At 62.7% G+C, this 57,671-nt stretch carries 38 protein-coding genes (1 of these 38 running past the window's edge); 12 read left to right on the top strand and 26 right to left on the bottom strand.

The genetic code is table 11. From position 1 onward, the window contains the following. The 9 genes from N8H74_RS25700 to N8H74_RS25660 all read right to left on the bottom strand — a co-directional run. A protein-coding gene (locus N8H74_RS25700) for an FAD-binding oxidoreductase (protein ID WP_262151289.1) crosses the window boundary here: on the bottom strand, nucleotides 1-1,139 show its 5' portion. The gene continues 16 nt to the left of window position 1, outside the view; 1,139 of the gene's 1,155 nt are visible here — the first part of the coding sequence; the start codon lies at nucleotides 1,137-1,139; the stop codon falls past the left edge of the window. Further along, nucleotides 1,136-2,512, bottom strand: coding sequence for an FAD-dependent oxidoreductase (locus tag N8H74_RS25695; RefSeq protein ID WP_262151287.1), 1,377 nt, complete (start codon nucleotides 2,510-2,512; stop codon nucleotides 1,136-1,138). The genes N8H74_RS25700 and N8H74_RS25695 overlap by 4 nt, the downstream gene beginning before the upstream one ends. Continuing rightward, nucleotides 2,494-2,802 carry a (2Fe-2S)-binding protein gene (locus N8H74_RS25690; RefSeq protein WP_217834177.1) on the bottom strand — a complete coding sequence of 103 codons (309 nt, stop codon included), beginning with the start codon at nucleotides 2,800-2,802 and terminating at the stop codon, nucleotides 2,494-2,496. Before N8H74_RS25690 ends, N8H74_RS25695 begins: the two co-directional genes overlap by 19 nt. Continuing rightward, nucleotides 2,799-4,640, bottom strand: a complete 1,842-nt coding sequence (locus tag N8H74_RS25685) for an ABC transporter ATP-binding protein (protein ID WP_262151285.1) — start codon at nucleotides 4,638-4,640, stop codon at nucleotides 2,799-2,801. Before N8H74_RS25685 ends, N8H74_RS25690 begins: the two co-directional genes overlap by 4 nt. Nucleotide 4,641: 1 nt before the next feature. After that, nucleotides 4,642-5,517, bottom strand: a complete 876-nt coding sequence (locus N8H74_RS25680) for an ABC transporter permease (protein ID WP_217834175.1) — start codon at nucleotides 5,515-5,517, stop codon at nucleotides 4,642-4,644. Continuing rightward, nucleotides 5,514-6,470 (bottom strand): ABC transporter permease, encoded by a 957-nt coding sequence (locus N8H74_RS25675; RefSeq protein WP_217834174.1) that lies wholly within the window; start codon nucleotides 6,468-6,470, stop codon nucleotides 5,514-5,516. The genes N8H74_RS25680 and N8H74_RS25675 overlap by 4 nt, the downstream gene beginning before the upstream one ends. Before the next feature lie 47 nt (nucleotides 6,471-6,517). Next, nucleotides 6,518-8,155, bottom strand: a complete 1,638-nt coding sequence (locus tag N8H74_RS25670; RefSeq protein WP_262151283.1) for an ABC transporter substrate-binding protein — start codon at nucleotides 8,153-8,155, stop codon at nucleotides 6,518-6,520. Between the two features lie 115 nt (nucleotides 8,156-8,270). Beyond that, complete coding sequence (locus N8H74_RS25665; protein ID WP_262151281.1) at nucleotides 8,271-9,545, bottom strand: FAD-binding oxidoreductase; 1,275 nt, start codon at nucleotides 9,543-9,545, stop codon at nucleotides 8,271-8,273. A 45-nt stretch (nucleotides 9,546-9,590) separates the two neighbouring features. Further along, on the bottom strand, nucleotides 9,591-10,259 hold the full coding sequence (locus N8H74_RS25660) for a haloacid dehalogenase type II (RefSeq protein ID WP_217834171.1): 669 nt from the start codon (nucleotides 10,257-10,259) through the stop codon (nucleotides 9,591-9,593). Nucleotides 10,260-10,931: 672 nt separating this feature from the next. Between N8H74_RS25660 and N8H74_RS25655 the strand changes: the two genes are divergently transcribed. Together N8H74_RS25655 and N8H74_RS25650 are read left to right on the top strand one after the other, a co-directional pair. Then, nucleotides 10,932-11,786, top strand: coding sequence for a GNAT family N-acetyltransferase (locus tag N8H74_RS25655; RefSeq protein WP_262151278.1), 855 nt, complete (start codon nucleotides 10,932-10,934; stop codon nucleotides 11,784-11,786). Between the two features lie 49 nt (nucleotides 11,787-11,835). Next, on the top strand, nucleotides 11,836-12,543 hold the full coding sequence (locus N8H74_RS25650; RefSeq protein ID WP_262151276.1) for a cupin domain-containing protein: 708 nt from the start codon (nucleotides 11,836-11,838) through the stop codon (nucleotides 12,541-12,543). Nucleotides 12,544-12,643: 100 nt separating this feature from the next. On the opposite strand, the gene N8H74_RS25645 is transcribed toward N8H74_RS25650, so the two are convergent. Next, nucleotides 12,644-13,153: an SgcJ/EcaC family oxidoreductase gene (locus N8H74_RS25645; protein WP_217834168.1), complete on the bottom strand. Its 510-nt coding sequence runs from the start codon at nucleotides 13,151-13,153 to the stop codon at nucleotides 12,644-12,646. A gap of 172 nt (nucleotides 13,154-13,325) precedes the next feature. On the opposite strand from N8H74_RS25645, the gene N8H74_RS25640 reads away from it, so the two are divergent. The 4 genes from N8H74_RS25640 to N8H74_RS25625 are packed head-to-tail and all read left to right on the top strand — an operon-like array spanning nucleotide 13,326 to nucleotide 17,948. Next, a complete protein-coding gene (locus N8H74_RS25640; protein WP_262151274.1) occupies nucleotides 13,326-14,510 on the top strand; it encodes a sensor histidine kinase in 1,185 nt (394 codons plus the stop codon). Next, nucleotides 14,507-15,175: a response regulator transcription factor gene (locus N8H74_RS25635; protein WP_262151272.1), complete on the top strand. Its 669-nt coding sequence runs from the start codon at nucleotides 14,507-14,509 to the stop codon at nucleotides 15,173-15,175. Before N8H74_RS25640 ends, N8H74_RS25635 begins: the two co-directional genes overlap by 4 nt. Continuing rightward, nucleotides 15,172-17,499: an ATP-binding protein gene (locus tag N8H74_RS25630; RefSeq protein WP_262151270.1), complete on the top strand. Its 2,328-nt coding sequence runs from the start codon at nucleotides 15,172-15,174 to the stop codon at nucleotides 17,497-17,499. Before N8H74_RS25635 ends, N8H74_RS25630 begins: the two co-directional genes overlap by 4 nt. Then, complete coding sequence (locus N8H74_RS25625) at nucleotides 17,496-17,948, top strand: response regulator (RefSeq protein WP_092296368.1); 453 nt, start codon at nucleotides 17,496-17,498, stop codon at nucleotides 17,946-17,948. Before N8H74_RS25630 ends, N8H74_RS25625 begins: the two co-directional genes overlap by 4 nt. 70 nt (nucleotides 17,949-18,018) lie before the next feature. On the opposite strand, the gene N8H74_RS25620 is transcribed toward N8H74_RS25625, so the two are convergent. The 7 genes from N8H74_RS25620 to sfnG all read right to left on the bottom strand — a co-directional run bounded on the left by N8H74_RS25620 (nucleotide 18,019) and on the right by sfnG (nucleotide 25,296). Then, entirely contained in the window at nucleotides 18,019-18,810 is a 792-nt protein-coding gene (locus tag N8H74_RS25620) for an ABC transporter ATP-binding protein (RefSeq protein WP_262151267.1), read from the bottom strand. 6 nt (nucleotides 18,811-18,816) lie between these two features. After that, on the bottom strand, nucleotides 18,817-20,148 hold the full coding sequence (locus N8H74_RS25615) for an ABC transporter substrate-binding protein (RefSeq protein ID WP_262151265.1): 1,332 nt from the start codon (nucleotides 20,146-20,148) through the stop codon (nucleotides 18,817-18,819). A 42-nt stretch (nucleotides 20,149-20,190) separates the two neighbouring features. Further along, entirely contained in the window at nucleotides 20,191-21,258 is a 1,068-nt protein-coding gene (locus N8H74_RS25610) for a branched-chain amino acid ABC transporter permease (RefSeq protein WP_262151264.1), read from the bottom strand. A 21-nt stretch (nucleotides 21,259-21,279) separates the two neighbouring features. Further along, nucleotides 21,280-22,161, bottom strand: coding sequence for a branched-chain amino acid ABC transporter permease (locus N8H74_RS25605; protein ID WP_262151263.1), 882 nt, complete (start codon nucleotides 22,159-22,161; stop codon nucleotides 21,280-21,282). A gap of 3 nt (nucleotides 22,162-22,164) precedes the next feature. Further along, a complete protein-coding gene (locus N8H74_RS25600) occupies nucleotides 22,165-22,968 on the bottom strand; it encodes an ABC transporter ATP-binding protein (RefSeq protein WP_262151262.1) in 804 nt (267 codons plus the stop codon). 13 nt (nucleotides 22,969-22,981) lie between these two features. After that, the gene (locus tag N8H74_RS25595; protein ID WP_262151260.1) at nucleotides 22,982-24,067 is read right to left on the bottom strand and encodes an AMP-binding protein; all 1,086 of its coding nucleotides are present in this window, start codon (nucleotides 24,065-24,067) and stop codon (nucleotides 22,982-22,984) included. Nucleotides 24,068-24,195: 128 nt separating this feature from the next. After that, complete coding sequence (gene sfnG, locus N8H74_RS25590) at nucleotides 24,196-25,296, bottom strand: dimethylsulfone monooxygenase SfnG (protein WP_262151257.1); 1,101 nt, start codon at nucleotides 25,294-25,296, stop codon at nucleotides 24,196-24,198. A gap of 72 nt (nucleotides 25,297-25,368) precedes the next feature. On the opposite strand from sfnG, the gene N8H74_RS25585 reads away from it, so the two are divergent. Together N8H74_RS25585 and N8H74_RS25580 are read left to right on the top strand one after the other, a co-directional pair. Next, nucleotides 25,369-25,587 (top strand): hypothetical protein, encoded by a 219-nt coding sequence (locus tag N8H74_RS25585; RefSeq protein WP_262151255.1) that lies wholly within the window; start codon nucleotides 25,369-25,371, stop codon nucleotides 25,585-25,587. Between the two features lie 31 nt (nucleotides 25,588-25,618). Beyond that, nucleotides 25,619-26,857, top strand: coding sequence for an acyl-CoA dehydrogenase family protein (locus N8H74_RS25580; protein ID WP_262151253.1), 1,239 nt, complete (start codon nucleotides 25,619-25,621; stop codon nucleotides 26,855-26,857). Nucleotides 26,858-27,063: 206 nt separating this feature from the next. Here the strand turns inward: N8H74_RS25580 and catA are convergent, their stop codons facing one another. The 3 genes from catA to N8H74_RS25565 are packed head-to-tail and all read right to left on the bottom strand — an operon-like array spanning nucleotide 27,064 to nucleotide 29,458. Further along, the gene (catA, locus tag N8H74_RS25575) at nucleotides 27,064-27,999 is read right to left on the bottom strand and encodes a catechol 1,2-dioxygenase (RefSeq protein WP_262151252.1); all 936 of its coding nucleotides are present in this window, start codon (nucleotides 27,997-27,999) and stop codon (nucleotides 27,064-27,066) included. 31 nt (nucleotides 28,000-28,030) lie between these two features. Beyond that, a complete protein-coding gene (gene catC, locus N8H74_RS25570) occupies nucleotides 28,031-28,321 on the bottom strand; it encodes a muconolactone Delta-isomerase (RefSeq protein WP_217834150.1) in 291 nt (96 codons plus the stop codon). 15 nt (nucleotides 28,322-28,336) lie between these two features. Further along, complete coding sequence (locus tag N8H74_RS25565) at nucleotides 28,337-29,458, bottom strand: muconate cycloisomerase family protein (protein WP_262151251.1); 1,122 nt, start codon at nucleotides 29,456-29,458, stop codon at nucleotides 28,337-28,339. A 141-nt stretch (nucleotides 29,459-29,599) separates the two neighbouring features. Between N8H74_RS25565 and N8H74_RS25560 the strand changes: the two genes are divergently transcribed. The 4 genes from N8H74_RS25560 (at nucleotide 29,600) to N8H74_RS25545 (ending at nucleotide 32,857) form a co-directional block, all read left to right on the top strand. Beyond that, the gene (locus N8H74_RS25560) at nucleotides 29,600-30,490 is read left to right on the top strand and encodes a LysR family transcriptional regulator (protein WP_262151249.1); all 891 of its coding nucleotides are present in this window, start codon (nucleotides 29,600-29,602) and stop codon (nucleotides 30,488-30,490) included. A gap of 114 nt (nucleotides 30,491-30,604) precedes the next feature. After that, on the top strand, nucleotides 30,605-31,120 hold the full coding sequence (locus N8H74_RS25555; protein WP_262151248.1) for a GNAT family N-acetyltransferase: 516 nt from the start codon (nucleotides 30,605-30,607) through the stop codon (nucleotides 31,118-31,120). A gap of 38 nt (nucleotides 31,121-31,158) precedes the next feature. Continuing rightward, nucleotides 31,159-32,199 carry a GSCFA domain-containing protein gene (locus tag N8H74_RS25550; RefSeq protein ID WP_262151246.1) on the top strand — a complete coding sequence of 347 codons (1,041 nt, stop codon included), beginning with the start codon at nucleotides 31,159-31,161 and terminating at the stop codon, nucleotides 32,197-32,199. Next, on the top strand, nucleotides 32,168-32,857 hold the full coding sequence (locus N8H74_RS25545; RefSeq protein ID WP_262151244.1) for a hypothetical protein: 690 nt from the start codon (nucleotides 32,168-32,170) through the stop codon (nucleotides 32,855-32,857). The genes N8H74_RS25550 and N8H74_RS25545 overlap by 32 nt, the downstream gene beginning before the upstream one ends. 49 nt (nucleotides 32,858-32,906) lie before the next feature. On the opposite strand, the gene N8H74_RS25540 is transcribed toward N8H74_RS25545, so the two are convergent. From N8H74_RS25540 to N8H74_RS25515, 6 genes are all read right to left on the bottom strand, one after another. Further along, nucleotides 32,907-33,776, bottom strand: coding sequence for a TauD/TfdA family dioxygenase (locus N8H74_RS25540; protein WP_262151242.1), 870 nt, complete (start codon nucleotides 33,774-33,776; stop codon nucleotides 32,907-32,909). A gap of 74 nt (nucleotides 33,777-33,850) precedes the next feature. Continuing rightward, a complete protein-coding gene (locus N8H74_RS25535; protein ID WP_262151240.1) occupies nucleotides 33,851-34,087 on the bottom strand; it encodes an MbtH family NRPS accessory protein in 237 nt (78 codons plus the stop codon). Continuing rightward, nucleotides 34,080-34,760, bottom strand: a complete 681-nt coding sequence (locus N8H74_RS25530) for a hypothetical protein (RefSeq protein ID WP_262151238.1) — start codon at nucleotides 34,758-34,760, stop codon at nucleotides 34,080-34,082. Before N8H74_RS25530 ends, N8H74_RS25535 begins: the two co-directional genes overlap by 8 nt. Next, on the bottom strand, nucleotides 34,757-43,870 hold the full coding sequence (locus N8H74_RS25525) for a non-ribosomal peptide synthetase (protein ID WP_262151236.1): 9,114 nt from the start codon (nucleotides 43,868-43,870) through the stop codon (nucleotides 34,757-34,759). The genes N8H74_RS25530 and N8H74_RS25525 overlap by 4 nt, the downstream gene beginning before the upstream one ends. After that, nucleotides 43,867-47,985 (bottom strand): amino acid adenylation domain-containing protein, encoded by a 4,119-nt coding sequence (locus N8H74_RS25520; protein ID WP_262151235.1) that lies wholly within the window; start codon nucleotides 47,983-47,985, stop codon nucleotides 43,867-43,869. Before N8H74_RS25520 ends, N8H74_RS25525 begins: the two co-directional genes overlap by 4 nt. Further along, nucleotides 47,982-56,945: a non-ribosomal peptide synthetase gene (locus tag N8H74_RS25515; RefSeq protein WP_262151233.1), complete on the bottom strand. Its 8,964-nt coding sequence runs from the start codon at nucleotides 56,943-56,945 to the stop codon at nucleotides 47,982-47,984. Before N8H74_RS25515 ends, N8H74_RS25520 begins: the two co-directional genes overlap by 4 nt. Between the last annotated feature and the right edge of the window lie 726 nt (nucleotides 56,946-57,671).

The raw sequence follows: 57,671 nt of genomic DNA, 5'->3' as shown, positions 1-57,671 counted from the left end.
CGTTGCTCGGCGAAGGGGGCGAACCGGCGAATCGAAAATGGCTCGATCGAGGTGCTGGTGCTGCCGGTGCTGATCAGCTCAGCCATGACATCGCCGACACCGGGGCCGAGCTGGAAGCCATGACCACAGAAGCCGAAGGCATAAAACAAACCATCGACGGTGCCGCTTGGCCCCATCACCGGCAAGGAGTCCGGCAGATAGCCCTCGATGCCGCTCCAGACCCGAATGATGTTCAGGTTGCCGACACCCGGCAGCAGGCGGCGCATCTGGCTGATCTGGTTGAGGATGCTGCGCGGCTCGACATAGGCCCGACGGTTGAGCATGTCCGGTTTGCTGCGATAACCGCCGCCGATGACGATGTTGCCGCGCGGAATTTGGCGGAAATAAATCACCTCCTCCGGGATCTTGGTGTACACGCCAATCACCGTCGGCAAGGCATAGGGCACCGGCTCGGTCACGGCCATCTGCGGGCCATTGGTGTCCAGCGGCACTGGTTCGCCAAACTGCCCGGACAGTTTCTGCCCCCAGGCTCCGGCGGTAATCAGCAATTGAGCCGCGCTGAACTGGCGACCGTCGGTGGTGCTCACGCTGAACTCGCCGCCGACCTTCTGCACCTCGGCCACTTCGGTCTGTTCTTCGATGCGCGCGCCAAGGCGCCGGGCCGCTCGGGCAAATGCCGGCGCCGCCAGACGCGGGTTGGCGTGACCGTCGTGGGGCGCGTAGGAGCCACCCTTCACGTCCGGCCCGAGGAACGGAAAGCGCTGATGCAATTCGGCACCGCGATAGATTTTCAGGTCCAGTTGCGCCGCTTCGGGCGCGGCGGCGTAGGCCTCGAGTTCGGCAATTTCGTCTTCGCGATAACACACGCGCATGTGGCCGCTGGCGATGAATTCCAGGTCATCGTCGATCAACTCCGGCAGCCGCTTCCACAGCGCAAAGGAGCGATTGGCCAACTCCAGTTGCCCCAGGTAGCGACCCTGGCGGCGAACGTTGCCGAAGTTCACGCCGCTGGCGTACTGACCGATCTGGTCGCGCTCCAGCAGGATCACCGACTTCCCGCGACGGCGCAGGAAAAACGCTGCCGCCGAGCCCATCAGGCCGCCACCGACAATCAGTACATCGGCTTTTTGTGCCGTCATGGCGAGACCTCCTCGGTGAGCATCGATAGCGGTTTAACCGGTGCCTGACCGCGTTGGCGGCCAACCTGTTGCACGCTGACACCGGCGGCTGCCGCGATGACTTCAGCCCCTGCCTGGGAGCAATAACGGCCCTGACAACGGCCCATGCCGACCCGGCTGAACGCCTTGGCCCGATTGACTTCGCAGGCGCCCTTTTCACTGACGGTGCGGCGCAGTTCACCGGCGCTGATCATTTCGCAGCGGCAGACGATCGCAGTATCAGGCAAGGCCCTGGCTTGTTCGGCCGGCCATGGAAAGGCCTGGGCCAGACCAAGGCGAAACTGATCCATCACCGCCAGCGCCTTGCGCTGCTCGTCGCGCAGGCCCGCGTCCAGCGGTTTTTGTTGGTCTTCCAGCAACGCCATCGCCACCAGCCGTCCGGCGTGTTCGGCGGCGTCCGCGCCACGAATCTTCGCACCATCCCCGGCGGCATATACACCACTGACCGAGGTGCGGCCCTCTTCATCCACCGCCAGCCACCACTGGCCGGACGCTTCGTCAAAACGCATGCGGCAACCGGCCAGATCCGCCAACTGGGTTTCCGGACGCAAGTGATAACCGAGCGCCACGGCGTCGCAATCCACGGTCAGCGTTTCGCCCTTGGCCGTGCGCACGCGCACACCGTTGACACCGCTGGCCGCGTCCCCCAGCACTTGCTCGGGCTTGATCCCCAGATGCACCGGGATCTTCGCCTGATACAACTGCGCCAACAGCTTCATCCCGGTCAACAGCACACCGGGGCGCGCGAGCATTTTCGGCAAGGCGACGATGCGTTTGCTCAGCGGTGAAGTGTCGAGTACCGCCGCCACATTGGCACCGGCCTTCAGGTACTGGCTGGCGACCAGATACAGCAACGGGCCGCTGCCCATGAACACCACGCGATGACCGATCGACACGGCCTGAGACTTGAGCGCAATCTGCGCCCCGCCAAGGCTGTAGGTGCCCGCCAACTGCCAGCCCTCGATCGGCATCAAGCGGTCAGTGGCGCCGGTGCAGAGGATCAGCGCGTCGTAATCCACCGTCGAGTGTTTGCCCTGACTGACGCAGCACAGTTGTTTGGGGATCAGGTTCCACACCAGCGTATCCGAGCGGTAGTCGATGCGTTCACGCAAGCGGTCGAAGCTGTCGTGCAGATCCCGCGCCTTGGCGGCCTCGCTGCCATACAGCGTGCTGTAGTCACGAGTAAAGCCTTCAGGCTGGCGTCGGTAGATCTGCCCGCCATCGCGACGGTTTTCATCGATCAGGATGGGTTTGAAACCCGCCTTCACCAGTGTTTCGGCACAGCGAATACCGGCCGGCCCGGCGCCGACGATCACTATCCGTGCAGTGGCCATTTCGCCTCCGGTTGTGTGGTGACGATATCCAGTCCTTCGCGGACTTCGTTGGAGCACGCACGCAGGCGCTCACCGCTACGGGTCCAGACCCAGCAGTCCTGGCAGGCGCCCATCAGGCAGAAACCGGCGCGCCGACCGGAATCGAACTCAGACTGGCGCAAGGCGTTGCCCTGGGTCAGCAATGCCACCATCAGCGTATCGCCCTTGAGCGCCTCGATGGGGACGCCGTCCACCGTCAGACTGACGGTGGCCCGGCCCTGCTCGGCCAATCTCACAAATCGCCCGCTCATGCATAGGCTCCCTGATTCAAAGTGATCAAATCCTGCTGGGTTTTGCGCAACTCGGCGCTGTCGTGGTGGCAGAGGATTTCACTGCCACCGTCGATCACTCGCCGACTCGGCGCGGTGCGGTTGCACAGGCCATCGACCCGCACCGGGCAACGACCGAGAAAGGTGCAAAGTTCTGCCACATTGGCCTTGGGGCCGATCGGCGGCAGTTCACCGCACGTAGTGCCGCAGTTCTCCAGCCAGCCCTGGCGCAGCTCGGGCACCGAATGAATCAACAGATCGGTGTACGGGTGGAACGGTGCCTGGGCAAACGACTGTCGGCTGCCGGCCTGAATCTTGTGGCCGCTGTACATCACCACAATGTCATCGCACAGGGCGCGCACGGTGGAGATGTCATGACTGATGAACAGATAGGAAACCCCCAGTTGCTGACGCAGGTCGCGCAGCAGTTCGAGGATCGCCGCACCGACCACGGTATCCAGCGCCGAGGTCACCTCGTCGCAGAGGATCAGATCGGGTTTGGCCGCCAGCGCCCGGGCGAGGTTGACCCGTTGTTTTTGCCCACCGGACAATTCGCTCGGGCGACGCTCGGCCAGGCTTCGCGGCAAACGCACCAGATCCAGCAGCTCGCCGATCCGCTCGCGCAACGCCGCGCCTTTCAGGCCGAAGTACATCTTCAACGGACGGCTGAGAATGGTGCTGATGCTGTGCATCGGATTGAGCGCGGTGTCGGCGTTCTGAAACACCATCTGGATGCGACGAAACTGCTCGTCGGTCCGCTCGCAGAGACTGCCGCCCAGCGGCTGACCGTCAAAGGTCAGACCACCCAGGGCCGGGGTCAGCAACCCCGCGACCACGCGTGCCAGGGTCGACTTGCCGGAACCCGACTCACCGATCACCCCGATGGCCTGGCCCCGGCGCACGGTCAGGTCGATGTCTTCCAGCACGCGGATCGCCGGCATGCCCTGGGTGTTCTTGTTGCCGTAACCGGCAGTCAGACCTTGAATGGTCAGCAGCGGGGTTTCTTCGGCAATGCCGCAGGGCGGACGGATTGTCGTGTCCGGTCGCGCAGCGGCCAGCAGGCTGCGGGTGTACTCGTGGGTCGGCCCCTTGAGCAGCGGCGCCGTGGCGCTCTGTTCGAAGATCTGACCACCGTTGAGCACGACGATCTGGTCGGCCATCTGCGCAACCACCGCCAGGTCATGGGAGACATACACCGCTGTCGCGCCACGCTCGCGAACCACCCGTTTGAAGGCTCGCAGCACGTCGATCTGAGTGGTCACGTCGAGGGCCGTGGTCGGCTCGTCGAGGACGACCAGCAACGGGTCGCTGATCAGCGCCATCGCCGCCATCACCCGCTGCAACTGCCCGCCGGAAACCTGGTGCGGGTAACGCTGACCGATGTGATCCGGATCCGGCAGCGCCAGATCGCGGAACAGCCCAATGGCCTTGGCCTCAAGCGCGACGCGGGTGCCCAGGCCATGAATCAACGCGCCTTCCACCACTTGGTCGATCAGTTTCTTCGCCGGGTTGAACGCGGCCGCAGCGCTCTGCGCGATGTACGACACCCGGTTGCCGCGCAGGCTCTGCAATTGCTGTTCGCTCAACGCCAGCATGTTGTGTTCGCCGACCTGCACCACACCGCCGGACAACCGGCAGCCCCGCCGGGCATACCCCAACAGCGCGAGGGCGATGGTGGTCTTGCCGGAGCCGGACTCACCGATCAATGCCAGCACTTCGCCTTTTTCCAGGGCGAAGCTCACGCCTTTGACGATTTCCGTTTCGCCGCGCTCGCCGCAGGCGACGACTCGCAGGTCTTCAACTCGAATCAATTCACTCATTTCAATGGCCTCCCGTACGGCGACTACGTCGGGACGACAGTCTGTCGATAAACAGATTCACACCGATGGTCAGGGTGCCGATGGCCAGCGCCGGAATCACGATGGCCGGCGCGCCCTGGTTCAGGCCGCCGATGTTTTCCCGCACCAGCGAACCGAGGTCGGCATCCGGTGGCTGCACACCAAGGCCAAGGAAACTCATGCCGCTGAGCAACAGTACGATGAAGCCAAAGCGCAGCCCCAGGTCAGTCAGCACCGGGTTGAGCATGTTGGGCAGGATTTCCACGCAGGCGATGTACAACCGGCGTTCGCCTCGGGTCCGGGCAACTTGCACGTACTCCAGCGCTTCGATATTCACCGCCATGCTGCGGGCAATGCGGAACGCGCCGGGGCTGAAACTGAGCACGGCGGTGCAGATCAACAAGGTCACCGAAGAGCCGAAGGCCGAAACCATGATCAACGCCAGCATCTTGCTCGGGATCGAGATAAACGCATCCATCAAGCGGCTGATCACCTCGTCCAGCCATTTCGGCGAGACCACCGACAACAGCGCACAACTGGTGCCCAGGCCACTGGCCAACACCGCCGCGATCAACGCCAGGCCGACGGTGAAACGGGCGCCGACGAGAATCCGGCTGAGCATGTCGCGTCCGAGGTAATCGGTGCCGAACGGGTACACGGCACTGATGCTGTCAAAGACATTGTCGGAAACCACTTCACCCACCGGATGGGGGGCCAGCCACGGGCCGAACATCGCCACCAACAGCCAGATAACGCACATCGCAGCCCCGATCAGACCCAGCCATGCCGGGCCATGAGACACCTTGCCAGCCGACAGGTCGGGCGTCGCAGGCGTCGACTTCACAATGAGATTGTTCATTGGTTTCTCAGCCTCGGATTGGACAGAATCGCGCACAGGTCGGCAATCAGCACCAACCCCAGGTACGCCGTACAAAACAGCATGGTGCAGGCCTGGACCAGCGCCATGTCACGGTTGGTCACGGCATCGACCATCAGGCTGGCGATGCCGGGATAGTTGAAAATTGTCTCGACGATCACCACCCCGCCGAGCAAATACGAGAGACTCAGGGCAATCGCGTTGGCAATCGGTCCGATAGCGTTGGGCAAGGCATGACGCAGCACGATACGCATCGGGCTGACACCTTTGAGCCGGGCCATTTCCACATAAGGACTGTCGAGTTGATCGATCACCGCCGCCCGGGTCATGCGCGCCATTTGCGCGACGATCACGCAGCACAGGGTCATCACCGGCAAAGCGTAGGTGCGCATGAATTGCCAGGGTGACGTGATGTCGCTGGCGTAGGACAGCGCCGACAACCAGCCCAGGTTCACCGCAAAGATCAGCACGGCCAGGGTTGCCACCAGAAACTCCGGAACGGCGACCATCGCCAGGGTGACAAAGCTCAGGAAACTGTCGACACGCCCGCCCCGGCCCATCGCCGAGCCGATCCCCAGCAGCAGCGCCACCGGCACCGATACCAGCGCCGTGGCGGCCGCCAGCATCAGGGTGTTGGGCACGCGCCCGGCCATCAATTCGCCGACCGGCATGGCGTTGGACACCGACTGGCCCATGTCGCCACTGAGCAGGTTCATCAACCAATGCAGGTAACGCACCACACCAGGCTGATCGAGCCCCAGTTTCAAACGCAGTGCAGCCACTTGTTCCGGCGTGGCGAACTGCCCGAGGGATTGTTGCGCCGCGTCACCCGGCAGCACCGCCGTGATCGCAAACACGACCATCGACACGATCAACAAAGTCACGATCGCGGCCCCCAGGCGCCGACCGATCAACCACAGTGTGTTGCTATTCATCGCCTACCCTCCTGCACCATGCCTGCCGTTCATCTCGACGGCTTTTTTCAAGCGTCCAGCCAGACCTGCTCGGCGAACATGTAGCCCATGAAGCCACCCAGCGGGTTACTGCCGTAGCCTTTGATTCGCTGGTCGACGCCGTCGATGTTGCTGATGAACACCGGCACGCCGATACCGCTGTGGTCATGCACCAGGGTCTGCATGTCCGCGTACATCTTGCTGCGTTTGGCATCGTCGGTTTCGCCGCGCGCCAGCATCAGCAACTGGTCGAACTGGTCGTTCTGCCAGCCGGATTCGTTCCAGGGCGCCTTCGACTGGAAGAACTGCGAGAACATCACGTCGGCATTCGGTCGGGGGTTGATGTTGCCGAAGCTCAGCGGGTGCTTCATCCAGTGGTTGGACCAGTAGCCGTCACTCGGCAAACGATTGACGTCGAGCTTGAGCCCGGCCTGCTTGGCCGATTGCTGCAACAGCACGGCGATATCCACCGAGCCGGTGGCGGCTGGCGAGGCGACCAGCGGCATGCTGATGTTTTCCATGCCCGCTTTCTTGAGCAGGAACCTGGCTTTTTCCGGGTCGTAGACGGTTTGCGGCAGGTCGGCGTTGTAGTAACGCGAACCGGGCGCAATCGGATGGTCGTTGCCAACCACGGCGAAGCCACGGAATACGGCGGACTTCACTTGCTCGCGATCCAGCAGGTACTTCATGGCCTGGGTGAATTCGGCGCTTTTGCCCGGCATCTGATCCTGACGGATGATCAAGTCAGTGTAGTTGCCCGACGGCGCATCGACGACCCGATGCTTGGCGCTGGCCTTGATCCGGCTGGTGGAGCGCGGGTTGACCTCGTTGATCATGTGTACGTCGCCGGACAGCAGCGCGTTGACTCGCGACGGTTCGTCGGCAATCGCGATGAACTCGATCTCGTCCAGATACGGCAGGCCCGGTTTCCAGTAACCGGTGTTGCGCGCGGCAATCGAGCGCACGCCCGGTTTGAACTCCTTGACCTTGAACGGCCCGGTGCCGATGCCCTGGTTGAAGTCGGTGGTGCCTTCGGGAACGATCAGCAGGTGCGATACCGCCAGGATCGACGGCAGCTCGGCGTTCGGCGCACTCAGGCGAATCTGTACTTCGTTGGTGCCGGTGGCCTTGATCTCGGCAAACTGCTCCATCAACGGCATGACCTTGGAACCGGTCAGTGGATCCTTGTGCCGCGACAATGAGAACACCACATCGGCGGCGCTGAGGGTCTTGCCGTTGTGGAACGTCACGTCCTTGCGCAGGGTGATGGTCCACAGCGTTGCATCGACGTTATCGATGCGCTCGGCCAGCTCCAGTTGCGGCACCAGATGCGAGTCGAAACGGGTCAAGCCGTTGTAGAACATGTAGTGACGCACATAGTCCGTAGACAGCGCGCCTTTGGCCGGGTCGAGTGTGTCGGCGGTAGAGCTGGACATACCGGCGACGCGAATCCGACCGCCCGGCTTGCCTTTGCCCGAGGTGGCGGCTTCATCGGCAAACAGCTTGCCGGCAGCACCGAACAGGCTGCCGGCGCCGGCAGCCGCGACCCCGGCCACGCCGAGCATTTGCAGAGCGTGACGGCGTGACATGCCGCGATTGAGGCCTTCGAACACCCGCAGGCTTTCTTCGCCGGAAATCAGCGGTGAGTCGTTCTTGTTGTCAGTCATATCAGTGGTACCTGTCGAAGTTAAGAAGGCTCAAGTGTTCCGGTTGACCGGAACGTCCTGGAAACGCAAACGACGGTGAAGCCACAACAGCAACTCAATGCAAGCAGTCCTGAACTCAATGCAAATAGTCCTGGAAGCGGTAATACGCACCCACGAACGGCAAGAACCACGGTTTGCCGAAATGCCCCGGGATCGCCGGCCAGTCGAGTTCGCGCCAGGGGTTGGCCTCGACGTTGCCGGCCATCACGTCAGCCATGACCTGACCCATGTGGACCGACATCTGCACCCCGTGGCCGCTGTAGCCCATGGAGTGATAAACGCCGCCGTGCTGGCCGGCCCGAGGTAACCGGTCGGACGTCATGTCCACCAGGCCACCCCAGCAATAATCGATCTTGACGTGAGCCAGTTGCGGGAACATCTGGATCATCGCCGCCTGCAGCACCTTGCCGCTCTTGGCGTCATTGACACTGTCGGACATGGCGAACCGCGCGCGGCCGCCGAACAACAAGCGGTTGTCCGGCGTCAGGCGGAAGTAGTTACCGATCATCCGGCTGGTGACATAGGCGCGCCGGCCCGGCAGCAACTGGTCAATCAGCGAACGTGGCAGCACCTGCGTGGCAATCACGAAACTGCCCACCGGCACAATCCGCCGCCGATACCAGCCCAAGCCACCGTGCTGACAGGCGCCGGTCGCCAGCAAGACTTGCCCGGCGTGCAGCGAACCCTTGCTGGTGTTGACCTGATAGCCGCCGGCCTGGGCTTTCCAACCCAGTACCGAGGTGCCTTGGTGGATCAGCGCACCGTGACGCACCGCCGCTTCAGCCAGACCGACACCAAAACGCCCGACGTGCATCTGCACGCCATTGCGCTGCAGCAAGCCTCCGTGGAATTGCGCCGAATTGACTTCGGCGCGGGTCTGTTCGGCTGACAGCAACTCGACGTCGGCATCGACTTCCTTGCGAATCAGTTCGCACGTGCGGGCCAGGCCTTCGTAGTGCATGGGCTTGGCGGCCAGCTTCAGCTTGCCGTTGCGCAGCAGGTCGCAGGCGATCTGTTCCTTCTCCACCAGCGACACGACGCTCTGCACCGCACTTTCGTAGGCCTGGTAATAGGCCCGTGCCCTGTCGGCACCGAGACTGGCGCTGAGGCTGGCGTAGTCCTGCGCCACCCCGGTGTTGCACTGCCCGCCATTGCGTCCGGAAGCCTCGCCGATCACCCGCCCGGCTTCCAGCACCACCACACTGGCGCCCTTCAAGGCCAGCGCCCGGGCCGCTGCCAACCCGGTGAAACCACCACCGACGATGGCCACATCGACTTGCCCGGGCAACCCGCCCAGTTGTGCGCCAGTGAACGCCGGTGCGCTGTCGAGCCAGTAGGATTCACTGCCCATGTTCAATCCGCCTTTGCCAGTAAGCCTTGCCAATTAAGGGTGCCGTTACAGACCGACCAGCCCAGCCAGACCACCGATGTCCGGGATCTGGTGGTAGCTGTAGAAGGCATTGCCCGGGACTTCGTGGCCGCGAGCGACGAACGCCTTGTTCTTGATCTTCATGTCGTGGGCGGGCATCAGGTCGTAACGGAAGCTGGAGGACACATGCAAGATGTCTTCCGGACCGCAGTTGAGGTTGTCGAGCATGTACTCGAACGCGGCCAGACGCGGCTTGTAGGCTTGAGCCTGTTCAGCGGTGAAGACCTTGTGAAATGGTGCGCCCAGCTTGTCGACGTTGGACATGATCTGGCTGTTGCTGGCGTTGGAGAAAATCACCAGAGGAATCTTGTCAGCGATTTTCGACAGACCGGCCGGTACATCCGGATGTGGTCCCCAGGTCGGCACGGCGTCGTAATACAGCTGGCCTTCCTCGCGGTACTCGATACCCCAGCGCTTGCAGGTCCGCGCCAGGGCGGTCTTGAGGATTTCGTCATACGGCATCCAGTCGCCCATGACCTGATCCAGACGATAGGCCGAGAAATCCTTGACGAACTGATCCATCTGCTCCGCCGGAACGCGATCAGCGAAGAGTTCGCGGGTCATCGTGCCCATGTGGAAATTGGTCAGCGTACCGTAGCAATCGAACGTAATGAATTTGGGGCGAAGAAAGCTCATTGAATGCGTTCCTGAAGTTCGTTGAGGTCATGGCGCGACGAGCATTTGGCTTCGTTGGCGAAGCAGTGATGCAACGCTGCAGCACACCGTCATTACAACACCGTGAATTCAGCAGATGGCGTTAAAAGCGACCTCCGTTCGATACAAATCACCGTTTTGGCCGCCTGCCTCAGCAGACTTTGCGGCCCGCTCCAGACTTGGGCAAACCCTGCATTTATGCGCCCTGATGGGCATTTATAGCGCTGTACACCCGGTCTGTGTCGCGGTTGACCGCAGAAACTGCGCCGGGCCGAATGAAAACGGGCGCTGGCTTGCAGACGCGCCCGTTTGGCCGCAGTCGAATCTGTTGTGGCGGCTTGCAGCTATCGATCAAAGCGCGTTATACGAGGCGAACGCACAGACCCGCTTTGCCCATCAAGCCTTCATTAATGCGCGTACTTTCGGACAGGCCCGACGACGCATCGAACCAGGTCTTCAGGACGAAAAAAACGCCAAGCATTTGCTGCCGGGTCCAGGGGGTAATTTGGTAGTAAGTATGGTCTTGTGACCTCCCTTTCACTAAATCTGCCGAAGTTTCGCCAGCCTCTTGTCAGGGCTTTGTCCAGGTGGGATACAGGCATCAACACGCCGGTCAACCGGCCACCCGCGCACATTGTCTATCGGAGACTCGCCATGTCCGCCCCGCTCCCTGCTTACGTCTATCGCCCGATGATCGCCAACGATCTGCCGCTGGCCCACGCGCTGGCCGTGCAATTGAAGTGGCCTCACCGGCTTGAGGATTACGCCATGCTGCAACGCGTCAGCAAAGGCGTGGTGGTGTTTGATGGCGAGCGCCTGATCGGCACCGCGTTTACCTGCCCTCAGGGGGATTTCAGCACCATTGGCCTGGTGATCGTCAGCGACGACTATCAGGGCAAGGGCATCGGCCGCAAACTCATGGAGCAAGCGCTTGATGCTTGCGAATCGAGTACCCCGATCCTCAACGCGACCCTGGCCGGCGCACCGCTTTACAGCAGCCAGGGCTTTGTCGAGTTTGGCCGCATCGAGCAGCGTCAGGGCCAAGCACTGGCCGCTGCACCCGGGCCGCTGGCCGATGGCGAAGAATGCCGGCCGCTGCACGAGACAGATCAACCACGCCTGCTGGAACTGGCCAACGCCGGCAGCGGACTGAATCGGCAGGCCGTGCTCAGCGATCTGCTCCCGGTGGTAGAACACTCGGTGGGGATTGTGCGTGAGGGCCAACTACGGGCCTTCGCCCTGCTGCGTCCGTTCGGTCGCGGTCGTTGCATCGGCCCGGTGATTGCGGAAAACGTCGAGCAAGCCAGGCATCTGATTGCCGTATTACTGGCGACAGTGCCGGACGCCTTTGTGCGCATCGATATCCCGGCCGATTGTGGTCTGGGCGACTGGCTGGAAACGACCGGACTGAAAAAGGTCGACACCGTGGCGCAGATGGCCAAAGGCACACCGCCGCAAGCAACCGATGGTGTTGAGCAGTTTGCTGTGGTCACTCAAGCCATCGGCTGAGCGTTTGGAATCTTCCGATCTGCCCTCATTCAACTGGAGTGTCACCCGCATGTCCCAACCTGCCATTCTGCTGTTGGCTCGCGCCGACGGCAGCCGCGTTGCCACGCCTTTCAAACAACAGCCATTGAATGCCGCTGATCCATTCGCTGACGGTCGCAGAGTCGCCTGGTCAGGGACTGACGGCGTGTCTGGCGGTATCGTCGATACTACTGAAATCGTTGATATCGAGGACTTTCCCCACAGCGAAGTGATCGTGGTTCACACCGGGCATCTGACCCTCAAAACCGCGAACCAGACGCTGGAGCTGAGCATTGGTGGCAGCGTCGTTATCGGTCGCGGCACCGCCGTGCGGATCGAGGCACAGGCCGGTACGCAATGGGCGTTTTGCGCCGTCGCCACGCAAGCGCCAACCCCCGGTCTGACGTTGCTTGATCCACTGGCCCTGCTGTCGCCCTCGGCCGCTCCGGAACCGCAGATACTGATTGGCCCGACGCCGCAATGCCGCTCACGCAACGCCTTTGAAGATGCCGCGAGCGATCTGCGCGTCGGCATCTGGGACTCGACGCCTTACGAGCGACATGGCCGAGCGCACAAACTCAACGAACTGATGTATTTGATCGAAGGCAGTGTGACGTTGCAGGCAGCTGATGGATCGAGTGTAACGATCAACGCCGGTGACAGTGTATTCGTCCCGCAAGGTGCGCCGTGTGCGTGGAAGAGCACGCGGTATGTGCGCAAGGTGTATGCCGTTAAGTAGTAACGCCAGCCTCATGCATCGTTCAGCAGACAACTGAATACGAAAACGCCGGGCACCCGTCCCGGCGTTTTCGCGCAAGCGGCTTTGAACGACCGCTGACTTACAGGCTCGCCTGCGCCTCAGGCATGGCCGAAGAGTGGTGGTCGAGGATCTTCCACTCACCATTGATACGCTCATAGACGAACGTGTAGCGCGCCTGCACCTTGCGGGTGGCGCCGTTGGCGTCGTGCAGCGTGAAGGTGTACACGCCGCTGTCCATGGCGGCATCCGGGCCCAGGCGATGGATTTCCCGCAAGTTGATCTGGCCCACGGGCTTGCCCGCGAGAAAGTGCTCGAAGTAGTCCTGGATCTCCGCCGGCGAAGTACGTACCTGATTGGACACGGTCGGCAGGAGCATCGCATCGGGGGCGTAGAGCGCGGTCACGGTTTTCGCGTTTCCGGTTTTCAGGGCCGCATTCCAGTGGTCGAACAGACTGGCGATCTCCTGATCGCTCTTGCTTTGCGGCTGCTCGGCGACGGTGCGATACACATAAGGACTGGCATCCAGGGCATGGGCCAGGGGAGCAGCCAGGGCAAACAACAAGACGATGGCGCTGTTTTTCATTTTCATCAGAGTGCTCTGGTGGGTTTCAATGCGTACACTTTGCCCACTCGGCTCACCGTCACCATCGGCCAACCGGCGCCATCGGCCTATGCTGATCGGCAGATAGGCCCCTCCCCCTCAACCGGGTCTAATACGCCTTCTCTCATGAGCGTTCGCTCTCTACGCCGGAGCATCATCCATGTCCACCCCACCCCATGATCCCGGCAGTGCCCTGGCCATTCGCAGCCAGTATCGTCAGTCGCAAAGCCGCGCGGCACGCTTGCGGCTGCTGGTGGATACCGGCCAGGAGCTGACCCAGCTGCGCCCCTCGGCCATGCGCCAGCGCGCCTTGCAGCGAGCCTGCGCCTTTATGGCAATGGACCAAGGGTTACTGCTGGAATGGAGCGCAACCCAAGCCCCGCGAGCCACGGCGGAACATGGCAATAGCGAACGCCTGGCAGCGCTTTATGGCCTCGCCCGGGTTTCGACCCTGCACCCTGAGTGGTTGCCGCAGACAGACGCTTCCTTGCCTCAAGTGCTGCGCATTCCGCTGCCGGGGGCAGACGGACAACCGTTCGGCGTTCTGCTGCTGGCCAACAGCGTGGCCCTGACCGGCCCCGACCGCGAAGACATGGAGTCCCTGCAACTGCTGGCGACCCTGCTGACAGCCCACCTGGAAAACCATCGCCTGCTCGAAGCCCTGCAGGCCCGGGAGCGCACCATGTCGGAGCTGGTACACCGTTTGTTCACGGCTCAGGAGGATGAACGCAAGCGTGTGGCGTATGACCTGCACGACGGTCTGGCACAGACTCAGGCCGGTCTGCATCAGCGCCTGCAGGGTTTTGCCGGACGCTGCCCGACGCTGCCGCAGCCTCTGCAAAGCGAATTGCAGGCCATCCTCAACCTCGCCCAGGCGTGCGTGGGTGAAGGTCGGCAGTTGATCGGCGGCCTGCGGCCCGGCGTGCTGGATGACTTTGGCCTGTTCAAGGCAATCGACAAGGAAGCTGATCGCCTGCGCGACGCCGGCATCGAGGTGTTCTGGCAGCAGCAGTCCAGCGCACGCCTGCCGGGAGCCTGCGAAATCGCCCTGTTCCGCATCGCCCAGGAAGGTATCAACAACATGCTCAAGCACGCTCACGCCAGCCGCGCCCTGCTGAGCCTGCAACTGACAGACGGCCAGGCCTCGTTATCCCTGCAGGACAATGGCCGTGGCTTCGCGCCGGATACTCCATTTCCCGGCGGTGACAACCATCATCTGGGGCTCGCGGCGATGCAGGAGCGCGCCAGTCTGCTGGGGGGCGAGTTGTCCTGGCACAACGTCCCTGAAGGTGGCACCCGCCTGCATGCCCGCGTACCGCTGCCCACTGCCGAGGAAAGCCGATGAACCCTGTCCTGCGTCTGGTCCTTGCGGACGATCATGAAGTCACGCGTACCGGTTTTGTCGCGCTGCTGGCCGGTCATCCGGAGTTCGAGGTCGTGGGTCAGGCCCGCGACGGCCAGGAAGCGCTCGACCTGTGCGAACGCCTGCAACCTGACATTGCAATCCTCGACATCCGCATGCCGCTGCTCAATGGTCTGGGCGCCGCACGCCTGTTGCAGCAACGGCAGCCGGCAATCAAGGTGGTGATCTTCACCATGGACGACAGTCCCGATCACCTGGAGGCGGCCATTGCCGCCGGTGCCGTCGGCTACCTGCTCAAGGATGCCAGCCGCGCCGAGGTGGTCGACGCCCTGCAACGGGTTGCCCGAGGCGAAGAAGCGCTGAACAGTGCCGTCAGCGCGCGTCTGTTGCGACGGATCGCCGAGCGCAACACTGGCGCCAGCGCCCCGGTCACCGCCCTGACCACTCGGGAGCGCCAGGTTCTGGGGCTGGTGGCCGGTGGTTTCAGTAACCGGGAGATCGGTGAAAAGCTCGGCATCACCACCGGGACCGCCAAGGTCCATGTCGAACGGGTGATCGGCAAACTCGGTGCGGCGGACCGCACCCAGGCCGCCGTACGCGGCATCGCTTTGGGGTTGGTCGCGCAACCGGCGGGAGAGTGGTCATGAGGTTTGCGGCCCTTCGGCATTGGGTCGATCTGCCGCTGCGGGGCAAGGCGTTGGTGGTGATTTCCCTGCCGCTGGTGATTCTCCTGTTGTCGTTGGTGCTGATCTACATCACCGAACGCCAGACCGCCCGCGCCGAAGAAGATGTACGCCGGGTGCTGCTGGTACAGGGCGACATCCAGACCGTACACACCCTGCTCGCCGAAGCGGCGGCCAGTGTGCGTGGCTACCTGCTGACCCGGCGCGAGGACTTTCTGCCCGGCTACGAACAGGCTCGTCCGCTGATCCAGGACGCACTGCAGCGGCTGGACAAAAATATCCGCGACACACAAATGCGCGAGCACCTGCTGACCATCACCCCGCTGATCGCCGACAAGCTGGACGGGCTGGTCGCCCTGCGCAACAGTCAGCCCGGCGACCGGGCAAACATCACGGCGATCCTGATCGAAAACAAGCAGGTGCTGGATGTATTGCGCGAGCAGATCAGCGCCATGCGCATCCGTGAAGACGGCTTGCTGGCCGAGCGCAGTGCGGCGGCCTCTGCCACGCGCATGCGTCTGTTGATGGCCACGCTGCTGGCAGCGGTCTGCGGCCTGTTCGGGGCGATTGTCGCGGTGCTGTTCCTGTCCAAGGGGATCGTCGCCCGGGTGCAGCAGGTTCAGCGCAATGCCCAGCGCCTGGCACTCGGTCAACCGTTGCGCCCCCAGGCGCCTGAGAAGGATGAAATCGGCCAGTTGGGCACCCGGCTGGTAGAAGCCGGGCAATTGCTGGCCGAACGCGAGCGGGCCTTGCGCGACAATGAGGAACGCCTGCGACTGATCATCGACGGGGTCAAGGACTACGGGATTTTCGCGCTCGACACCACGGGCCGGGTGACCAGTTGGAACGGCGGCGCCGAGCGCATCAAGGGCTACAGCGAGCAGGAAATCATCGGCCGCCACTTCTCGCTGTTCTACCTGCCGGAAGAATGCCCGGCGCACCCGGACATGGCCCTGCGCGAAGCCACCCGCAACGGTCATTACATGGAAGAAGCCTGGCGCTGCCGCAAGGATGGCAGCCGCTTCTGGGCCAGCGTGGTGATCACCGCGCAATACGATGCCAGCGGCGCGCTGCGTGGTTTTTCCAAAATCACTCGCGACATCACTGACCGACGCGTCGCGGAAATTGCCCTGCGCACCGCCCGCGAAGAAGCCGAAAGCGCCAGCCGCGCCAAAAGCGAATTCCTCTCGCGCATGAGCCACGAACTGCGTACTCCGCTCAACTCCATCCTCGGTTTTGCCCAGTTGCTGGAAATGGACTCACCCAACGGGCAAAGCCCACAGGTCGGCCATATCCTGCGCGCCGGCCGGCATCTGTTGACCCTCATCAATGAGGTGCTGGACATCGCCCGCATCGAGGCCGGGCACCAGCCGCTGAACGTCGAACCGATTGCGTTGGGGGCGATCCTGCAAGAAGTCCTGACCCTGGTTTCGCCGATGGCCAACGACGCCGGCATCCATTTGGCCGCCCTGCCCACGCTGAACGAACACTGCGGAGTGGTTGCCGACCGCCAGCGGTTGATTCAGGTATTGCTCAATCTGTTGTCCAACGCCATCAAATACAACCGGCCTCAGGGGCAGGTGCGAATCTCGGTGCAACGCATCGACAACCGCCTTGAGGTGGCCGTCAGTGACACCGGCCTGGGCATTCCACTGGATCGCCTGGATCAGTTGTTCCGCCCCTTCGAGCGTCTGGGCGCCGATCCGCGTGTGGAAGGCACCGGCCTGGGTCTGGCGCTGAGCAAGAATCTGCTGGAAATGATGGATGGCAGCCTGCGGGTGCACAGCACACCGGGCCAGGGCTGCTGCTTTACCCTGCAATTGCCTTTTGCGCAGGTCGCGGCAACCGATGCGCCTCCGGCGCCGCAGCTGCCGGAGCCCGTGCAACCGCCGCGCGTTGACCCCGTGGAATATCGCGCTCAGGTGTTGTGCATCGAAGACAATCTGTCGAGCCTGGCGCTGATCGAAACCTTGCTGCAACGCCGTCCGGGGATTCGCCTGCTGTCGAGCATGCAAGGCCAGATGGGTCTGGATCTGGCGCGCCAACATGGGCCACAGTTGATTCTGCTCGACGCCAACCTGCCGGACCTGGATGGCCTTCATGTGCTGCGTCGACTGCGTGAATCGGCCGCCACCGCCGACACCCCGGTGCTGATGATCACCGCCGACGCCAACGCTCTGACCCACCGCGATTTGCTCCGGGCCGGTGCGACAGCGATCCTGACCAAACCCATTCATATTCCGGCGTTTCTCGCCCATCTTGAGCAGCACTTACCGGAGCCTGCATGAACCACGATTTGCGCATCCTGATCATCGATGACCAGCGCCCCAACCTCGATCTGATGGAGCAGTTGCTGGCTCGCGAAGGTCTGCACAACGTCTTGAGCAGCACTCAGCCACTGCGAACACTCGACCTGTTCAACAGCTTCGAACCGGACCTGGTGATCCTCGACCTGCACATGCCCGAGTTCGACGGTTTCGCGGTACTCGAACAGCTCAACCGACGAATCCCGGCAAACGATTACCTGCCGATTCTGGTGCTGACCGCCGACGCCACGCGCGACACCCGCCTGCGCGCACTGGCGCTGGGCGCCCGTGACTTCATCAGCAAACCGCTGGATGCCCTGGAAACCCTGCTGCGGATCTGGAACCTGCTGGAAACCCGTGCCCTGTACAAAGCCTTGCGCCAACAGGTGCCGGCAGAACAGATCGAACTGCTGCGTCGGCATCGAGAGTAAGCGACACTAGCCGAGTGATGTCCGGAACCTGCGAAACCCGTTGCCCGACTTGTGGACGTTCACGGTTCAATCAATGCATGCACTCTGATACGCCAAGTGCCCCAAGGTAATAGTTCTGAATCTCCTCGCGCCCGGCGAGCTCAGCGACCGGGCCAGAGTCGACGACTTGGCCGTTTTCCAGCACATAGGCAAAATGCGCGTAGTCCAGGGCCAGATTGATGTTCTGCTCAGCGACCAGCAGGCTCAAGTGTTCATCACGATTGAGTCGAGCCAGAATGTCGAAAATTTCCTCGACCACCTGCGGCGCAAGGCCCATTGACGGTTCATCCAGCAATAACAGTCGCGGGGCGGACATCAGCGCGCGTCCGATGGCCACCATCTGTTGCTCGCCTCCCGAGGTGTAACCGGTCAGGCGCTTGCGCAGTAACCGCAGCCTGGGAAAGTAGCCGTAGACCCTTTCCAGTCTGACTTTGAGTTCGGCGCGAGACGGCCTGGAGATGAACGCGCCTATCAACAGGTTCTGCTCGACGCTCAGGTGACTGAAACAATGTCGCCCCTCCAGCACTTGTGCCAGCCCGGCTCGCACCAGTGTCGCCGGATCGGAGCGGGTGATCGACTGCCTCAGATAATGAATCTGCCCGGTAACGACGTCACCCCGTTCGGCGCGGATCAGGCTGGAAATGGCCTTGAGCGTAGTGCTCTTGCCTGCACCGTTGGCGCCCAGCAGCGCCACGAACTGGCCTTCGCCAACCTGCAGGCTGACACCGCGCAGGGCGAGAATGGCTTGCTCGTAAAATACCTCGACTTGTTCTACCGACAATATCACCGGTGTCGACAAGTGCTCGCGCGGGGTCTGGCTCATGGATACTTATTGCTCCTTGCTGCAATCGCGGGGCGTGATGCCCTTTTCCTTGGCGTACTGCGCCGCCGATGCTTCGATTATCGGCCGCAACAAGCCACGATCGGCCTGCACCCAGTCGCTGATCAGATTCCAACGCTGACCATCCCATTGCTGGAAGCGCACGGCACCACCACCTTCATGATCGGCGCACGACAGTTTCAAGGGCTGCACCAACCCCTTGGCGCCTAGCGCTTGCAGGCGTGCGTCGTCCAGATCCAGATGTTCGAACCCCCAGCGTACCTGCTCACCGGTCAACGGCTTTTCACCAAACTTTGCCTGGGCGATGCGTAGCGCTTCGACGTTGAGAATGCCGTTCACTACACCGAGGTTGTAATACACGGTGCCAAAACGCTTGGCGTCGGCAAGATTGCCCTGGCCTTTGTCGAGAACATCCTTCTGAATGCCTTTGAGCACCGGAAAGTCCGTACCCGACGGGTGCGTGGTGATCGAGATAAACCCCTTGGCGGCAGCACCGGCCGGGATCACGTCTTCTTCGGAGTTGCTCCAGATATTGCCGATGATGTGATCGACCGGATAACCGACTTTTTGCGCCGACTTGAGCGCCACCGGATTCATCACCCCCCAGCCGCGCAGAATCACCCAGTCCGGTTTCAGGCGACGGATATTCAGCCACTGCGATTGCTGCTCGTTGCCGGGATGCGGCACCTCGAGCGTCGTCAACTCGAAGCCGTAGTTTTTGGCCAGGGTTTCCAGCACGCTGTTGGTTTCCTTGCCGTAAGGCGAGCCGTGATAAAGCACAGCGATCTTCTTGCCCTTGAGCGTCGCAATGCCGCCGTCACGCTGACCTATGTAATTGACGATGGCCGACACTTCGGAATACGGGTTGAGCTGCAACGGAAAGACATACGGAAACACGCTGCCGTCAGTGGAGTCGGTGCGCCCGTGATTGATGGTGATCAGCGGCAGCTTGTCGGCGGTGGAACGCTCCAGCGTTGCATAGGCAATGCCGACCGAAAGCGGATTGGTGGCAGCGGCTGGGGCTCCATTCAATCCGCCCTTCAGACGCTCGTAGCACTCGACACCCTTCTCTACCACGTACTCGGTTTCGCACTCCGACCAGGTCAGCTTGACCCCGTTGACTCCGCCATTGGCATTGACGTACTGCATGTAATCGATGAACCCTCCAAAGAAACCGGTCCCACCGGCGGCGTAAGGCCCGACCCGATAACTCTGCAACGGGAAATATTGCTCGTTGGCCGCCTGCACGGCGGACGCAAGGCCTGAACCCAGCAACGCCAGAGCAAGCGCCACGCGTCGCAGGGAAGTTCGGTGGTTCATAGGCAAACTCCTTGATGATTACGAAGTGTTTAAAGGGATGAGTCAGTAACGCAAAGGCCATATGCGCAGCCGCAGCCGAAAGCGCTGCCACAACCGCGCCAGGCCTTCCGGCTCTTTGATCAGAAAGACAATGATCAAAGCGCCAAAAAGCACTTTCTGGAGGTTTTCCAGCTGTCCGGAATCGATCACGCCAACCGGTAGCAGCGCACTGAGATTGCCCAGCAGGATGGGGAACAGGACGATAAAGGCGGCGCCGAGAAAGTTGCCCAGCACACTGCCCAGCCCGCCAATAATGATGATGAACAGCACTTGAAACGAACGGCTCAGATCGAAACCGTGGGGTTCGACGGTGCCCAGATAAGCGAAGGCCCACAATGAGCCGGCAATCCCCAGATAGAAGCCACTGATGGCGAAAGCCAGCAACTTGGCCTTGAGCAGGCGGATGCCGATCACCGCAGCGGCGGTGTCCATGTCGCGCACCGCCATCCAGTTGCGCCCCAACTCGCTGCGTACCAGATTTTTGCCGAGCCAGAACAACAGCACCAAGAGTCCGAGGGTCAGCAGATAGCGACCTTGCGGCGAACTGAAGTCCACCCCTGCGATAATCAGTGGCGGCGAAGTAATCACTCCTGAGGCGTTGTCATTGGTGAACCAACTGAACCTGGTCAGTACCCACTCCACCACGAACTGCGCAGCCAGGGTCGAGACCAGGAGATAGAAACCCTTGATGCGCAAACTCGGCAAGCCAAAGACCAGTGCAACCAGCCCCGCTATGACGCCGCCCAAGGCAAAGCTCAGCAGCAACGGCATGCCCGCCACCCGCAACTGCAAGTTGTAGGCAGCGAACGCGCCCACGGCCATGAACGCCGCCGAGCCCAGTGATAGCTGCCCGGCAAAACCGGTCAACAGGTTCAGGCCCAGTCCGGCCAGGGAGAGCACCATGAAAGGAATCAGAATCGCACTGAACCAATAATCGTTGCCCAGCCAAGGCACGCCGACGAAGGCAAACGCCAACAACAGCAACAAGCCGATCCGGTCCTGGCGCAAACGAAAGATTCGACGCTCGGCTGCGTAATGCGTGGCGAGTTGTCCGGCTTCTTGATAAAGCATTGAAATGATCCTTGTTGAAAGTCAGACGCGCTCGATGGCCCGCTCGCCAAACAGGCCGGCAGGACGAACCAGCAGGAACAACAGCGCCAGCACATACGGCACCCAGTTTTCGATACCGCTGCCGATGATCGGACCGAGGTAGATTTCGGCAATCTTTTCCGCCGCGCCGATGATCAGGCCGCCAACGATCGCTCCTCCGATCGAAGAAAAACCGCCAATGATCAACACGGGCAGTGCTTTGAGCACCACCAGCGACAGGGAAAACTGGACCCCGAGTCGTGCGCCCCAGAGCAGTCCCGCTACCAGGCCGACGAAACCCGCCGCCGCCCAGACCACCGCCCAGATTCGAGGCAAACGAATGCCGACGGCCAGCGATGCCAACGGATCATCTGCCACCGCGCGCAGAGACAAGCCGATGCGTGTGCGGTTGAACAAAAACGAGAGGACAATCACCAGCAATGCGGCAGTGCCTGCGGCAAACAGATCGAACTGCGATATCAACATGCCGTGGATTTCCAGCGGCTCATCGGGTATGCCCAGCTCCAGGCCGTGTACCTGCGCGCCCCATAGCGCCTGAGCCAGACCTTCGATCATGTACGACAGGCCCAGCGTGGCCATGAACAAAATGATCGGCGGGCGGTTGACCAGCGGCCGCAACACGGCTCTTTCGATCAGCAGGGCCAGCACAACCATGCTCGTCAGGGTCACAAGGAACGCCCCCCAGAACGGCAAACCGCGCTCGAGCAGGCTGACAAAAGTCAGCGCGGCGAACAGCACCATCGCGCCCTGGGCAAAATTGAACACGCCCGAAGCCTTGTAGATCAGGACGAATCCGATCGCGACCAGCGAGTACATGACTCCGGCCAACAGGCCACCAATCAATACCTCAAAGAAGAACTCCATCACTCATTGACTCCGGGCAGGCTGCGAACGGCGGGTGCCAAGGTAGGCGGCAATCACCTCAGGGTTGTTGCGCACTTGCTCCGGTGTGCCATCGCCGATCTTGCGGCCGTAGTCGAGTACCACGACGTGATCGCTCAGGCCCATCACCACGCCGATGTCGTGTTCGATCAGAACCACGGTGGTGCCCAACTCACGGTTGATATCGCGGATGAACTGGCTCATTTCCAGTTTTTCCTGCGCGTTCATGCCTGCCATCGGCTCGTCCAGCAAGAGCAATCGCGGTTCGGCCGCCAATGCCCGAGCCAGTTCGACGCGCTTTTGCAAGCCATAGGACAGCTTGCCGACCAAGGCGTGGCGCCACGGATGAATGCGCAAGAATTCGATCACCCGTTCGGCATGTTCGCGTTGCTCGTCATCTTCCGCCCCTGCCCGCCCGATGCGCAGCATCTGCTCGAGCCAGGTGCTGCGGCGTTTGAGATTGCGACCGGTGAGCACGTTGTCGAGCACGCTCATGCCTTTGAACAACGCAATGTTCTGGAAGGTACGGGCGATGCCTCCTTCAGCGGCCTGATGCGGACGCATATGGTGTCGTGTTTGGCCCGCGTAGGTAATCGAGCCGCTTTGCGCTTGGTAGACGCCATTGATGACGTTGAGCAACGAACTTTTACCGGCGCCATTGGGGCCGATCAGGGCGCAGATTTCCCCGGTGGCCACTGCAAAGCTGATCGAGGTAACGGCTTTGACGCCCTTGAACGACAGAGAAATATCGTCAAGCGTCAATAACGGCACAGGAGCGACTGCTGTCATGGATCATGGCCCGTCAGGCAGATTGGGGAATGAGAGTGATCGCCGGCTCGGCCTGCACTTCAATATTTTCATCGTTGCGCAATGGCTGAGGATGTATACCCAGGGCCGCATAGAACACGGCGCTCTGTGGCGTCAGTGAATCCCCCACCAGCAACGCTGTACTCAAGCGACTCATGCCCAGCACATCGCGCAGCGGGCGGCGTATCAGCCAATAACCGAGTGCGCGGCGCAACAATCGTGGTCCGGGTTGCATCGCCCATTGGTAAAGCCGATGGCTGAAACTGCCCGCCGGCGGCAAACGCTCTCTGGCCCAGCCTTCAAGACGTGCGTAGGACTCACGAGTGCCCAGCACCAAGGTCGGGCCGAGCTCACGTCGGTCGCTATCGCGAGTGCTCAGTGCCTCGGGAAAGTTCAGGCAAAAACCGGCCACCAGCCACGGCGCCAGCAGATAGCGAGCCTGTCCGCCGGCGGCAAACACTCGAGCAGCCAGGGCCTGATCCCGGTTCGTGAGATGTTCCCGGGCCACCAGTCGCCGCGCGTCGAACAACAGATCAGCGTCAGTCAATTGCACATCACGCTGGCCCTGGGGCGATGGCAAAATAAATGCGGGCCTTATCCCTCGGGCAACCGGCTGCACAGATTCGCCGGCAACAGCGCCGAGCAATTGCTCGTAGGCGATCAGCCCCGGAATGCAGCCATCGCTCAGGCCGCGTTTGTCCAGGTAGATCAGCCGAACAGGTGCAGTCTGCTGCACTTGCAACACTTCATTCAGTCCTTGGGCAAATACCCATTCAGGCGTTTGCGTGAGCAGCCATTGACGACTATCCGTAGCCGGATCAAGCAGGCTGACGCTCCCGCCCAGCCATTGCGCGGCCAATGCCATCAACAAGGCTTCAGCCTTCGCCTCGCTGACAATCACCAGTGTCTGCGTCGAAGCAAAACCTTGCTCGCGCAAGGCCGTCGCCAGACGCTGCACATCATCTGCCAGCTCGCGCCAGGTGCGTGCCTGCCAGATGCCGAGTCGTTTGTAGCGCAGGGCAATCTGCGCACCACGATTGTTCGCCTGCTGCAATAAAGCGTCGGCCAGCGAGTGGGTCATGTTGAACGTCCACGGTTAAAGGAACAGAAAATGCAACCTGATCAGCGACCCTGCATTCCTTGCCGGCTCATCCAACCACTGCTAGCCACGAGATGCCGCGAGTCTGACCCGCGACATCCTTTGCAACCTCACGCCGGCACACCGAGTTTCTGTTCCACGGCGACGGCTTCCAGCTCGCGCACCAGCGGCAGGACTTTTTCGCCGAAATACACGACCTCTTCCTGGAAGTGCAGAAACGCCGACAGCACCAGGTCGACCCCCACGGACTTGAGTTCGACGATGCGCTCGGCAATCTGCCGTGGCGTGCCGATCAGGTTGGTCTTGAAGCCATCGTTGTACTGCACCAGATCCTGGAAGGTGGACTTGGCCCAGTTGCCCTCGCCTTCAGGACTGGACTTGCCCGCCTGTCTGGCCGCATCACCGAAGGCGTTGACGGCTTCCGGGTCGGCCTTGTCGATGATTTCGGCAAGCACGGCATGGGCTTCTTCTTCGGTGTCACGGGCGATGATGAACGCGTTGACCCCGACCTTCACCGAATGCCCGTTGGCAGCGGCCTTGGCACGGATGTCATCGACCTGGGCCTTGATCCCTTCCACGGTATTGCCGTTGGTGAAATACCAGTCGGACACCCGTGCCGCCATGTCCCGCGCGGCACGCGAGCTGCCGCCCTGGAAGATTTCCGGATGCGGTTGCTGGATCGGCTTGGGCCGCAGGTTGTAATCATGAAAGCGATAGAAGTCGCCTTTGAAGGTGAAGTTATCGGTGGTCCAGATGCCTTTGAGCGCACGGATGAATTCTTCGGAACGGCGATAACGCTCGTCGTGCTCAAGCCAGTGTTCGCCGATCGCGGTGAACTCGCCCTTGAACCAGCCGCTGACGATATTCACCGCCACACGCCCGGCGGTGAGCTGATCGATGGTTGCCAGTTGTTTGGCCGCCAGTGCCGGGTTCCACGGCCCTGGCAGAATCGCGGCGATGACCTTGAGTTTTTCGGTGGCCGCCAGCAACGCGTGACTGAACGCGACTGACTCATGCTGATATTCAGCACCGTAACCGGCGGTGAAACGGATCTGCGTCAAGGCATATTCGAATCCGGAACGTTCGGCGAGCTGAGCCAGTTTGCGGTTGTAGTCGATGGTCCAACTGGTGCGTTGTTCGATTTTGCTGACGACAAGGCCCCCACTTACATTGGGGACCCAGTAGGCAAACTTGACGGGTTGCTGACTCATATGAAACTCCTCGGATGGGAAGTTCCGAACGGCACGGCATTCGGATCGACAGGGTGCACAACACAAGGAGACATGAGCAGCAACCGTGCCATCGCAATAACTTCAATAAAAACAACAAGCTATTCAAAGCATGGGAATTCCGTTGCTGTACGGATAGTCGGCAAGCTGCTGAGCCACTGTTCGCCAGACAACAGCCACATCCTGAATCCGAAAACAAAACGCTTTAAAAACAGCCTGTTACGTTCAGGCATGGTGTATGCAACAGCGCATGGGACCCGTTCGTTCGGCTGATCGCCGATCAATTCGCCCCCAGGAGCACGCCATGACTGAGACGACAGCAGCAAACCCACTTTCGCTGGGAACCGACTACGAAACGCTCGCCAACCGCTTCCGTCCCATTTTCCGTGAGATCAGCGCCGGGACTGTCGAGCGCGAGAAAACCCGCGCCCTGCCCCACGAACAGATTGCCTGGCTCAAACAGGCCGGCTTCGGTGCCGTGCGGGTGCCAACGCAATACGGTGGCGCCGGGGCTTCCATTGGCCAGCTGTTCGAACTGTTGATCGAGCTGGCCGAGGCCGATTCAAATATTGTTCAGGCGCTGCGAGCGCATTTCGCTTTTGTCGAAGACCGCTTGAACGCACCGCCCAGTGACGACCGCGATCAATGGTTCGCGCGCTTCGTGAAGGGTGACCTGGTCGGTAACGGATGGACGGAAGTGGGCAGCGTCAAGCTTGGCGACGTGATCACCAAGGTCACTGGCACAGGTGATCGCCTGTTGCTCAACGGCACCAAGTACTACAGCACCGGCAGCATTTTCGCCGACTGGATCGACGTCTATGCGCAACGAGCCGACACCGGCGCCGACGTCATCGCCGTGGTCGACGCCCGTCACCCTGGCGTGCGTCACAGCGATGACTGGGATGGGTTCGGTCAGCGCACCACCGGCAGCGGCACCTCGGTTTACGACAATGTGCCGTTGCCGGCCGAACACGTCATCCCGTTCGAAGAGCGCTTCAAATACCAGACGGCGTTTTACCAACTGGTGCTGCTGGCCGTGCTCGCCGGCATCGGTCGCGCGGTGGAGCGTGATATTGCCCGGGAAGTACGTGACCGCAAGCGGGTGTTCAGCCATGGCAATGCCGGTAGCGTGAGTGAGGACGCACAGATCCAGCAAGTGGTCGGCCAGATCGCCGCGCAGGTGTATGCGGCCCAGGCAGCTACCCTGCGTTCGGCCGAACCCCTGCAACGCGCCTACGTGGCACGGTTCGGCAATGATGCCCAGGTCGAGAAGGCAGCCAACATTGATGCCGAAATCGAAACCGCCAAGGCGCAGGTGATCGTTTCGCAGCTGATTCTGAGCGCCGCCACGGACCTGTTCAACGCGCTGGGCGCCTCAGGTGTCAGCGTCAGCAAGGCGCTGGATCGCCACTGGCGCAATGCCCGGACAGCGGCCTCGCACAACCCGCTGGTCTACAAGGCACGGATCGTCGGCGACTGGCACATCAACGGCACCGAGCCGCCGTATGTCTGGCAGATTGGCAGCGGCAAAGGCAAAGCCTGATCTGTAACAGACACTGCCTGGAGGCGATCAAGGCAGACATCGGGAGCACTCAAGACGAAGCCATATACGCCGACAGGTGCTCCACCGGCGCATCGAAAACCATCTTGCACTGCGGGCTATCACGCAGAAACAATTGAACCCGGCAGCGAGGGCATGTCCGACGCCAGGGAGAAGTCTGTTCTCCCTGCCGCCGTTTTCGCTCTGGCTCAGCCTTCCTGCAAAGCCCGAGGACGCTGGCTGCGGGCTTCTGAATCGGCGCTCTTCGCGGCCTGCAACTGGAAGTTGAACTCCAGATCGGCGAAGCGCTTGCCTTCCAGCCCACGGGCCTTCGCCGCCTCGGCGTCATCAACGAAGTTGAGCGTTCCGATCAGCCCGTCGCGGGTGGCGTAGGCAAAATCATCCCAGAGGTACTCATCGCCGTTGAAGTTGATTTGCGTCGTCAAATGACGCTGACCCGCTGCGGAAATGAAGAAGTGGATATGCGCCGGGCGCTGGCCGTGACGTCCCAGATGATTGAGCACTTCCTGCGTCGTGCCGCCTGGCGGGCAACCGTAGCCGCTCGGCACGATACTGCGGGCGCGATAGCGGCCCTGATCGTCGGTGACGATGCGCCGACGCAGATTGAACGCCGACTGGCTGGGGTCGAAATAGGAATAAGTGCCGTGGGTGCTGGCGTGCCACACATCGACCACCGCGCCCGCCAACGGGCTGCCCTGCTCATCGAAAACCCGGCCATGCAGGTACATCGGCGTGCCCGGATCGGTGCCGTCGTCCATGCGCGCCTCGCCTTGCGAAAGCGGCGCACCTGCCACGTAAAGCGGGCCTTCGATGGTACGCGGGGTGCCACCCGCCAGGCCTGCCTGGGCATCTTTCGCGTCCTGGAGCAAATCGAGGAAATGCTCGATCCCCAGCCCCGCCACCAGCAACCCGGCCTCTTGATTGGTGCCCATGCGGTTGAGGTAATCCACCGCTTTCCAGAACTCGTCGTCGGTGATTTCCAGGTCTTCAATCAGTCGGGCCGCGTCCTGCAACACGCGCAAAATGATCTGTTTGAAACGAGGACTGCCCTGGTCGTTGTCGACACCGGCCACCTCCTGGAAGAACGTTTGTACCTCAGGCGTTTGCGAAATCTTCACGGTCATTTGTCATCACCTCATTATTCTTGTTGGCGCATTATCGATCAGTCGCGTGAATCGAGGACGGATGGCGGCAAAGGCCATCGACCTCGATGTCCATGTACGGAAACAGGGGCAATTGCATCAGGGTGTCATGCAGTGCCTCGACGCTCGGCACATCGAACACGCTGTAATTGGCGTAATGCCCGGCGATGCGCCACAGATGACGCCAGGTGCCTTCGCGTTGCAGGCGCTGCGCCAGTTCTTTCTCGTCAGCCTTGAGCTGCGCGGCCTTCGCCGGGTCCATGTCCAACGGAAGTTTTACGGTCATTTTTACGTGAAACAGCATGGGATTTCTCCTTGATCAGCGGCGAGCAAAACGACGCAGGCGTTCTTCATCCAGCGTCAGCCCCAGGCCGGGCGTGCGCGGAACATGAAGCTGGAAATCGCGGTAGACCGGCGGCTCGGTGACAATTTCCTCGGTCAGCAGCAGCGGGCCGAACAGCTCGGTCGCCCAGGTCAGTTGATTGAGGGTAATGAAGGCGTGAGCCGAAGCCAGAGTGCCAATGGCGCCTTCGAGCATGGTGCCGCCGTACAACGCCACGCCCGCAGCCTCGGCAATCTGCGCGGTACGCAGCACCGCACGCGGCCCGCCGTTCTTGGCGATCTTCAGGGCGAATACGCTGGCAGCGCCGTCGATGACCAGACTCAGCGCGTCCTCGACACTTTCAATCGACTCATCAGCCATGATCGGCGCCGGGCTGCTTTGATTCAGCCGCACCTGGCCGGAACGATTGGTGCGGGCAATGGGCTGCTCGATGAGATCGACGCCGTTGTCACCGAGAATCCTGCACGCCCGCAGCGCCTGTGACTCATTCCAGTATTGATTGACGTCAACGCGCACACTGGCGCGATCGCCCAGGGCTTTCTTGATGGCGATGACGTGCGCCAGATCCTGATCGACAGGGTTGGCGCCGATTTTCAGTTTGAAGATTCGATGGCGACGAATATCGAGCATCTGCTCGGCCTCGGCGATGTCCCGGGCGGTATCGCCGGAGGCCAGCGTCCAGGCCACTTCCAGGCTGTCCCGTACACGCCCGCCGAGCAGTTCGCTGACCGCCAGGCCCAGGCGCTTGCCCTGCGCATCCAGCAGCGCGCTTTCGAGGCCGGACTTGGCGAAGGTGTTGCCCTTGGCGATCTTGTCCAGTTTCAGCATGGCGGCGTTGATGTTTCCCGCCTCCATACCTTTCAAGGCAGGCGCCAGGTGCGCGTCGATGTTTTGCTTGATGCTTTCCGGGCTTTCGTAACCGTAGGCCAGGCCACCGATGGTGGTGGACTCGCCGATGCCTTCCACACCGTCCGAGCAACGCACCCGGATGATGACCAGGGTCTGCCGCTGCATGGTGTGCATCGCCAGCTTGTGCGGACGAATGGTCGGAAGATCGACAATGAGGGTCTCAACGCGTTCGATCACAGCATGTGTCATTGCAGGCATCCAGGACTTGATGGCTCCGTCCGCCGTGGGGCGCGTGGGAGCTGTTGTATTTATTCGGCCCCTGAAGCATTGCGTGGCAGGGCCGTTTACGTCCAATATCGATTGAATATCCTTGTATACCCGGGAGGTATGATGGAGCTTCGACATCTGCGTTACTTTCAGGCGCTGGCGCAGACACTGAGCTTCACGCGGGCCGCCGAGCAGTTGCACATGGCGCAGCCGCCGCTCAGTCGCCAGATCAGTCAACTGGAAGATTTGCTGGGCACCCCGCTGGTGGTGCGCGAACGCCCGCTGCGCCTGACCGAGGCCGGGCGTTTTTTCTACGAGCAGAGCGGCAGTCTGCTGCTGCAACTCAACAGGATTGCCGAAAATACCCGGCGCATCGGCCTGGGACAGCGCCACTGGCTTGGTATCGGCTTCGCGCCCTCGACCCTGTACGGCGTCCTCCCCGAACTGATCCGCGAACTGCGGCTCGACACCGAACTGGAACTGGGCCTCAACGAGATGACCACCCTGCAACAGGTCGAAGCGTTGAAGGCCGGGAGAATCGATATCGGTTTCGGACGCATTCGGATCGACGACCCCGCCATCCAGCAGATCGTCATCACCGAAGACCCGCTGGTTGCCGTGCTGCCGGCGGGTCATCGATTGCGTGGAGCGCCGGCATCGCTGGCCACGTTGGCCGAGGAATCGTTCATCCTCTACCCGGCCAACCCTCGCCCCAGCTACGCCGACCACCTCATCGCCCTCTTCGCCAACCATGGGCTGGGGATTCGCGTCGAACAGTGGACCAACGAACTGCAAACCGCGATCGGCCTGGTGGCGGCCGGCATCGGAATCGCAATCGTGCCGGCCTCGGTGCAACAGCAACATCGCACCGACATCGACTATGTGCCGATCATCGAGCCTGAGGCGGTGTCCCCGATCATCATCAGCCGCCGGATTGGCGATATGAGCGTGATCGTTCAGAGGTGCATGGCGCTGATTGAGAAGACCGATCGGCGCACGGCATGCGAGGGCTGACGGCGAGAGACAGGCTGTGCCCAGTCAGCGCCCGGTGCCTGGGCCGTTGATTGATCTTTGCCTCCATACCCAGTAAAAAACCCTCTCCCCTTTTGCCCTTGCAAGGAGCACCGGATGCTCGAACTCACCACGGAACGCCTCGACCTGCGCACGATGGTCGAAGCCGACTGGCCGCTGTTTCTCAGGCTGCATTCCGAGCCGAAAACCATGCAGTATGTGTTCGGCGAAATTGCCGAGGAGCAGATTCGCAAAGGCTTCGAGCATCGGCTCCCGGCGTGGGGGCCGCAGTCGGATCACTGGTTGTGTCTGGTGGTGATCGACAAGGCCAGCGGCCAGGAACTGGGAGTGACCGGCTTGCGGATTCTGTCGCCGGGGCATGCCGAGGTGGGTTGTCTGCTGTTGCCGGAACATCAGGGCAAGGGCTTTGGCACCGAGTCGCGCCAGGCGATCATCGACTATGCTGCGGCCATCGGACTCGACTCACTGGAGTCGACCGTGACCGACGGCAATATCGCGTCCTGCAAGGTTCTGGAGAAATGCGGCTTCGTGTTCGAACGCCGTGTGCCGCAGGCCTATCAGATTGGCGACCGATGGTTTGACGACCTGATCTACCGCTATCAAATCAGCTGACCCTTTTTCTCCGCGACCCGCCAAGGAGGCCTCTCGTCGTGAATCCCTATCAATGCCTGCCGCCCCGCGCCTTCTGGCGCACGGCCGTGGCCGACAAATCCGCGCAGGACATCAGTGAACTCTGGACCCCAGAGTTCGAGATCGGCAACAAGGACGCCATCGTCACCGCCGGCTCGTGTTTTGCCCAGCATATCGGCCGGGCGCTGGTGGAACGCGGGATGAACTGGCTGGACGCGGAACCGGCCCCGGCCGGGTTGCCGGAGGCCGACTGGAAAGCCCGCAACTACGGCGTATTTTCCTTCCGTACCGGCAACCTGTACACCCCCGCGATGTTGCGCCAGTGGCTCGAATGGGCGTTGGGTGTGTGCCCGCCCTCCAGCGAAATCTGGACTCACGACGGACGCTTTTATGACCCGTTCCGCCCGGCTGTGGAACCAGAAGGTTTTGCCAGCGAGCAGGCGTTGCTTGAATCCCGCGAGGCAACCCTGGCAGCCATCCGCACGGGCATCACCCGCGCCAGGGTGTTCGTGTTCACCCTCGGCCTGACCGAAGCCTGGGAGCATCGTCAGACCGCCCTGCTTTATCCCGTGTGTCCCGGCACCGTGCGCGGCAGCTTCGATCCGCAGCTTCACCGGTTTCGCAATTTCGGCTTTCTCGATACCTATCGCGAGATGACCAGAGCGCTGGAACTGATGCGTTCGGTCAATCCGCAACTGCGTCTGCTGCTCACCGTTTCGCCGGTGCCGTTGACCGCGACCGCCACCGGACAACATGCGTTGAGCGCCACCACTTACTCGAAATCGGTGCTACGCGCCGTCGCCGGGCAACTCTGCGAGGACCTGAACGACGTCGATTATTTCCCGTCCTACGAAATCATCACCGGCACGCCGTTCAAAGGCGCCTTCTACCAGCCCAACCAACGGGAAGTCACCCCGGATGGCGTGGCGTTCGTCATGCGGCAGTTTTTCGCCGGGCTCGACGCCGTGCAGTCGGTGCAAACATCGGCCGGCGCGCCCTCCACTTCCGTGTCCAGCGAGGATCTTGTCTGTGAAGACGCCGTACTCGACTACTACGCCTAGATTCCTGCTGTTGGGCGACTCCCATGCCGGTGTCATCGGCAAGGCGGCGCAGGCTCGTCAGGTGCCTTTCAGCGGCGGTCCGCTGGGGACCGGGCGGGATTTCGCGGTCGACTTCTTCAGCCTGACCCACCATGACGTGGTCTTTCGGGATGCCGAGATGCAGCGCCTGTATCGCCAGGCCCTCGAACCGTTCGCCGTGCCACAACTGGCCCGTGTAGCGGTGCCGCTGGTGAGTACTTTGGGCCTGAGCCTGCACTACCTCGCCACCGCGCCGAACTGGACCTGTTACCAGACCCCGGACGGTGAGTTCGACGAAGGTTTTTTCGCCGGGCCATTGTTCGCATCCATCATCGATACCCTGTCCCGGCCCGCGCTGGCCTTCTACGAACAGGCGCTGGCGCTGAACCTCAAGGTGTTCGCCGTGCTGCCGCCACAACGGGTGCCGGAGCTTTCCAACCCGCAAGTGTTCATGGCCGCCCAGCGGCGGCTGATCGAGCGTCTGAACAGCCTCGGCGTCGAGTTGATCGACGTGCGCGCGGCGGCGAACGATGAACACGGCTTTCAGCAACCGGCGTTCTGCGAAGTGGATGATCCGCTGCACGGCAATCTGGCGTTTGGCGCGTTGATCGTCGAACAACTGCTCCGGCGCGGCCTCTAGAGGCCCGCTCTCACAAGGGCAACCCATTCCAATGTGAGAGCGTTGCGGCTCAAGCCTTGGGCTGTGTCCCCAGGATCGTCACCCGCTCGCCATAACGCGAATGCGGGAAATAGTCCCAGACCGCGTGATGCTGGGTGCAGCGGTTGTCCCAGAACACCAGGGTGTTCGGCGCCCAGCGCACGCGGCAACTGAGCACCGGTTCCCGGGCGACCAGATCGAACAGCATGTTCAGCAGCACCTGACTTTCGCCTTCGGACAACTGGACGATGTGCGAAGTGAATCCGGAATTGACGAACAACGACTTGCGCCCGGTTTCCGGGTGGCGGATCACCACCGGATGTTCGGTTCTGGGCAGATTGTCCGGCGCCTGATAGCCCTTCCACGGAATCGCGCCATCGTGGATCGCCGTCAGCTCACCGAGAAACTGCTGCATCGTCGGCGAGAGCATTTCGATCGCCAGGTGCATGTTGGCAAACAGCGTATCGCCGCCGGTGCCGATGGCCGGGGTTTCCTTGACGTACAGCATCGAGCCCATGGACGGCGCCAGGTCCGCCGTACCGTCGGTGTGCCAGGTTTCGCCGGCGACGTAGCGCGACTGGGCATTGGCGCGGATCACCACCAGCTCCGGGTCATCGCCGTCGATGTCCTCCACCGGCAAGGCGCGCAGCTCACCGAACAGCCGACCAAACGCCTTGTGCTCGTCCACCGTCAGATGCTGGTCGCGAAACACCAACACATGATTCTCCAGAAAGGCCCGGCGGATTTCCGCGAGTTGCTCGTCATTCAGCGGCTGCGCAAGATCGACGCCGCTGATTTCGGCGCCGATGATCGGCGTGATCCGCTCAACACGAATGCGCTGGTACGGCGTACGCTTTTCTGCGGCGATGCGCTCGATTGCCTTGAGTGCCAATTGATCCATGTTCCCTCACCTTTTTATTGAAGCCCCCAGCTCTACCCTGTGGGAGCGGGCTTGCCGCGAAAGCGGTTAGTCGTTCAAAGCCGTTGTGACCGATCCGGCGCCTTCGCGAGCAAACCCGCCCCCACAGGGTCGCGCAACGAGCGTGGCCGCATGTCGGTCCAGTGTTGATTGATGTAGTCCAGACACGTCTGGCGCTCGCCGCGCATCCCCGCCTCATTCCAGCCGCAGGCCATCGGCTTGCCCGCCGGCCACAGGGAGTACTGACCCTGGGCATTGATCACCACCTCGAATTGCAGCTCTGCGTCACGCATATCGTTCTCCTGTTGAATGGGATTGCAGCGTTGCCAGGCTTCGACCCAGCCCTTCGGCGAGCGCGTTGAGCAGCGAACATCGCTGCTCGTCCGTCGGCGCACAGGCCCGCACATACACCCGCACCGATGCCCCGCAGACCTCTGCGTAGACCTGGGCGTCATCAGCGGCGAAGGCCCGGGCCGAGATTTCCGCGTTGGCACTGGCGTGGGTCTGGGCAAATGACGCGGCACTGGCCTCGGTGTTCAATTGCGCGTAGTAGTCGGCGAAGGCTTCGGCATTGCCAAAATGCTCGGCGAGCATCGCGGTGTTGGCCGGCGCGAGGCCGTAGCTCAGCGCGCTGGCATGGGCCTGGGCGTAAGCCGCGTCGTAGGCATAAGCCCGTCGATACAGCGCCAGCAACACCGGTTTGAGCGTGGCCCGCCATTCACCCTGGCGCCCGAGCACACCGAGTGCCGCTCGCCGATGCAGACTTTGCAACGCCAGCAGCGCCGGCCGATGCTCCGGCAATGCCTCGCACAACAACGGCATGACCACCTCGGCTTGCCACTGATGCAGCAACCGGAACGGCACAGGGCCGTCGAAGCGCGGAACCAGGGTTTCGGTCGACCGGGTTTCGTACAGCACATGCGTCAGTGTCAGCAGCCATCGCGGCGTGGCGACCGGTTCAGTCATGTCGACGCCTCCCGCGCGCCGATCACCTCGGCAATCATCCGCGCCCAGCGCCCCGCGACGATGCCGTAGTGGTCGGTGTCCAGCCGCTGCCAGCTCAGCAGACGCGGCAACAACGCTCGCCAACTGTGTTGCAGGTCGTCCATGTTCCAGGCATTGCCCAGGCCATAGGGATTGGCGTGCCCGGCGATGAACATCCGCGCCGCCGTCGCGGCCAGTGCCGGCGGCTGGAAGTCGGCCATGCTGCTCATGTTGTTGCGGCAGCAAACCGTCAGCCGTTGCAGATAGGCCAGACGCTCGTCGGACATCGCCTGCCCTTCACCGTCCGGCCAGCGTTGGGCAAACTCGCGCTGGAACACCTGCTCGATGGTTTGTTCGTCGATGCCCGCCAGTTCGGCACCGGCATCTGGCGCCGGTGGATCGATCAGGTACAACAGTGGCTGTCTGAAACCGGTTGTCTGCGCCTGCTGACACAGCGCCTGCGCCACCCAGGCACCGAACGACCAACCGGCCAGACGCCATGCACTGTCCGCCGGGAGATGGGCCTGAATCGCGTGCAGATACCACTGCGCGCGCTCGACCACGCTGATGTTCGGCAACGCCGGCAGGCGCAGCGCCGGGTCGGCGATCACGCAGACGCCCAGATCAGGATGCAGCGCCGACACCAGTTCGCGGTAAGCCTGAACATCGCCGCCCACCGGATGGATCAGGTACAGCCACTCCTGGCCGGCGCCCGCGTGCCATTGATCGATCCGCACCGCATCGCTCCAGTCCTGTGGCGCAGCGATTGGCACCTCGACCGTGCAGGCCTGCACCAAGGCCAATACCTCGTTGAGGCTGACCTTGTGACTGAACTGCGACAGCTGGAACACCTCGCCGGTGGCCGCCTGCAACTCGTCGATCAGGTCGAGCAAGGTCAACGAATCCGCGCCGAGGTCGTACAGCGAATCGTCGTCATCCAGCTCGCCAACCCCGAGCCACTTGCACAGGCACTCGCGCAGGCGTGCCGGCAGATCGGTGCCTTTCGGCGCCTCGACTGGCGCACTCCCGGCACCATGGCGAACCGGATAAAAGCGTCGCGCCGTGTCGATCCCGGTGGTGGAAATCAGCAATTGCGGCAATTGCGTCGCCATCGCCAGATCGAACACCCGGCAGCCCTCTTCAGCCGACAAGCCGACGGTCAAATGCTCCTGATGCGCGGCATCCCCGCCATTGTTGGTCGTCGCCATGCCGATATCGCGCCAGATATCCCAGTTGATGCCCAGGCGCACGCAAGCGCTGGCGGCATTCGGGCGATAGTGAGCGAATCCGTCGAGCACACCACTGGCCGCCGCGTAGTCCAGGTGACCGGCACCACCGAACAGCGCCGACATCGACGAGCAGTACAGAACGAAACCCGGTGACAGTTGCTCGATCAGGGTTTCGACGGCCAGCATGCCGCGCGTCTTGGCCGCCATGGCCTGAGCCATTTGCCCGGCATCGCGATGACGAATCAGGCTGCCCGCACCGACACCCGCCGCATGAATCACCCCGGCCAGACGACCATGACGCCGGGCCAGTTGGTCGAGGACTTGCGGCCATTGCGGCAGGTCGGCGATGTCCGCCTGAATGCAATCGATCCGCGATGCATAAGGCGCCAGCGAAAGCGGCAACTCAGCCTGGCGCGAGAGCAGCACCACCCTTCGCGCCGGTGCCTGTAACAGGTGTTCGCACAAGGTACGACCGATACCGCCGCTACCGCCCAATACCAGGAATGTGCCGTCCTCCGGCAGCAGGCTGGAAGCCACGCTCGCGCTCGGCGACGAATGAGCAATCAAACGCGGCTGCCACAAATAACCGTCGCGAACCGCCAGCCGCCGAGGCAGTGATGCCGGATCGCTCAGCACTGCCGCCAGTTCCCCGGCCTGCGCGCCGATGGATGGAGAAGACCAGTCGAGCCAGTGACAACGCAGCGGGTATTCCTGCGGCACCACTTCGCAGATCCCGGCCAGCGCCGCCAGTTCAGGGCGCCGTACCTCGCCCTCCACCGGACACGCCTGCCACGACATCAACCACAGCCGCAGCCGGATCGTGCGCGAGGTTTGCCCCCACGCCTGCATCAGCGCGCTGACCGTATCCAGGCAAGCCCACTGCGCCAGGTCGAGGCTTTGCTCATTGACCGCGCCGGACACCGCCAACGGCAAGGCATGCAGCCAGTCCATCTCGACCAACGCGGGTCCAGCAACTTCATCGAGCAACCGGGCCAGGGCGTCGGCGTCCAGCGGGTCCAGTTCGAAACGATCCGTGCCCAGTCGCTTGAAGCCGTTGCCCGCACGCACCTGGATCACTCGCCGATAAACCGTACCCAACGACTCCAGCAACGTGGCGTTGGGTGCGTCATGGCTGCACAGAATCAACCCTTCACGCCGGGCCCCTTTCGCCATCGCACTCAAGCGCCGGACACGCATCCACTGCCGTTGATGGAACCAGTCGGCCAGCGGCTGCCGCTCGATACCCGGCGACGGTTCCTCAACGACCGCTGCCGTCGCAGCCGGCTGAAAGCGACAGGTCTGCAGATCGAACGATGACGGCGGCAGATCCCACGGCGGTGGTGCCGAGCGCTGTGGCCAGTCGAGGTTCACGCCTTCGTACCAGGCCTCCAGCAGCACCAGCGGCGAATGATCGCGGGCAATCAGTTTTACGCCCGAAACCGCGACTTCCCTGATCGATGTCGGCTGCAACGGAATGTCGTCACCGGGCCGGCAGACCATCGCGAAACGCCAGCGCAATTGACGGCGACCGGACTGCAAGTGCCGCAACAGCGCGCCGTGCAGCTCAGGAAACCTTTGCAGATGCGCCTTGATCGCCGCGATATCGCGCAACAATTCCGCGCGGCTGTGGGCCGAAATCATCAGCAACGGCAGCGTGTCCTCGGCCGTGTCCGGCGTCTTGGGCGCGGCGCCGACAATCACATGGGCGTTGGTGCCGCCGATACCGAAGCTGCTGACCCCTGCCAGACGCCGACGCCCCTGCGGCCATGGCCGGGACGTGGTGGGTATGTAGAACGGTGAATGCTCAAGGTCGATCTGCGGGTTGATCCGGCCAAAACCGAGGTTCGGCGGCAGCACGCCATGGAACACCGCGAGACTGGCTCGAATCAACCCCACCACCCCCGCTGCCGCGCCGAGGTGACCGATCTGGCTTTTCACCGAGGCCAGCGCGCAACTGTCGGCAGGCGCGTCGCCGAAAGCCTTGGTCAACGCCGCGACCTCGATCGGGTCACCGAGCAAGGTGCCGGTGCCATGGGCTTCGACGTAGCCGATGTCCGCACCGGTCAATCCGGCCCGGCTCAAGGCATCGCTGATGACCGCGCTCTGCCCGGCCACCGATGGCGCGGTGTAACTCATCTTGGCCCGGCCGTCATTGTTCAGCGCCGAGCCTTCGAGCAGCGCGTAGATCCGGTCGCCATCCGCCCGGGCCTGGGCCAACGGCTTGAGCACCACCACCCCGTAACCACTGGCGCCGATGGTGCCGCTGGCGTCGTCGCTGAACGGACGGCACAAACCGTCGGCGGAAAAAATGTGCTGCGAACGATGACGATAGCCATCGCTCAGAGTCGGGTCGATCAACACCCCGGCCGCCAGCATCACATCACTGTCGCCCTGGCGCAGCATCGCGCTCGCCATGTGGACGGCGATCAGTGAACTGCCACACGCCGCCTGGACGCTCAGGGCCGGGCCGTTGAGATTCAGGTGGTAAGCGGCTTTGGTCGCGAGAAAATCCTTGTCGTGATGCAGCGCCATTTGAAAACCGTCCGGCAGATCGCCTGCGGCGGTGTCGCGCAACATCTGCTGGAAGTACGTGGTTTCGCCGCAACTGGCGATCAGGCCGATACGCGGGCCGTCGGTCGCCGGAACGATGGCCGCGTGTTGCAGGGCCTGCACGCAGCCCATCAACAGATGGCGTTGTTGCGGGTCCATCAGGCGTGCTTCCTGGCGACTGATGCCGAAATACTCGGGGTCGAAATCGAGCATGCCCGCCAGTTGGCTGCGGGCGCCGACCAGACCTTCGCTCGCGACAAAACGCTCGATGCCCAACGCGTTGCCTTGCACCATCGCCCAGAACTCGCCGAGGTTCTGCGCCCCGGCCACGTTCACCGACATGCCGATGATCGCCATCGGCTGATGCCCCGCATCGGCTTGCCGCACACGCTCGACGGCCGTCCCCGGAACTGCCGAAAGATGCGCCGCCAGCCGCCGTATCGTGACGTGTTCGAACAGATCGGCCATTGCCACCGGGTTCGGCAGTTCCTGGTTGTAGCGCGCGTGCAGACGCATCAGGCCGAGGCTGGTGGCGCCGGCCTCGAAAAAGGTTTGCTCCGGTTCGATGTCCCGGCCGATGACGGCACTGAACAGCTCGCTCAATTGCCGCTCCAGCGCGCTCAACGCCACGACCGGTTGCGGCGGACTGCGCCGCTCCAGTGCCTCGCCCAACCCCGGCAAGGCCTTGCGGTCGACCTTGCCGCTGGGCGTGCGCGGCCAGAGGTCGATCCGGCGATATTCGTCGATTCGCACATGCGCCGGCAGTTGCCGCGTCACCTGGCGATCCAGTTGCCGGGAGGTCGCCGGCTCGCCATCGAGTTGCAGCCAGGCGATCAGCCGCTGCGGCTCGGCCTGAACCGCCACTACCGCGTTGACCACTTGCGGCACTTGCATCAGCGCCGCTTCGATCTGCCCCAGCTCCAGGCGATGACCGCTGAGCTTGATCTGCTGATCGTCACGGCCCAGGTAATGCAGACAGCCTTGGGCGTCGGCCCAGGCCAGATCGCCCGTGCGATAGAACAAGCGGCTGTCGCCATCGGCCTGTGGCAGTTCGACAAACCGCGCCGCGTTCAACGCCGGATCCGCCAGATAACAACGGGCAACCATCGGCCCCGCCACCAGCAGGTAGCCCCGGCTGCCGATCGGCACCGGGCGGTCATGCTCGTCCACCAGCAGCAAACGGGCATTGCCGACCGCGTGGCCGATCGGCGCGCGCAGCGGCCAGTCCCGGGCCACGGGTGGCAGGCGCAAGGCGCTGACCACATGGGTTTCGGTCGGGCCGTAGTGATTGAACAGCGATGCCTGCGGCATTGCGCTGAACCACTGGCGCAGCGCGTCGGTGCAGAGCAATTGCTCCCCGGCGGTCACCACTTCGCGCAATGCCGACGGATAAACCCCTCGGGCGACGGCGGTTTGCGCCAGATGCTGCAAGGCCACGCACGGCAGGAACAGACGCTCGATCCGCGCCTCGACCATATACGCCAGCAACGCCTCGGCATTCTGGCGCCAGCACGGCGTAATCAAGTGATAACTGCCGCCACCGCAAAGGGTGCTGAAAATCTCCTGGAACGACACATCGAACGACAACATGGAAAACTGCAAGGTCACCGACTTCGCCGGCAACTGACCTTCGGTGCGCTGCCATTGCAGCAGATTGCACAGGGTTCGCTCCGACACCTGCACGCCTTTCGGCGTACCCGTGGAGCCCGAGGTGAACAGCGTGTACAGCGGCCGCTCGCCGGCATGACGTGGACGTTCGAACGGCCGGGCCTCTGCCTGCAAATCGACCCGGTGCAGATCAAAACGTCCGCTATCCAGATCCTCCAGCGCCGCCTCGGTCGAGCGGCTGAACAACAGGCAATGGGGCTGCGCCTGCTCCAGCACCTGACGCTGGATCGCCAGCGGGTACGCCGGGTCGAGCGGCACGGCGGTCAGATTGAGTTTCGCCAGCGCCAGCAAGGCGACGATATGCTCCACCGAGGTATCGAGGAACAGCACGACATGCAGCGGCGCGTCGTTGCCGACCGGCAGCGGATGACGCTCGATCACGGTGGCGGCCAGGGAATCGGCCAGCGTATTCAGCTCGGTATAAGTCAGGCGACGCGAACCCTGCACCAGCGCAGTGGCGTGCGGCGTACACAGCACCTGATGCTCGAACCAATCGGCCAGCGTATTGAACGGCACCTCGCCGCCGAGGCCTTCACTGGCGACCGGCAATCCGAGTCGATACGGCCCGAGCAGATCATCCAGAGTGGCCGCCGGGGTTTCCAGCAACAAGTCCAGACCACGGCGGAACAGCGCGTTCACCGCGCGCATCTGTTCGGCATCGAAGTAACTGCACTGATATTCCCACCAGCATTCCAGCTGCGATCCCGCGCCGACCATCAACAAGGTCAGCGGACATTTGGCGTGCAACCGCTCGCTGAATTCCAGGGTGGCGTGCAGGCTCGAATCGGCCAGGGCGGCGTAATCGGTGTTTTCCAGCACAAACATGAAATCGAACAGCGCGTTGCTCGACGACAGCCGCAGGTCTTCCACCAGATCCGCCAGGGCCACGTCCTGCAGCGCCAGCACCTCGCGCACGCAGGAAGTCTGCCTGCGCAGTTGCTCGCCCAGCGTCAGCGCGTGTTCGACGGCGGCAGGAATCAGCACGGTGTTGGCAAACATGCCGACGCTGGCCTCGAACTCCGCCAGCGGCCGGTTCGACACCGGGCTGGCGATCCGTGGCCGCTCGACCCCGGTCAGCGCATACAGGCTCCAGGCAAAGACACTGAACAGCACTTCGAACCGGGTCAGTCGCTGTTGCGTGCAGAACCGTTCGAGGGCGGCACTGCGCACCACACCCAGCGGCTCCCGGAGCAACCTGGCGTCCGGGCTGATCGCGCGCATCGGTGTCAGCGCGGACGACGGTTCTTCCTGACGTCGGTGCAGTTCGGCCAGCGCGCGGCGCTGATCGCGATAATGCGCATCGACGCTCCACTGCCGCTGCCACTGACCAAACTCCAGCGCGGTCAGGCGCGGTGACGGATCAGGCGTTTCGCGATTCTGCACAGCGTCGGTGTAAAGCTGCGTCAGGTCGTCGAACAACAAGTTCACCGACCAGCCATCGACAACGATGTGATGCAGGTTCAACAACAGCCGACAGCTGCCATCAACGAACGGCAACAGCCACGCCTGAAACAGGGCCGGCGTGGTCAGGTCGAACGGCGTATCGAATACCAGCGCCGCGAAGGCCTGCCAGTTGTCTTCGGTGAAGTGCCCGGGGGCGAAGGTGCGACAGGTCGGCCCCTGATCGGCAATCACTTGATCGAGCCCCTCGGCGCCGGCCACGAATGCCGTGCGCAATCCCGGATGACGCGCCACCAGACGCCCCACCGCCTCGGCCAGCGCCGACACATCGGCGCCCGCCGCCAGGTGCAGAATCAGCGGCACGTTGTATGCGGTTGAGGTGGGCGTACGTTGCTGAAGCAGCCACAAGCGGCGTTGTTCAGCGGTGGCCGGCAGGCGTCGGGCATTGCTGATCGCTGGCGCGGGGGGATAGACCGTATGGCAGGTCAGCTCATCGCTCAGGTGTTCGGCAAGTGTCGCGAAGGATTGGTCGAGCAACATGCCGATGCTGATTTCGCGCTGCCATTGGCGGCGAATCGCTGAACGCAGGCGCATGGCCTTGAGCGAATCACCGCCACTGCCCAGCCAGTCGTCCTGTGCGCTCAGGGCCGGTTGTCCGAGCAGCGAGCGAACCTCGGCCAGCAACCAGCTCAGGGCCGGCGATGTTTGGCCCTCGTCCACTGCATCAGCCACCGGATGCCATGGTTTCAGCGTTTGGGCGAGCAAGCTGTCGCGGTCGATCTTGCCATTGGCAGTCAGTGGCAAACGCGCCAGCAGAAACAGTTGATGCGGGCGCATGTAGGGTGCCAGATGCGTGCGCAAATGCGCTTCGAACTCGTGGAAGTCGAGTTCGAAGCGCGGCACGATGAACGCCAGCAACTGGTGGTCTTCGGCCGCCTGGCGCCGGGCGCAGACGAACACCTGCGCCACCCCGCGATGCTCGAGCATCCGTTGCTCCACCTCGCCCGGCTCGATGCGAAAACCGCGAATCTTCACCTGACGGTCGACCCGCCCCAGATACTCGATCAAACCGTCAGCGTTGCGCCGCACAAGATCGCCTGTGCGGTAATGCACCTGGGCGCCGCCGTCGAGTGCTGGCAGGCGCAGGAACTGACGGGCCGTCTCTTCGGGACGGTTGCGATAGCCACGGGCGACCCCGCTGCCACTCAAATACAGTTCACCGACCTCTCCCGCAGCCACAGGCCGCTGGCGCTCATCCAGCACCCACACGCCGGTGTCCGGCAACGCTCGGCCGATGGGCGCAAAGTCACCGGCAAAGTCCCGGCCAATCGGCCAGCACAAGGCGAACGTGGTGCATTCGGTAGGGCCATAGACGTTGAAGATCCGGCAGCGGCTCTGCGGGTTGGCGCGATACCAGGCACGCACGGCGGCGGCGCTGATCTGCTCACCGCCGATCAGTACCTGACGCAGGCTGGAGAAGCACGCCGGCCAGTCGGCAATCAAGGTGTTGAACAGCGAAACCGTCATGAACAGGTTGTCGACTCGCGTTTGCTCCAGCACGGCGGCCAGACGCCGTGCATCCAGCACGTCCTCGTCGGCGATCATCACGCAGCAGCCTCCATTGAGCAGCGGCGCCCACAGCTCGAAACTGCACGCGTCGAACGCCGGGTTGGACAGGCAGGCAAAACGATCCGTCGGACGAATCTCGATATAGGCATCGGTGTGCGCCAGTCGCAGCAAACCGCGCTCGCCGACTTCCACCGCTTTCGGCGTGCCAGTGGTGCCCGAGGTGTAGAACAGGAACATCACCTCGGCGAAGTCTTCTGCCAGGGGTTGTGGCGGGTAATCCGGCTGATCCAGCAACGCGTCGATGCTGGCCTGCCAGCAGGACGATAAGGTCGGCTCCTCGTTCAGCGTGATCAAGCCGACACACGCGGCATCGGCCAGCATCAATTCACGACGCTTGCTCGGGCTGGCGCGATCCAGTGGCACCACCACGGCACCGATCTTCAACGCACCGAGAATCACCGCCAGCCATTGCCAGCCGCGTGGCATGCACAGCGCCAGCGACTGGCCGGGCCGTATGCCGCGCGCCTGCAAGCCTCTGGCGATACGTTCGCTGGCACTGGCAAGCTCGGCGTAAGTCAGCGTCAGCGATTGATCGATGACCGCCGGTGCCTGCGGATTACGCTGCACCTGTTCGGCGAAACGCGCGAGCAAGGTCATCTGATTGGCAGCCCTCATGACTTCACCTCCTGTGCGTCAAAGCGTTGCAGCTCCTGCCCGATGACCTGCGAGACCCGATGGATTTCCGCACTTTCCAGCATGTCCCAGTGCCCGCCGCTCACCAGTTTCGCCAAATAGCCGTCACCGGCCCGACGACGCCAGAAACCGCGCAACTCATGCAACTGACGGCGGCTGAAATCCTCCCGCGCCTGGATCAACACCACGCGGCCGGCCCGAGGTGCGCACTCATAGGCCGCCATGGCCAGACGATTGTGGTTATAAATATTGAAATAGCGCTCGACCTGCGCGTCTTCGATGCCGGGGTACATGCCGTTGAAGCGCACCAGTTTGTCGCGGAACTCGGCCATGTCGACGGTGCCGATCTGCTCGCGGAAACCTGGATCGTCGCTGCCCTGAGTGTCGAGCAGCACCACGGTCACCTGGCGATGCCCCGCCGCCGTCAGAAGCCGGGCCATCTCATAGGCCACCAACCCGCCGAACGACAAACCGGTGAGGATCAGCGGTTGCGCTGTCAGCGGCTCGATCAAACGCAAGTACGCCTCGGCCATCGCTTCGACCGTCGGCTCGGCGCTCTCCCCCGGATTCAGCCCCGGCGATTGCACGCCATAGACGCCGACCCCATCGGGCAGCACCTTGGCGAGCGACAGGTAACAGAACGCCGTTCCGCCCGCCGGGTGAATGCACACCACATTGCTCTGGCCTGCGCCACGGCGGAATTCGATCAGGTTGCCTTGCGCCACGGCCGGGTTGGCCCCGACCCGCAGCCAGCCGCCCAGCGCTTCGATGGTCGGGTAGCTGAGCACCACCCGCACCGGCACTTCGACAGCAAACATCCGGCTGATTTCATGGGCCATTTTGATCGCGGCAATGGAGGTGCCGCCGACATTGAAAAAGTTGTCGCGGATGCCAATCTGCGGCGCCAGCAACAGGCTTTTCCAGATCTGATACAGGGCCAGTTCAATGTGATCCCGAGGGCTGCTCAGGTTGACCTGCCGATTGGCCATTTGCTGATCCGCCAGTGCCGTCAGCGCGGCGCGGTCGACCTTGCCGTTGGCCGTCAACGGTAAAGCATCGAGCCACAGGTAACTGCCGGGGATCACCGCTCGCGGCAACGTTGTCGCCAGATGCGCCTGCACCGCCGCTTCATCTGGTTGCCCGGCGTCCACGCAACAGGCCACCAGACGCTGCTCCTGTGCCGTTTCGCCGAGCATCAGCACCACCGCGCTGCGAATGCCGGGAAACGCTTCGAGCCGCGCCTCGATCTCGCCCAGCTCCAGGCGCACGCCGCGCAGCTTGACCTGGAAGTCGTTGCGCCCGAGAAACTCAAGTTGGCCATCGGGGCGATAACGCGCCAGATCGCCGCTGCGGTAGAGCCGATCCCCGGCCACGAACGGATTGTCGATAAAGCGCTCGGCGCTGAGCTGCGCCAGTCCCAGATAACCACGGGCCACACCGACACCCCCGATGTGCAAGTGCCCGGTGACGCCTACCGGCACCGGCGCATCGCGCTCATCGAGCACGTAAAAACGATTGTTGGCGATGGGCCGACCGATCGGCAGTTGCCGGGCCGGCACCTCGGCGCCCGGCTCCAGCGTCCAGAGGCTGTTGATCACCGTGGTTTCGGTCGGGCCGTAGACGTTGTGCAGACGCGCATGGGGCAAACGCTCCTGAAAGCGTCGGGCCAGGGCTGGCGGCAGCTCGCCGCCGCCGCTGAACACGTCGGTCAGGGTCGAACACAGACTGACGTCCTCGACCTCGAGAAACAGCTGCAGCATCGCCGGCACGAACACCAGCGCCGTGATCCGTTGCTCGCGCACTTCGCGCGCCAGATAGGCCGGTTCGTAATGCCCGCCGGGCCGCGCAATCACCAGCCGTCCGCCGGTCGCCAGTGGCCAGAACGTCTCCCAGGCCGAAGCATCGAAGCCGAACGGGATTTTGTGCAACATCGCCCCGGCCTCGCCGCAGACCTGCAAACACCACAGCAGCAGGTTGCTCAGGCCACGGTGGGCGACCATCGCGCCCTTGGGCAAACCGGTGGTGCCCGAGGTGTAGATCACGTAGGCGAGATGATCGGGCGTGACTCCGACGCTGCGCGGGTCAAGGTTGTCCGGCGACAATTGCGCCCAATTCGCGGCGTCGTCCTTGAGGTCGAGCAGCGGCGCTTCCCAGGTCGAACCCTGCAGCGCCTGGCGCAAAATCCCGTGTGCCGCACCCAAGGTCAGCAACACCGCCGGGGTGCTGTCGCCAAGTATGTGGCTGAGGCGCCCCAGCGGATAATCCGGGTCCAGCGGCACGTAGGCACCGCCCGCCTTGAGCACCGCCAACAACGCCACCGGCAACGCCAGCGAACGCTCGATGCACACCGCCACGCGCACGTCCGGGCCGACACCCAGACTGCGCAAGTGCCGCGCCAGACGATTGGCCCGGGCATTCAGTTCGGCGTAGCTCAGCGACTCACCTTCGAACACCACCGCACAGGATTGCGGGTTACGCGCAGCCTGGGTTTCAACCAGTTGATGCACGCACTGCGCCGGTTGTGTCAGGGGCGTCGAGCGGTTGAAGTCGACCAGAATCCGTTCCCGCTCGGCTTCGCTCAGCAGCGCCAGCGCACCGATCGGTTGCTTGGCGTCCAGGGCGATCTGCTCCAGCAGATGTCGGTAATGTCCGCTCAGGCGCTCGATGGTCGCGGCGTCGTACAGGTCGGTGTTGTATTCCACCAACAAGTGCAACCGCCCTTCGCGCTCGACCCACTCGAACGCCAGATCGAACTTGGCCGTAGCGCTGCTGGTGCTGTACGGCGCCAGTTCCAGACCGGGCATCTGCACGGCGTTGCCAGGGGTGTTCTGCAACACCAGCATCACCTGGAACAACGGCGAATGCCCCGGATCGCGCGGCGGGTTGACGGCTTCCACCACGCGATCGAACGGCACGTCCTGATGGGCGTGAACATCGAGCCTTTGCCCGCGCACTTCGCGCAGCAATTCGGCGAAGGTCTGCCGCGGGTCCAGATGTTGGCGCAGCACCAGCGTGTTGACGAAATGGCCGATCAGCGGCTCGATTTCCGGGCGGTTGCGGTTGGCGAATGGCGTGCCGATGCACAGATCCTGCTGCCCGCTGTGACGCCACAACAGCACCGCCAACGCGCCCAGCAGGACGTTGAACAATGTGCCCTGGGTCTGCCGGGCCAGCGCCGTGAGTTCGCGCAGGGTCCCGCTGTCGAGGGATGAGCTGAACGTGGCGCCGACGTAGCGCTGCACCAACGGTCGCGGCCGGTCGGTGGGCAATGTCGACAGCGCCGGCGCATCACCGAGCGTCCGCCGCCAGTAATCGAGCTGAGCGTCCAGCACCGCGCCCGCCACGCGCTGTTGTTGCCAGCAGGCATAGTCGGCGTATTGCACCGGCAACGGCGCCAGACTCGATGCCCCGCCCTGCCGGTAGTCGCCATACAGCGTGGCGACTTCGTGCAGGATCACGCCCATCGACCAGCCGTCGGCGATGATGTGATGCACGCTGTACAGCCACAGGTATTCATCATCGGCCAAGCGCAGCAACGAGGCACGCAACAGCGGCCCGGTGGCCAGATCGAACGGCGCCCGGGCATCCTGTTCGACGGCGCTTTTGACGCGCTGCTCGCGTTCGTCCGCAGCGAGCTGACGCAGGTCCGTCACCGGCAACGATTGCGGCATCGATGAATGCACCACCTGACGCGGTTCGCCGTTCACGCGGCAAAATGTGGTGCGCAGGATTTCGTGGCGACTCACCAGTTCATTCAGCGCCCGCTCCAGCAGCGCCACATCCAGCCGTCCCTTGAGCGTCACCGCCGTGGGCACGTTGTAGAACGGATTGCCAGGCTCCAGTTGATCGAGAAACCACAGCTGCCGTTGTGAAAACGACAGCGGCCAGGCGGTTTGCTCGCCATCACGACGGGGAATCGTCGCGCCCTCCTCCTGGCCGCCGAGCAAGGCAATCAGTTCCTGCTTGTGACGCTTGAGCGCCTGGGTCAGCTCCTCGGTGAGAAAACCACGGGGCGCCTTGCAGCGCAGCTTGTCGCCGTCCACTTCGAGCACCACGCCCTGGCGAGCGAACAACGTCAGCAATTGATCGGCATTCATACCTCAAACTCCTCCATGTCATCGTCGCCAGGGCTTTGCATCGCCGGTTCCAGAACAAATGTCTCGACCGGCGCGCGGTGTTGCTCATCAGCCGTGCGCAGGCCACCGACCATTGAATAGATCAACTCATGGCTTGGCCCGAGGTCGAACAGCGCGGTCAATTGCTGCTCTTCGATCGAACCGATTCCGCACAGGCCCAGCCCCTGTTCGACGGCGGTCATAGTCAGCAACTGAGCCATGGCGCCGCTTTCGATATGGCAGAAGTCGCGGCTGCGTTCGCCATACAACGGCCGGATTGCCGCCATGTCAGCGATGAAAAACAGCGAGAACGCGGCGTTCTCGTACACCGGCCGATTGACGAAATAGTCGTAGGTATCCGGGTCGAGCAAACCGCTCTGCAGCGCCAGCAACCGGTGCTGGCGGGGATCGTAGTAATACGCGCCACCGGGTACGCCGAGCACCCGATCCGGCTTGACGTAAAGGTAGGCCTGAAGCGGATACAGCCCGCCGGCCGACGGGAACTGGTATTTCACCTCGCCGTCCAGTTGCCCTTGCGCCAGCGCCGCCAGCCAGTGCGCGAAAGCCTGGGTGGCAATCGGCTGCGCGTCGTACTGGCGTACCGAGCGGTACTCGCTGAAACGCCGGGCAAACGCCGGGTCCTGCGGCAGCAGCAATTCCACCGCCGGCAAGGCTTGAGCGAAGCGGCGGCGCCCGTGTTGTTCAGCCTTGAACTGCGCCCGCTGTTGCGGATCTTCGATGATGTCTTGGGCGATATTCGCGGGCTGCCGGACGTTGCCGAGCAGATCCTGACGTGCCCGGTTCTGGCGATACATGCCGAGCAAATGCAGCAACGTCGGCTGGGCCAGCAACTGCGCCACATGCGGGCGGAACTGCAAGGCGCCGGACAAGGCGTTGCTGATCCGCACGATATCGATCGAGGTGGCGCCGAGATTCAGCAGGTTGGCATGGGCAGCGATGGCATCACGCTTGAGCACGCCCTGCACGATCTCCACCAGTTGCTGCTCCTGCGGGCCGTCGACTTCCAGGGCCGGCCCCTGCACCTCGGTCTCTGTCGGTTCCGGCAGACGTTTCTTGTCGACTTTGCCATTGGACGACAATGGCCAGGCGTCGACGAACGTGAATGACGGCGGAATCATGTAGGCCGGCAATTTGTCACTCAGGTAATCGGTGAAGTCGCTGGCCTGCAAGTCTGGATCGGCCTTGAGCACATAGCCCGCCAGACGTTTCTCCCCCAGTGTGCTGCCGAGTATTCGCACCACCGCGCTTTGCACGCCCGGATGACGGTTGAGCACCGCTTCGATCTCACCGAGTTCGATGCGGTAGCCCTGGACCTTGACCTGATTGTCTTCGCGACCGAGGAACTCGATGTTGCCATCCGGCAGCAAGCGCCCCAGGTCGCCAGTGCGATACAAGCGCTCGCCGGTCAACGGATGAGCGAAGAAACTGCCAGCGCTGAGTTTCTCGTCGCGCCAGTAACCTTTCGCCAGACCGATGCCGCCGATGTACAACTGGCCCGCCACCCAGGTCGGACGCACTTGCAGGGCTTCGTCCAGCACGTAGAAGCGCTGGTGATCGAGCGCCTTGCCGTAGGGGATGCTGCGCCAGTCGGGATCGACCTGTTGCACGGGATAGCAGATCGACCAGATCGACGCCTCCGTCGCACCGCCGAGGCTGATCAGTTGCAAGTCCGGCTGCAACGCCCAGGCACGCTCCGGCAACGTCAGTGGAATCCAGTCGCCGGACAGCATCGCCACCCGCAGGCAGGCCGGCAACGCACCGCCCTCGCCTTCGATGTATTCGAGCAACATGCCGAGCAGCGCCGGCACCGAGTTCCACAGGCTGATCCGATGGCGTTCGATCAATGCCAGCCAGTGCGCCGGATCGAGAGCCAGTTGCGGTTCGAGCATCACCACCGCCGCGCCCACGGCCAGGGTGCCAAAGAAGTCATACACCGAGAGATCGAAACTCAGCGACGAAATCGCCAACACGCGATCATCCGGGCTGACGGCAAAACGCCGGTTGATGTCGAGCAAAGTGTTGACCGCGCCGCGATGGTCGATCACCACGCCTTTGGGCTGACCGGTGGAGCCGGAGGTGTAGATCACGTAAGCGAGGTCGTCTGGTGTGATGTGCACCGGTTGCAACGTCGCGGGATCGGTCATGACGTCAGCGGTTACGACGACGGTGCGGACCGATGCCGGCCATTCGATCTTGTCGAGCAGCGCCGCTTGGGTCAGCACCAGGGTGGCTTCGGCGCGCTGCAGAATATGCCGCAGGCGCTCCGAAGGTTGGGTCGGTTCGATCGGCAGGTAAGCGCCGCCGGCATAAAGAATCGCCAGGGTCGCGACCACTTGCTCCCAGCCGCGCTCCATCACCACCGCGACCAGACGATTGGGCACGACGCCTTGAGCCTGAAGCCGAGCGCCCAGTTGCCGCGCTTCCGTACGCAGTTGGGCGTAGGTGAGTTGTCGAGCGCCAATCACCGCCAGCGCCTGCGGCGTGGCAAGGGCCTGACGCTCGAACAGTTCGTGCATCAGCGGCAGCGTCTGCACGCTGTCGACCGGCGCCGGCAAACGCGCCAGGGGCAGCAGCTGCGGCGTGTTCGCGCCCCACGCCGCTGGCTCGCAGAGGCTATCCAGCAGCGCGTTATAGGCGACGAACATCTGCTCGATCATGCCTTCGGGGAACAGTTCGTCGATGCTGTCCCAGTTGAACAACAGCCGCCCTTCCAGCTCCAGCAAGGTGTGGTCGAGCCACACCTGCGGGGTCTGGGTGATGCTGTGCATGTGCCTGGCGTTCAACGCGTCCGCGAGGTTGAATTCCGCCAGCTCTGGCGCAGCTTCCGACAGGGTGCTGTTGAACACGATCGGCATCGCCGTCTGCTGCACACCCCGTGCCTGGGACAACTCGCGCAGCACCCGCACGCCGCTGACCACCGAATGATCGATGTCCCGCCAAAGTTGCGCCTGCACCGCGCGGGCCTTGTCGGTGAAACTCAGCGCGCCGTCGATGCCGACTTCCAGCAACACCAGCGAGGTGAAGTCACCGATGATTTCATCGACGTCCGGGTGCAACGGCATGCGGTTGAACAGCGGCAGGCTCAAGGTGAAACGTGGTGTGCGACTCCACAGCGCGAGCACTTCGCTGAACGCGGTCAGGAGCATCACCGAAGGCGTCACCGCAAACTGCTTGGCCACGGCTTTGAGCTGTGTCCACTGCGCCGCTGACATATCGCGGTCGCGCCGGGTGAAATGCGGGTTGGCAATGCTCTCGGGCTGGCGCACCAGCGGCAGGTCCGGCGCCGGTGCCAGGGTGATCAGTCGCTCGCGCCAGTAGCTCAGCGCCTGCTCGTAACGGCTGCCATTGCGCAGTTGCTGTTCGGCCAAGACATAGTCGCGGAAGGTCAGGCCCGGCTCGCTCAGGTCCAGGGTCGGATCGACGTAGTACGCCATCAGCTCCCGCGCCAGAATCTGCGTGCTGGCGGCATCAACGATCAAGGCATCGAGGCTGATGTGCAGGTGAGTGATGCCGTCATCGAGCAACGACAGACTGAACTCGAACAACGGCCAGCGACTGGCATCCAGCACCTGATGGGACTGGCGTTCGCGGGTCGCTTCGAGCGTGCGCTGCGCCACCTCGGCGGACAAACCACGCAGGTCGCTGCGCGGCATGCGGTAGGTCGGCACCTGTGCCAACACCTGTTGCGTGCCGTCGCTGAGGAACACCACGCGCAGCATGTCGTGACGCAGGATCATGCGGTTCAGCGCCTGCTCGAACCGCTCGGCGTCGAAGTCGGGGATGCGCAGTTCTTCATAACCGTGGGCGCTGACCCCGCCGAGGCTGACCGTGGACTCGCGCCCGAACCAGTAGGCTTGCTGGATATCGGTCAGGGGGAATGGCGCGTGCCGGGCGTCGCGGTCCGGCTCGATCGGACTGAAGGCTGGCTCGATGCGGACTTCATCGTTGCGCGAAGCCTGCACCTGCGCCGCCAGATCCATCAGCACCGGCGTCTGGAACAGGCGGCTCAGGGACAATTGCGCGCCCATGCGCTGGTTGATCGCGTAGATCATCCGCGTCGCCAGCAGCGAATGGCCGCCAAGGTCGAAGAAGTTGTCGTGGATGCCGACCCGCTCGCACTTGAGCACGTCAGCCCAGATCTCGGCCATTTGCTGTTCGATGTCGTTACGCGGCGCGACGTAATCGGCCCCGGCGCTACGCTCGGGCGCCGGCAGCGCCTGACGGTCGAGCTTGCCGTTGCGGGTCAGCGGCAGTTGCGAAAGATGCACCCAGGCACTCGGAATCATATGCTCGGGCAGCTGTCGTTGCAGCTCGGCACGCAGGGTTTCGCCGGTGGCGGAGCCGACCACGTAGGCCACCAGCCGTTTGTCGCCGGGCACATCCTCGCGCAGCAGCACAGCGGCTTTCTGCACGCCGGGTTGCTGTTGCAACAGGCTGTCGATCTCGCCGAGCTCAATGCGGAAACCGCGCAGTTTGATCTGCTGATCGATGCGTCCCAGGTACTGCACGTTGCCATCGGCCAGGAGCTTCGCCAGGTCGCCGCTGCGGTACATCCGCGCGCCCGGTTCGTCACTGAACGGATCCGGCAGGAAGCGTTCGGCGGTCAGGTCCGGGCGATTCAGATAACCTCGGGCCAGACAGGCGCCGGCAATATACAACTCGCCCGCCACGCCGACCGGCACAGGATTCAGATGTTCGTCCAGCACGTACAACCGCGCATTGGCGATGGGCCGGCCAATGGGCGGCGCGTCCGGCCAGGATTCGGCATCGCTACACGTCAGGCTGAACTGGCTGACCACATGGGTTTCGGTCGGTCCGTACTGGTTGTGCAACTGCGCACCGCCAAGTCCACGGACAAAACTGCGCAGCTCATCATTGATTTGCAGGGCTTCGCCGGCGGTGATGATCTCGCAGCCGCCGGCCGGCATCAGTGCATCGGCCTCGGTCAGACCGGCGAGTTGCTGCAACACGGCAAACGGCAGAAACGCGCGCTGCACGCCTTCGGCCACCAGGGTCGGACGCAACGCCGCAAGGTCCTTGCGGCTGTCCTCGGTCATCAGCAACAGGCTGCCGCCCTGACAGAGCGTGCTGCAGATTTCCTGGAACGAAACGTCGAAATTCAGCGAGGCAAATTGCAGCACGCGTTGTGGTGCGGTGGTCTGGTCGAGTTGCCAGGCGATCAGGTTATCCAACGCGCGACGGTTGTGCGCCACCCCTTTCGGTCGCCCGGTGGAGCCAGAGGTGTAAAGCACATAGCCGAGGTTTTCCGGGTTCACCCGCACCTGCGGATCACGGATCGAATGCTGCGCCCATTGCGGTGCGTCGGTGTCCAGGCAGCAGATCGGCAACGTTTCGCTGACGGGCAGACCGGCGCGCAGGCTGGATTGCGTCAGCAGCAAGGTCGGCGCGGCATCGTTGAACATGAAGGCCAGGCGCTCACCCGGATACGCCGGATCGAACGGCACGTACGCCGCTCCCGCCTTGAGGATCGCCAACAGACCGATGACCATCTGCGGCGAGCGCTCCAGGCACAAGCCGACGCGATGCTCGGGACCTGCGCCTTGTTCGATCAGGTAATGCGCGAGCTGGTTGGCGGCCCGATTCAGTTCGCCGTAGCTCAGTTGTTGGTTCTGGGCGAGCAACGCTACCGCGTCAGGAGCCTGCCGGGATCGGGCTTCGAAACGCGCCATGCAATCAGGTGTCGATGAGGTATCGCGGGCGGTGCGGTTCCAGTCGTGCACGATCCGTTGCCGTTGTTCGGCGCTCAGCAGATCGATCATTGCCAGCGGTCGCTCGCAATCCTCGACCATCTGCGTCAGCACCCGGCGCAGGTACTCGCCGAACTGCACGACAGTGTCCCGCTCGAACAGACCGGAGGCGTACTCCAGACCGCCGACAATCTGCCCGTCACGCTCGCTGAGTGCCAATTGCAGATCGAACTTGGCGACATGGTGACTGCTCGAGACCGGAGTGACCTCCAGCCCGGTCAGCAACAGGTCCGAGTCCTGATCCTGCTCCCAGGCGAACAACACCTGGAACACCGGGCTGTGGGCCAGGCTGCGCGGCGGGTTGAGCAACTCCACCACTTGCTCAAACGGCAGATCCTGATGCTCCTGGGCCTCCAGCGCAACGCGACGCGCCTGTTGCAGCCATTGCGCCACCGACGGTGTACCCGAGCGGGTCATGCGCAGGGCCAGGGTGTTGACGAAGAAACCGATCAGCCCTTCCAGTTCCTGTTGCGGACGGTTGGCCGAAGGTACGCCGATCACCACGTCGCTCTGCCCCGACAGGCGCGACAGCAACAGCGAAAAACCGGCCAGCAACGTCATGAACAGCGTGGTGCCTTGCTGCATGCCCAGAGCTTTCAGGCGCGCGGTCAACGTTGGGTCGAACTCCAGCGGCACGAAACCGCCGAGGTAATCCTGCACGGGTGGACGCTTGTAATCGGTCGGCAGCTCCAACAACACCAGCGCGCCCGTGAGGGTTTCGCGCCAATAGCGGGTTTGTCGATCCAGCACGTCGCCGGTCAACCACTGCTTTTGCCACACGGCGTAATCCACATACTGCACCGGCAGCGGCGGCAACGGGTCGTCGCGATCCTGCAACGCGGCCTCGTACAACTGGCCCAGTTCGCGGGTCAGCACGCCCATCGACCAGCCGTCGGAGATGATGTGGTGCTGGGTCAGCAGCAGCACATGGTCGTCCGTCGCCAGCCGTACCAGGCTGACGCGCATCAGCGGACCACGGCTCAGGTCGAACGGTTTGGCACCCTCTTCGTCGATCAAGCGGATGAGCCGCTCTTGCGAGTCGTGCCCCTGCAAGTCGATCACCGTCAGCTTGATGCAATGCGCGGGCGGCGAGACTTGTTGTCGCCCTTCCCCTTCAACGGCAATGAAAGTAGTCCGTAGCGCATCGTGTCGCGCCACCAGTTGATTGAAGCTGCGCTCCAGTGCCGGAACGTCCAGAACGCCACGTAAACGCAGGTTCAACGGCATGTGATACGCCGCGTTGCCGCCCTCCATTTGCGCCAGAAACCACAGGCGCTGCTGGGCGGACGACAACGTTTGCGCACCCGAGCGTTCAACACCCGTGATGGCCGGGCGAGCCGCGGCCTGACTGGCTTGCAGCCCTTCGGCGAACTGTTTCAGGACGGGTGCTGCGAACAACGCCGAAGGCGCTACTTCCAGACCCAGCGTGTGTCGAACCTGAGCCAGCACCCGCATCACCAGCAACGAGTGCCCGCCGAGAGCAAAGAACTGATCCTCACGTCCGACCCGCTCCACGCCAAGCACTTCGGCCCAGATCCCGGCAAGCGCGGTTTCCAGCGAACCTTGCGGGGGTTGGTAATCCTGCTGATCGAATGCGTGGCTGTCTGGTGCCGGCAACCCTGGACGATCGACCTTGCCGTTGGCGGTCAACGGCAGCGCATCGAGACGCACGAACGCCGTCGGCACCATGAACTCCGGCAGGCTGAGTTGCAACTGCTCACGCAGGGAGCGCGGGGTCAGTGCCGCGCCGGTACTTTCGCAGTAGTAGGCGACCAGTCGGGATTCGCCGGGGTTGTCCTCGCGCAACAGCACCACGCTTTCGCGAACGCCGGCGATGTCCCCCAGACGGGTTTCGATCTCCCCCAGCTCCAGGCGCAGTCCGCGCAACTTGGTCTGAGAGTCATTGCGTCCGAGAAATTCCAGTTGGCCATCGGCCCGATACCGCGCCAGATCGCCGGTGCGGTACAGGCGTTCGCCTGGCACAAACGGATTGTCAATGAAGCGCTCGGCGGAGAGTTGCGGCAGGTTCAGATAGCCCCGCGCAACACCGACGCCACCGATGTGCAATTCGCCCGCGACACCCATGGCAACCGGTGCGCCCTGAGTATCGAGCAGGTAAATGCGGGTGTTCGGCAACGCCCGGCCGATCGGCAGTACGCCGTAGGTATGGCTCGCATCGTTGTATTCAAAACAGGTGCTGTCGATGCTCGCTTCGGTGACGCCATAGGCCTGGACGATTTGCACCTGATCGCCGCAGAGCAGGCGCAGTTGTCGCGCGCTGTGGGCGGTCCAGATGTCCGAGCCGCACACCACGGTGCGCAGAAACGACAAGTCGTGACCGCTCTCTTCGACCCAGGCCAGCAACGGGTTGAGCAGCGCCGGTACGAAGTCGGCAAAGCCAATTCGCGCCTCGTTCAACAGACGATACAGCGCCGGCGGATCCATCAGGGTTTCCCGTGGACAGAGCACCAGAGTGCCGCCGAACCCCAGCGCACGAATCAGATCCGCACTGAACACGTCGAAGGAGAAACCGGCCATTTGCAGGTGATTGATCGGCTCGTCCAAGGCGTAAAGCTGCTTCCAGGCGGCGCTCACGGCGATCAGCCCGCGATGCTCGACCATCACGCCTTTCGGAGTGCCGGTCGAGCCGGAGGTGTAGATCACGTAGGCCAGGTGTCGAGACGTCAGTCCGACAGCGCAAGGGTCGAGGTTGTCGGGTGACTGCGAAGCCCAGAGGCTGGAATTGGCCAGATCAAGCAGCGTGGGTTCAACCGTTGAATGTTCGAGCGCGACGAGCAACGGGCGGCGGGCTTCACCGTGAGTCAGCACGACTGCCGGCGCGCTGTCAGCCAGCATGTGGGCAAGCCGCGCCTGCGGATAAGCCGGGTCCAGCGGCACATAAGCACCGCCGGCCTTGAGCACCGCGAGTACCCCGACCAGCATCTCCAGCGAACGCTCCAGGCATAACCCGACTCGCACGTCCGGCCCGACGCCAAGATCGCGCAAGTGGTGAGCGAGGCGATTGGCGCGTGTGTTGAGGTCGCGATAACTGAGCGCTTCATGCTGCCAGCGTGCAGCTATGGCGTCGGGGTTACGCAGAACCTGCGCTTCAAACAGAGCGTGTACGCACTGCTCGGCATCAAACGGCAGCATAGTGCGGTTCCCGTCGTAGTCGGCGTCGGTCAGTACGACGTCATCTGTTGTTTTTTTGGATGAAATACCGGGCTGCGCAGGAGTCGTCCCACGCAAGGAATTGTTGTCGAACATCGGAGGCTACCGTCCATGACTGCTTTATTTTTGTGATCAGGCAGGGACAGTGCGAACCCCACCAGTCAGGCTCCGGCATCGAATGCCGGTTCGGTCATTCGAAATTCAGGAAGAAGGCGCGGCACGCGCGGGCTGGTTCACGTCACGGTCGGACGTGTGCACACGCATGAAATTGAAGGGGGATTGGCTGGCGATAAGCACCGCAACACGGTCATCGCAAACAGCTGGAGAATTGACGGGTACATTGGCGACATCCATCGCCCTGCCCATTACATCGACGATTGCAAACCGCGTGACCAATTGAAACCTCGACTTCCATTTGAGGGTCAACGACGAGGAACAACCTGCGCGGGGGTGACAGCGCCAGGGTGGTCCCGATCGGCTGCGATTACCGGGTCTGTAGACACACGGCAATCTTCTGGCGCCGGGTTTGTGACCCGATGCGCCGCCGGATAATAACCATGTTTTTTGCTGGAGAGGTACACAAAATGTAGGAAATTTGCGAAATAGCCGTAGGCCATCCCTTCGTCCGGGTACTTTTTCGCAGGCAAAACAAAACCCCAACTGCTTTCGCAATTGGGGTTTCGGAATTTAATCTTGACGATGACCTAC

The sequence above is a fragment of the Pseudomonas sp. B2M1-30 genome (assembly GCF_025447575.1).
Classification (GTDB): Bacteria; Pseudomonadota; Gammaproteobacteria; order Pseudomonadales; family Pseudomonadaceae; genus Aquipseudomonas; species Aquipseudomonas botevensis.
The sequence above is the reverse complement of the archived record's forward strand: the minus strand, read 5'-3'. Positions and strand labels throughout refer to the sequence as shown.

Coding starts and splice junctions, on each gene's coding strand:
- N8H74_RS25525 (WP_262151236.1), bottom strand. CDS start 43,870: ATGAGGGCTGCCAATCAGATGACCTTGCTCGCGCGTTTCGCCGAACAG.
- N8H74_RS25580 (WP_262151253.1), top strand. CDS start 25,619: ATGACTGAGACGACAGCAGCAAACCCACTTTCGCTGGGAACCGACTAC.
- N8H74_RS25630 (WP_262151270.1), top strand. CDS start 15,172: ATGAGGTTTGCGGCCCTTCGGCATTGGGTCGATCTGCCGCTGCGGGGC.
- catA (WP_262151252.1), bottom strand. CDS start 27,999: ATGACCGTGAAGATTTCGCAAACGCCTGAGGTACAAACGTTCTTCCAG.
- N8H74_RS25535 (WP_262151240.1), bottom strand. CDS start 34,087: ATGCGTGACGCAGAGCTGCAATTCGAGGTGGTGATCAATGCCCAGGGT.
- N8H74_RS25585 (WP_262151255.1), top strand. CDS start 25,369: ATGAGCAGCAACCGTGCCATCGCAATAACTTCAATAAAAACAACAAGC.
- N8H74_RS25515 (WP_262151233.1), bottom strand. CDS start 56,945: ATGCTGCCGTTTGATGCCGAGCAGTGCGTACACGCTCTGTTTGAAGCG.
- N8H74_RS25620 (WP_262151267.1), bottom strand. CDS start 18,810: ATGAGCCAGACCCCGCGCGAGCACTTGTCGACACCGGTGATATTGTCG.
- N8H74_RS25565 (WP_262151251.1), bottom strand. CDS start 29,458: ATGACACATGCTGTGATCGAACGCGTTGAGACCCTCATTGTCGATCTT.
- N8H74_RS25685 (WP_262151285.1), bottom strand. CDS start 4,640: ATGAGTGAATTGATTCGAGTTGAAGACCTGCGAGTCGTCGCCTGCGGC.
- N8H74_RS25670 (WP_262151283.1), bottom strand. CDS start 8,155: ATGACTGACAACAAGAACGACTCACCGCTGATTTCCGGCGAAGAAAGC.
- catC (WP_217834150.1), bottom strand. CDS start 28,321: ATGCTGTTTCACGTAAAAATGACCGTAAAACTTCCGTTGGACATGGAC.
- N8H74_RS25600 (WP_262151262.1), bottom strand. CDS start 22,968: ATGACAGCAGTCGCTCCTGTGCCGTTATTGACGCTTGACGATATTTCT.
- N8H74_RS25520 (WP_262151235.1), bottom strand. CDS start 47,985: ATGAATGCCGATCAATTGCTGACGTTGTTCGCTCGCCAGGGCGTGGTG.
- N8H74_RS25530 (WP_262151238.1), bottom strand. CDS start 34,760: ATGACTGAACCGGTCGCCACGCCGCGATGGCTGCTGACACTGACGCAT.
- N8H74_RS25695 (WP_262151287.1), bottom strand. CDS start 2,512: ATGGCCACTGCACGGATAGTGATCGTCGGCGCCGGGCCGGCCGGTATT.
- N8H74_RS25605 (WP_262151263.1), bottom strand. CDS start 22,161: ATGGAGTTCTTCTTTGAGGTATTGATTGGTGGCCTGTTGGCCGGAGTC.
- N8H74_RS25680 (WP_217834175.1), bottom strand. CDS start 5,517: ATGAACAATCTCATTGTGAAGTCGACGCCTGCGACGCCCGACCTGTCG.
- N8H74_RS25660 (WP_217834171.1), bottom strand. CDS start 10,259: ATGAGCTTTCTTCGCCCCAAATTCATTACGTTCGATTGCTACGGTACG.
- N8H74_RS25675 (WP_217834174.1), bottom strand. CDS start 6,470: ATGAATAGCAACACACTGTGGTTGATCGGTCGGCGCCTGGGGGCCGCG.
- N8H74_RS25655 (WP_262151278.1), top strand. CDS start 10,932: ATGTCCGCCCCGCTCCCTGCTTACGTCTATCGCCCGATGATCGCCAAC.
- sfnG (WP_262151257.1), bottom strand. CDS start 25,296: ATGAGTCAGCAACCCGTCAAGTTTGCCTACTGGGTCCCCAATGTAAGT.
- N8H74_RS25665 (WP_262151281.1), bottom strand. CDS start 9,545: ATGGGCAGTGAATCCTACTGGCTCGACAGCGCACCGGCGTTCACTGGC.
- N8H74_RS25650 (WP_262151276.1), top strand. CDS start 11,836: ATGTCCCAACCTGCCATTCTGCTGTTGGCTCGCGCCGACGGCAGCCGC.
- N8H74_RS25555 (WP_262151248.1), top strand. CDS start 30,605: ATGCTCGAACTCACCACGGAACGCCTCGACCTGCGCACGATGGTCGAA.
- N8H74_RS25635 (WP_262151272.1), top strand. CDS start 14,507: ATGAACCCTGTCCTGCGTCTGGTCCTTGCGGACGATCATGAAGTCACG.
- N8H74_RS25690 (WP_217834177.1), bottom strand. CDS start 2,802: ATGAGCGGGCGATTTGTGAGATTGGCCGAGCAGGGCCGGGCCACCGTC.
- N8H74_RS25595 (WP_262151260.1), bottom strand. CDS start 24,067: ATGACCCACTCGCTGGCCGACGCTTTATTGCAGCAGGCGAACAATCGT.
- N8H74_RS25610 (WP_262151264.1), bottom strand. CDS start 21,258: ATGCTTTATCAAGAAGCCGGACAACTCGCCACGCATTACGCAGCCGAG.
- N8H74_RS25560 (WP_262151249.1), top strand. CDS start 29,600: ATGGAGCTTCGACATCTGCGTTACTTTCAGGCGCTGGCGCAGACACTG.
- N8H74_RS25645 (WP_217834168.1), bottom strand. CDS start 13,153: ATGAAAATGAAAAACAGCGCCATCGTCTTGTTGTTTGCCCTGGCTGCT.
- N8H74_RS25615 (WP_262151265.1), bottom strand. CDS start 20,148: ATGAACCACCGAACTTCCCTGCGACGCGTGGCGCTTGCTCTGGCGTTG.
- N8H74_RS25640 (WP_262151274.1), top strand. CDS start 13,326: ATGTCCACCCCACCCCATGATCCCGGCAGTGCCCTGGCCATTCGCAGC.
- N8H74_RS25625 (WP_092296368.1), top strand. CDS start 17,496: ATGAACCACGATTTGCGCATCCTGATCATCGATGACCAGCGCCCCAAC.
- N8H74_RS25540 (WP_262151242.1), bottom strand. CDS start 33,776: ATGGATCAATTGGCACTCAAGGCAATCGAGCGCATCGCCGCAGAAAAG.